65 protein-coding genes, 2 tRNA genes and 2 pseudogenes (1 of these 69 running past the window's edge) are annotated in these 54,458 nt (G+C 60.8%); 29 read left to right on the top strand and 40 right to left on the bottom strand.

Annotation, left to right across the window (positions count from 1 at the left end):
- From NH195_RS11465 to NH195_RS11355, 23 genes are all read right to left on the bottom strand, one after another.
- Positions 1-540 carry the 5' end (the start) of a phage tail length tape measure family protein gene (locus NH195_RS11465; RefSeq protein WP_066706984.1) on the bottom strand. It extends 2,463 nt beyond the left edge of the window, so only the first 540 of its 3,003 coding nucleotides appear in the window; its start codon is at positions 538-540; the stop codon falls past the left edge of the window.
- Entirely contained in the window at positions 533-802 is a 270-nt protein-coding gene (locus NH195_RS11460) for a hypothetical protein (protein WP_066706975.1), read from the bottom strand. The genes NH195_RS11465 and NH195_RS11460 overlap by 8 nt, the downstream gene beginning before the upstream one ends.
- A gap of 32 nt (positions 803-834) precedes the next feature.
- Entirely contained in the window at positions 835-1,263 is a 429-nt protein-coding gene (locus NH195_RS11455) for a hypothetical protein (RefSeq protein ID WP_066706968.1), read from the bottom strand.
- 23 nt (positions 1,264-1,286) lie between these two features.
- Positions 1,287-1,712, bottom strand: a complete 426-nt coding sequence (locus NH195_RS11450) for a phage tail protein (protein ID WP_066706966.1) — start codon at positions 1,710-1,712, stop codon at positions 1,287-1,289.
- A gap of 25 nt (positions 1,713-1,737) precedes the next feature.
- Entirely contained in the window at positions 1,738-2,181 is a 444-nt protein-coding gene (locus NH195_RS11445; RefSeq protein ID WP_066706964.1) for an HK97-gp10 family putative phage morphogenesis protein, read from the bottom strand.
- Positions 2,178-2,579 (bottom strand): tail completion protein gp17, encoded by a 402-nt coding sequence (gene gp17, locus NH195_RS11440; protein WP_066706961.1) that lies wholly within the window; start codon positions 2,577-2,579, stop codon positions 2,178-2,180. The genes NH195_RS11445 and gp17 overlap by 4 nt, the downstream gene beginning before the upstream one ends.
- Complete coding sequence (locus NH195_RS11435; RefSeq protein ID WP_066706958.1) at positions 2,576-2,905, bottom strand: phage head completion protein; 330 nt, start codon at positions 2,903-2,905, stop codon at positions 2,576-2,578. The genes gp17 and NH195_RS11435 overlap by 4 nt, the downstream gene beginning before the upstream one ends.
- Entirely contained in the window at positions 2,905-3,477 is a 573-nt protein-coding gene (locus NH195_RS11430; protein WP_066706956.1) for a head-tail connector protein, read from the bottom strand. Before NH195_RS11430 ends, NH195_RS11435 begins: the two co-directional genes overlap by 1 nt.
- Before the next feature lie 12 nt (positions 3,478-3,489).
- Positions 3,490-3,936: a hypothetical protein gene (locus NH195_RS11425; RefSeq protein ID WP_066706955.1), complete on the bottom strand. Its 447-nt coding sequence runs from the start codon at positions 3,934-3,936 to the stop codon at positions 3,490-3,492.
- Between the two features lie 60 nt (positions 3,937-3,996).
- Complete coding sequence (locus NH195_RS11420) at positions 3,997-5,310, bottom strand: phage major capsid protein (RefSeq protein ID WP_066706953.1); 1,314 nt, start codon at positions 5,308-5,310, stop codon at positions 3,997-3,999.
- Between the two features lie 95 nt (positions 5,311-5,405).
- On the bottom strand, positions 5,406-6,314 hold the full coding sequence (locus NH195_RS11415; protein WP_066706951.1) for a S49 family peptidase: 909 nt from the start codon (positions 6,312-6,314) through the stop codon (positions 5,406-5,408).
- Positions 6,311-7,603: a phage portal protein gene (locus tag NH195_RS11410; protein ID WP_066706950.1), complete on the bottom strand. Its 1,293-nt coding sequence runs from the start codon at positions 7,601-7,603 to the stop codon at positions 6,311-6,313. Before NH195_RS11410 ends, NH195_RS11415 begins: the two co-directional genes overlap by 4 nt.
- Complete coding sequence (locus NH195_RS11405) at positions 7,600-9,267, bottom strand: terminase large subunit (protein ID WP_066707016.1); 1,668 nt, start codon at positions 9,265-9,267, stop codon at positions 7,600-7,602. The genes NH195_RS11410 and NH195_RS11405 overlap by 4 nt, the downstream gene beginning before the upstream one ends.
- Entirely contained in the window at positions 9,254-9,694 is a 441-nt protein-coding gene (locus NH195_RS11400) for a P27 family phage terminase small subunit (protein WP_066706948.1), read from the bottom strand. The genes NH195_RS11405 and NH195_RS11400 overlap by 14 nt, the downstream gene beginning before the upstream one ends.
- A 123-nt stretch (positions 9,695-9,817) precedes the next feature.
- Positions 9,818-10,204 carry an HNH endonuclease signature motif containing protein gene (locus tag NH195_RS11395; RefSeq protein WP_066706946.1) on the bottom strand — a complete coding sequence of 129 codons (387 nt, stop codon included), beginning with the start codon at positions 10,202-10,204 and terminating at the stop codon, positions 9,818-9,820.
- Entirely contained in the window at positions 10,204-10,467 is a 264-nt protein-coding gene (locus tag NH195_RS11390; protein WP_066706945.1) for a spike base protein, RCAP_Rcc01079 family, read from the bottom strand. The genes NH195_RS11395 and NH195_RS11390 overlap by 1 nt, the downstream gene beginning before the upstream one ends.
- Positions 10,468-10,617: 150 nt before the next feature.
- Positions 10,618-11,304 carry a hypothetical protein gene (locus NH195_RS11385; protein WP_066706941.1) on the bottom strand — a complete coding sequence of 229 codons (687 nt, stop codon included), beginning with the start codon at positions 11,302-11,304 and terminating at the stop codon, positions 10,618-10,620.
- Complete coding sequence (locus NH195_RS11380) at positions 11,301-11,897, bottom strand: hypothetical protein (protein WP_066706938.1); 597 nt, start codon at positions 11,895-11,897, stop codon at positions 11,301-11,303. Before NH195_RS11380 ends, NH195_RS11385 begins: the two co-directional genes overlap by 4 nt.
- Positions 11,898-12,092: 195 nt before the next feature.
- On the bottom strand, positions 12,093-12,749 hold the full coding sequence (locus NH195_RS21200; protein WP_155846155.1) for a hypothetical protein: 657 nt from the start codon (positions 12,747-12,749) through the stop codon (positions 12,093-12,095).
- Positions 12,746-13,108: a hypothetical protein gene (locus NH195_RS11370; protein ID WP_066706934.1), complete on the bottom strand. Its 363-nt coding sequence runs from the start codon at positions 13,106-13,108 to the stop codon at positions 12,746-12,748. The genes NH195_RS21200 and NH195_RS11370 overlap by 4 nt, the downstream gene beginning before the upstream one ends.
- A complete protein-coding gene (locus NH195_RS11365) occupies positions 13,105-13,812 on the bottom strand; it encodes a hypothetical protein (protein ID WP_066706931.1) in 708 nt (235 codons plus the stop codon). The genes NH195_RS11370 and NH195_RS11365 overlap by 4 nt, the downstream gene beginning before the upstream one ends.
- A complete protein-coding gene (locus NH195_RS11360; RefSeq protein WP_066706928.1) occupies positions 13,809-14,090 on the bottom strand; it encodes a hypothetical protein in 282 nt (93 codons plus the stop codon). Before NH195_RS11360 ends, NH195_RS11365 begins: the two co-directional genes overlap by 4 nt.
- A complete protein-coding gene (locus NH195_RS11355; RefSeq protein ID WP_066706925.1) occupies positions 14,087-14,536 on the bottom strand; it encodes a helix-turn-helix domain-containing protein in 450 nt (149 codons plus the stop codon). The genes NH195_RS11360 and NH195_RS11355 overlap by 4 nt, the downstream gene beginning before the upstream one ends.
- Positions 14,537-14,828: 292 nt before the next feature.
- Between NH195_RS11355 and NH195_RS11350 the strand changes: the two genes are divergently transcribed.
- Positions 14,829-15,695 carry an exonuclease domain-containing protein gene (locus NH195_RS11350; protein WP_066706922.1) on the top strand — a complete coding sequence of 289 codons (867 nt, stop codon included), beginning with the start codon at positions 14,829-14,831 and terminating at the stop codon, positions 15,693-15,695.
- A gap of 2 nt (positions 15,696-15,697) precedes the next feature.
- Here the strand turns inward: NH195_RS11350 and NH195_RS11345 are convergent, their stop codons facing one another.
- The gene (locus NH195_RS11345; protein WP_066706919.1) at positions 15,698-16,171 is read right to left on the bottom strand and encodes a hypothetical protein; all 474 of its coding nucleotides are present in this window, start codon (positions 16,169-16,171) and stop codon (positions 15,698-15,700) included.
- 388 nt (positions 16,172-16,559) lie between these two features.
- On the opposite strand from NH195_RS11345, the gene NH195_RS11340 reads away from it, so the two are divergent.
- The 13 genes from NH195_RS11340 (at position 16,560) to NH195_RS11285 (ending at position 21,839) form a co-directional block, all read left to right on the top strand.
- Positions 16,560-17,216: a LexA family transcriptional regulator gene (locus tag NH195_RS11340; protein WP_066706916.1), complete on the top strand. Its 657-nt coding sequence runs from the start codon at positions 16,560-16,562 to the stop codon at positions 17,214-17,216.
- 49 nt (positions 17,217-17,265) lie between these two features.
- Positions 17,266-17,826: a type VI secretion system-associated protein TagO gene (locus tag NH195_RS11335; protein WP_162265871.1), complete on the top strand. Its 561-nt coding sequence runs from the start codon at positions 17,266-17,268 to the stop codon at positions 17,824-17,826.
- 160 nt (positions 17,827-17,986) lie between these two features.
- Positions 17,987-18,175 (top strand): hypothetical protein, encoded by a 189-nt coding sequence (locus tag NH195_RS11330; RefSeq protein WP_066706908.1) that lies wholly within the window; start codon positions 17,987-17,989, stop codon positions 18,173-18,175.
- The gene (locus tag NH195_RS21195) at positions 18,172-18,309 is read left to right on the top strand and encodes a hypothetical protein (protein ID WP_155846154.1); all 138 of its coding nucleotides are present in this window, start codon (positions 18,172-18,174) and stop codon (positions 18,307-18,309) included. Before NH195_RS11330 ends, NH195_RS21195 begins: the two co-directional genes overlap by 4 nt.
- Positions 18,306-18,599, top strand: coding sequence for a hypothetical protein (locus NH195_RS11325; RefSeq protein WP_066706906.1), 294 nt, complete (start codon positions 18,306-18,308; stop codon positions 18,597-18,599). Before NH195_RS21195 ends, NH195_RS11325 begins: the two co-directional genes overlap by 4 nt.
- On the top strand, positions 18,589-18,855 hold the full coding sequence (locus NH195_RS11320; protein ID WP_066706904.1) for a hypothetical protein: 267 nt from the start codon (positions 18,589-18,591) through the stop codon (positions 18,853-18,855). The genes NH195_RS11325 and NH195_RS11320 overlap by 11 nt, the downstream gene beginning before the upstream one ends.
- Complete coding sequence (locus tag NH195_RS11315; protein ID WP_066706902.1) at positions 18,852-19,046, top strand: hypothetical protein; 195 nt, start codon at positions 18,852-18,854, stop codon at positions 19,044-19,046. Before NH195_RS11320 ends, NH195_RS11315 begins: the two co-directional genes overlap by 4 nt.
- 91 nt (positions 19,047-19,137) lie before the next feature.
- On the top strand, positions 19,138-19,404 hold the full coding sequence (locus tag NH195_RS11310; RefSeq protein WP_066706899.1) for a hypothetical protein: 267 nt from the start codon (positions 19,138-19,140) through the stop codon (positions 19,402-19,404).
- A 13-nt stretch (positions 19,405-19,417) separates the two neighbouring features.
- A complete protein-coding gene (locus tag NH195_RS11305; protein ID WP_155846158.1) occupies positions 19,418-19,714 on the top strand; it encodes a DUF2312 domain-containing protein in 297 nt (98 codons plus the stop codon).
- Positions 19,714-19,923, top strand: a complete 210-nt coding sequence (locus NH195_RS11300; protein ID WP_066706897.1) for a hypothetical protein — start codon at positions 19,714-19,716, stop codon at positions 19,921-19,923. The genes NH195_RS11305 and NH195_RS11300 overlap by 1 nt, the downstream gene beginning before the upstream one ends.
- 139 nt (positions 19,924-20,062) lie before the next feature.
- Positions 20,063-20,569 (top strand): hypothetical protein, encoded by a 507-nt coding sequence (locus NH195_RS11295; protein WP_066706894.1) that lies wholly within the window; start codon positions 20,063-20,065, stop codon positions 20,567-20,569.
- On the top strand, positions 20,569-20,784 hold the full coding sequence (locus NH195_RS11290; RefSeq protein WP_066706891.1) for a hypothetical protein: 216 nt from the start codon (positions 20,569-20,571) through the stop codon (positions 20,782-20,784). Before NH195_RS11295 ends, NH195_RS11290 begins: the two co-directional genes overlap by 1 nt.
- Entirely contained in the window at positions 20,781-21,839 is a 1,059-nt protein-coding gene (locus tag NH195_RS11285) for a tyrosine-type recombinase/integrase (protein ID WP_066706889.1), read from the top strand. The genes NH195_RS11290 and NH195_RS11285 overlap by 4 nt, the downstream gene beginning before the upstream one ends.
- Positions 21,840-21,926: 87 nt before the next feature.
- Here the strand turns inward: NH195_RS11285 and NH195_RS11280 are convergent.
- A tRNA-Leu gene (locus NH195_RS11280) sits at positions 21,927-22,013 on the bottom strand.
- Positions 22,014-22,184: 171 nt separating this feature from the next.
- Positions 22,185-23,024: a glycosyl hydrolase gene (locus tag NH195_RS11275; RefSeq protein ID WP_066706886.1), complete on the bottom strand. Its 840-nt coding sequence runs from the start codon at positions 23,022-23,024 to the stop codon at positions 22,185-22,187.
- 220 nt (positions 23,025-23,244) lie between these two features.
- On the opposite strand from NH195_RS11275, the gene NH195_RS11270 reads away from it, so the two are divergent.
- Both NH195_RS11270 and NH195_RS11265 read left to right on the top strand, forming a co-directional pair.
- Positions 23,245-24,003, top strand: coding sequence for a sulfotransferase family 2 domain-containing protein (locus NH195_RS11270; RefSeq protein WP_066706883.1), 759 nt, complete (start codon positions 23,245-23,247; stop codon positions 24,001-24,003).
- A 6-nt stretch (positions 24,004-24,009) separates the two neighbouring features.
- Positions 24,010-24,750, top strand: a complete 741-nt coding sequence (locus NH195_RS11265; RefSeq protein ID WP_066706880.1) for a rhomboid family intramembrane serine protease — start codon at positions 24,010-24,012, stop codon at positions 24,748-24,750.
- Between the two features lie 102 nt (positions 24,751-24,852).
- Here NH195_RS11265 and NH195_RS11260 read toward each other — a convergent pair whose 3' ends face one another.
- The 3 genes from NH195_RS11260 to NH195_RS11250 all read right to left on the bottom strand — a co-directional run bounded on the left by NH195_RS11260 (position 24,853) and on the right by NH195_RS11250 (position 27,095).
- On the bottom strand, positions 24,853-25,131 hold the full coding sequence (locus tag NH195_RS11260) for a hypothetical protein (protein ID WP_066706879.1): 279 nt from the start codon (positions 25,129-25,131) through the stop codon (positions 24,853-24,855).
- Between the two features lie 151 nt (positions 25,132-25,282).
- A complete protein-coding gene (locus NH195_RS11255; protein WP_066706877.1) occupies positions 25,283-26,071 on the bottom strand; it encodes an inositol monophosphatase family protein in 789 nt (262 codons plus the stop codon).
- A gap of 118 nt (positions 26,072-26,189) precedes the next feature.
- Positions 26,190-27,095: a LysR family transcriptional regulator gene (locus tag NH195_RS11250; protein WP_066706874.1), complete on the bottom strand. Its 906-nt coding sequence runs from the start codon at positions 27,093-27,095 to the stop codon at positions 26,190-26,192.
- Positions 27,096-27,189: 94 nt separating this feature from the next.
- Here NH195_RS11250 and metF point away from each other — a divergent pair, with 94 nt between their 5' ends.
- Positions 27,190-28,023, top strand: coding sequence for a methylenetetrahydrofolate reductase [NAD(P)H] (gene metF, locus NH195_RS11245; RefSeq protein WP_066706871.1), 834 nt, complete (start codon positions 27,190-27,192; stop codon positions 28,021-28,023).
- On the opposite strand, the gene NH195_RS11240 is transcribed toward metF, so the two are convergent.
- Together NH195_RS11240 and NH195_RS11235 are read right to left on the bottom strand one after the other, a co-directional pair.
- Complete coding sequence (locus NH195_RS11240) at positions 28,020-29,081, bottom strand: DUF2235 domain-containing protein (protein WP_066706869.1); 1,062 nt, start codon at positions 29,079-29,081, stop codon at positions 28,020-28,022. The genes metF and NH195_RS11240 overlap by 4 nt on opposite strands.
- A gap of 130 nt (positions 29,082-29,211) precedes the next feature.
- A complete protein-coding gene (locus NH195_RS11235; RefSeq protein ID WP_066706866.1) occupies positions 29,212-30,354 on the bottom strand; it encodes a type III PLP-dependent enzyme in 1,143 nt (380 codons plus the stop codon).
- A 296-nt stretch (positions 30,355-30,650) separates the two neighbouring features.
- On the opposite strand from NH195_RS11235, the gene NH195_RS11230 reads away from it, so the two are divergent.
- A complete protein-coding gene (locus NH195_RS11230) occupies positions 30,651-31,082 on the top strand; it encodes an Lrp/AsnC family transcriptional regulator (protein WP_066706864.1) in 432 nt (143 codons plus the stop codon).
- A gap of 29 nt (positions 31,083-31,111) precedes the next feature.
- Here NH195_RS11230 and NH195_RS11225 read toward each other — a convergent pair whose 3' ends face one another.
- Entirely contained in the window at positions 31,112-32,260 is a 1,149-nt protein-coding gene (locus NH195_RS11225; RefSeq protein WP_066706862.1) for a serine hydrolase domain-containing protein, read from the bottom strand.
- Positions 32,261-32,465: 205 nt separating this feature from the next.
- Here NH195_RS11225 and NH195_RS11220 point away from each other — a divergent pair, with 205 nt between their 5' ends.
- On the top strand, positions 32,466-35,594 hold the full coding sequence (locus NH195_RS11220) for a valine--tRNA ligase (RefSeq protein ID WP_066706859.1): 3,129 nt from the start codon (positions 32,466-32,468) through the stop codon (positions 35,592-35,594).
- Positions 35,595-35,687: 93 nt separating this feature from the next.
- Here the strand turns inward: NH195_RS11220 and NH195_RS11215 are convergent, their stop codons facing one another.
- Positions 35,688-36,470, bottom strand: a complete 783-nt coding sequence (locus tag NH195_RS11215) for a crotonase/enoyl-CoA hydratase family protein (RefSeq protein ID WP_066706856.1) — start codon at positions 36,468-36,470, stop codon at positions 35,688-35,690.
- A gap of 100 nt (positions 36,471-36,570) precedes the next feature.
- Here NH195_RS11215 and NH195_RS11210 point away from each other — a divergent pair, with 100 nt between their 5' ends.
- On the top strand, positions 36,571-37,674 hold the full coding sequence (locus tag NH195_RS11210; protein WP_066706853.1) for a pyridoxal phosphate-dependent aminotransferase: 1,104 nt from the start codon (positions 36,571-36,573) through the stop codon (positions 37,672-37,674).
- 86 nt (positions 37,675-37,760) lie between these two features.
- Here the strand turns inward: NH195_RS11210 and NH195_RS11205 are convergent, their stop codons facing one another.
- Complete coding sequence (locus tag NH195_RS11205; protein ID WP_066706851.1) at positions 37,761-38,960, bottom strand: pyridoxal-phosphate-dependent aminotransferase family protein; 1,200 nt, start codon at positions 38,958-38,960, stop codon at positions 37,761-37,763.
- A 180-nt stretch (positions 38,961-39,140) separates the two neighbouring features.
- On the opposite strand from NH195_RS11205, the gene NH195_RS11200 reads away from it, so the two are divergent.
- Complete coding sequence (locus NH195_RS11200; RefSeq protein WP_066706849.1) at positions 39,141-39,848, top strand: phosphatase domain-containing protein; 708 nt, start codon at positions 39,141-39,143, stop codon at positions 39,846-39,848.
- Positions 39,845-41,761 carry an ABC transporter ATP-binding protein gene (locus NH195_RS11195; protein ID WP_066706847.1) on the top strand — a complete coding sequence of 639 codons (1,917 nt, stop codon included), beginning with the start codon at positions 39,845-39,847 and terminating at the stop codon, positions 41,759-41,761. The genes NH195_RS11200 and NH195_RS11195 overlap by 4 nt, the downstream gene beginning before the upstream one ends.
- Here the strand turns inward: NH195_RS11195 and NH195_RS20840 are convergent.
- Positions 41,688-42,305, bottom strand: a pseudogene (locus tag NH195_RS20840) (glycosyltransferase); the annotation flags it as partial. The gene NH195_RS11195 and the pseudogene NH195_RS20840 overlap by 74 nt on opposite strands.
- Before the next feature lie 87 nt (positions 42,306-42,392).
- Here NH195_RS20840 and ygfZ point away from each other — a divergent pair.
- Both ygfZ and NH195_RS11185 read left to right on the top strand, forming a co-directional pair.
- Positions 42,393-43,130: a CAF17-like 4Fe-4S cluster assembly/insertion protein YgfZ gene (gene ygfZ / locus NH195_RS11190; protein WP_238379749.1), complete on the top strand. Its 738-nt coding sequence runs from the start codon at positions 42,393-42,395 to the stop codon at positions 43,128-43,130.
- 124 nt (positions 43,131-43,254) lie between these two features.
- Complete coding sequence (locus tag NH195_RS11185; RefSeq protein WP_066706845.1) at positions 43,255-44,100, top strand: 3-oxoadipate:acetyl-CoA acetyltransferase; 846 nt, start codon at positions 43,255-43,257, stop codon at positions 44,098-44,100.
- A gap of 82 nt (positions 44,101-44,182) precedes the next feature.
- On the opposite strand, the gene efp is transcribed toward NH195_RS11185, so the two are convergent.
- Positions 44,183-44,746, bottom strand: a complete 564-nt coding sequence (gene efp / locus NH195_RS11180) for an elongation factor P (RefSeq protein ID WP_066706844.1) — start codon at positions 44,744-44,746, stop codon at positions 44,183-44,185.
- Positions 44,747-44,988: 242 nt separating this feature from the next.
- Between efp and NH195_RS11175 the strand changes: the two genes are divergently transcribed.
- Entirely contained in the window at positions 44,989-45,309 is a 321-nt protein-coding gene (locus tag NH195_RS11175) for a DUF6280 family protein (RefSeq protein ID WP_043868949.1), read from the top strand.
- Positions 45,310-45,483: 174 nt separating this feature from the next.
- Positions 45,484-46,935: a cobyric acid synthase gene (locus NH195_RS11170; protein WP_066706842.1), complete on the top strand. Its 1,452-nt coding sequence runs from the start codon at positions 45,484-45,486 to the stop codon at positions 46,933-46,935.
- A gap of 12 nt (positions 46,936-46,947) precedes the next feature.
- Here the strand turns inward: NH195_RS11170 and NH195_RS11165 are convergent, their stop codons facing one another.
- From NH195_RS11165 to NH195_RS11155, 3 genes are all read right to left on the bottom strand, one after another.
- Positions 46,948-48,132, bottom strand: coding sequence for a hypothetical protein (locus NH195_RS11165; RefSeq protein WP_066706839.1), 1,185 nt, complete (start codon positions 48,130-48,132; stop codon positions 46,948-46,950).
- A 156-nt stretch (positions 48,133-48,288) separates the two neighbouring features.
- Positions 48,289-49,701, bottom strand: coding sequence for a TolC family outer membrane protein (locus NH195_RS11160; protein ID WP_081423903.1), 1,413 nt, complete (start codon positions 49,699-49,701; stop codon positions 48,289-48,291).
- Between the two features lie 70 nt (positions 49,702-49,771).
- On the bottom strand, positions 49,772-50,425 hold the full coding sequence (locus NH195_RS11155) for a protein-L-isoaspartate O-methyltransferase family protein (RefSeq protein ID WP_066706830.1): 654 nt from the start codon (positions 50,423-50,425) through the stop codon (positions 49,772-49,774).
- Positions 50,426-50,754: 329 nt separating this feature from the next.
- Between NH195_RS11155 and NH195_RS11150 the strand changes: the two genes are divergently transcribed.
- Together NH195_RS11150 and NH195_RS11145 are read left to right on the top strand one after the other, a co-directional pair.
- The gene (locus NH195_RS11150) at positions 50,755-52,188 is read left to right on the top strand and encodes an ArnT family glycosyltransferase (protein ID WP_162265870.1); all 1,434 of its coding nucleotides are present in this window, start codon (positions 50,755-50,757) and stop codon (positions 52,186-52,188) included.
- 199 nt (positions 52,189-52,387) lie between these two features.
- Positions 52,388-52,461: transfer RNA gene (locus NH195_RS11145), tRNA-Cys, on the top strand.
- Positions 52,462-52,500: 39 nt separating this feature from the next.
- Here the strand turns inward: NH195_RS11145 and NH195_RS11140 are convergent.
- On the bottom strand, positions 52,501-53,448 hold the full coding sequence (locus NH195_RS11140) for a tyrosine-type recombinase/integrase (RefSeq protein ID WP_238379748.1): 948 nt from the start codon (positions 53,446-53,448) through the stop codon (positions 52,501-52,503).
- Between the two features lie 171 nt (positions 53,449-53,619).
- Between NH195_RS11140 and NH195_RS21190 the strand changes: the two are divergent.
- Positions 53,620-54,458 (top strand): annotated as a pseudogene (locus NH195_RS21190) (IS3 family transposase); the annotation flags it as partial.

Here is a 54,458-nt window from a genome sequence, read left to right as displayed (position 1 = left end):
TACACCCACACGGGTCAGGGCCGTGATACCTTTCACCGGATCGTTCAGCGCCTTGCCAAGCATCACGGTTGAAGACTGCAAATCCTGACCAAGACGCGCGGACAGATCGAGCGCAGACTGTTGCGCCCGCGCGAAGACCTCGCCCGTCACATTACCAAAAGTCAGAAGGTTTGCCGTGACCTTCTGCAAAATCTCCTCATCGCCGTAAAGAGATTCATTTTGCAATTCGGACGCCATGGCTTGCAGGCGTTCGGAGGTGTAACCCGCGACATTGCCCATCGAGAACAGGGCCGTTTCCATGGCAGCGACGGCACTTTCCTGCACCTCCGCCGCATTCATGGATTTTTTCGCGAAGGCCACAAGCGGCAGAGTTGCCCCAACTGACAGCTTGGCCCCCACAATGCTCATCCGAGAGGCAATCGCCCCCATGCGCTTCTGGATACGCTGAACCGAAGAAATGGCCTGATCAGCGCCCTTCGTGAATTCCGCGCTATTCATGCCGAGGTCAACGCGAAGCGCCCCGATCAGACCTTTAAACATGCCCTGCCCCTTGTGCTTTCTTCACGCTTTGCAGCGTCCTGAAATAGGCGTCGATTTGCGCCTCGCTTGAGAAACGCGAACGGGCGCGACCCTCGATGAAGTCACGCCCGCACGGGAGTTGTTTCGGATTGTTGACGGCGACCCCGACCAGAGAGGCAAGCGCGTGAATGTCCGCGCGCCGCATTCTGGCCTTGCGCTCTACCCCCTTCACATAGGCGGAGAGCCCCAAAGCGATCTCGGCGGGGGTCAGGCGCCAGAACAACGCCCACGGCTGCCCCGCCTCGACCCAGAGCGTCAGGAGGCGCTGACGGGCGTCTCTTGCGCTTTCTCCGCGTCTTTCGGAGCCGCCTTCGCCTTTCCCTTGGACTCGTCACCTCCCTGCCCGAAAGCCAGTGCCAGAGCCTCAGACAGGGCCAGCATGACGCTTTCATACCCGGCCTCATCGACGATTTCCCCCGCACGCTTCATGGAGACGCCCTTGCCCGCCTCATCGCCGCCCTTGAGCGCAGCCCAAAGCAGCGCGCGCATGGTGCGGATCGACAGCTTGACGGGTTTCGCGCGCCCCGCTGCATCCCGGTTCGACGCGTTTGCGAAAAAGTCGCTGACCGAGCTGAAATCACAGCTCATCTCATCTTCGTATTCGACCTGCGCATTCGTGGTGAAGGCAAGCGCCAGGGTTTCGCCGCCGACCTTGAGCCGGGCGATTTTTTTCGTGTCAGTCATGGTGTTAAGCCTCTTGTGTCAGATCACGCGGCAGGCGTGAATTCGGGCAGACCGGAGACCGCCCCCTTGATCGTGAATTCGATATCGACATCGACCTCGCTCGGCGCGGGCGGCGTGACCATCGGGAAGGACTCGAAAGCCCATTTTTTCCCGGTGGCGAACTCGATCTCATAGAATGTCGAAGCCCCCGACAGCGTGCGGGCCTGATCCGCCATTGCCTCGTCGATGTCACCTTCATCGTCATAGACCACGATTTCGAATTCACCGGGATCAGCCCAACCGGGGCGCTTGCGCACAACCCGATCCGGGGAGTCCAGCGATTTGCGCGTCTTCATGTCAATCGACAGCTCGGGGATCTTCACCCCCTTCACGCCCCGGATTTCCGTGAACGTGAGACCGTCCGGCGAACGCCGCACGACGCCCCCGAAAAATTCCTTGTCACCAGCCATTTTGGCCCCCTTTTCAGTTTAAAGATCACTTTCCCGCACGCGCAGCCTTGCGACGGGCACGCGCGACGGATTTCTCGACTTCCCCAGCCATTTCATCTTGGATCAAATCGAACATGGGTTTCGCTGTCTCATCGAATGCAGGCCGCGCATGAGGCTGCGCAGGGTGGCGCGAATTGCCGAATTCCTGTTGCTGTCCCGCCGGATCATTCGTGCCCGCATACATGAAGACATCATCGCGCCCCTCTTTGCGAACCTTTGCCGCCTGACGTTTGCTCAGGCGCGAGGACACCCCGTAAGAGCCAGACAGGTGCCGAGATCCGCGCCCCTTCGGCGCGAGCGCATTGGCGCGCTCCGCGAACTTCTGCCCTGCCCGCTTGAGAATTTTGCGAGCAATGGACTTGCGCGTGGAAAGCTTCAGCTCGCGCAAAGCCTCTTCCAGTTCACGCCCACCATGGAATTCCATTTTCATGTGACGCCCCTCCATCGAAACGAAAAATCACCGGAACAGCCTGCAAGACGGGTTCCGTCTTCGGACCGATCCGACAGGCTGCGCACCCCCTCAAGGCGGACCATCGAGACCTCGACACCAGATAACGCCCCCGCAAAGCCCGATAGCCTCGCCTCGACAGCGGCCCAGACCGCATGTGCGGAAGTGCCGCTCTCGGCCCAGACATCGACCTGCACCCGCACCCGGCGCCAACGGCGCGGGCCATCAAGGCTGTAGTCGCGCCCCCCTCCCACGAGTTGCAGGTTCACATAGGGCCGCGCGGTTTGCTCCGGTGGTTGCACACGCCAGTTGATCCGCGCCCCGACAAGCGCGCTGATCTCAGACGCAGCCAGAAGATGCGCTAAAACCGCTTCCATCATGCCGCCACCTCCCGCACCGCAATCAGGTTGAGAAACCGTCGCCGTGCCTCAGGTCGCGCAGATTGCGATACATAGCGATAGGATACCCCGTCGAGGTCGACCCGATCCGTCGCGCGCAAATCGCGCAGCGCAGCCGCATCCCCCACGACCAGTTCGACGGCCTCGACCGTGCCGGAGAGGCCCAAGGCATCGAACCTTTCCCGCGACACGCTTGCCGCCGCACACCAGCCCTTGGCGATTTCCTGAGCCTCGGTCACCGGCTCATTCATCCCATCCCGCCCAGTTTCGACCTCGCGAAAGACAGCAAATTTGCAATCAAAACGCATCACACCGCCCTCCAAATGCAGGGCCGTTTGTACCGCGCCTGTCGGATCAGCGCCCTCGCCCCGAAACTCATCTGAGCCTCTGAGAACTCCTCAACGGAAATTCCCGCCTCGAACCAGCTTTTCGCGATCAGAATCACCGCCTGTTTCAGGGCTTTTTCACGCGCACCCACATCCGCCCCGACCGTGGCCTCAACCGCTATGGCGTCTTCCCCAGAACTGAGAAATCCCGCCGGCATGACAAGTTGCGGCTCATCATGCCCAAACTCGACATGCACCGCGCCCGGATCGAGATTCCCCCAGACACCAGCGACCAAGCCTTGAATCTTTGTCAGCGCCGCGACCGGCGCGACCGGAAACCACCAGCGCGTGCACCCGGACTGGATAGGCACCTCGAAGCGCACGGAGCGCACCCCGATCGGTCGACCGCTGGCCGTCTCGACCACCTCTTGCGCCGCCATGAGATAGGCGGCGAGAGACAGATCGTCGTCTTGATCCCCGCCCGAGAAATGTGTCGCCCGCTTAAACTCGCTGACCGACACAGCCTCCGGCACTCCGCCGCCAATCACCCGCATGACATTGCCCTTTTACTTGGTTGCCCCTTGCTTCGGCGGCGTGCCGGTCGCTTTCGCCGCCTCGGTCTTCGCCTCGTCCGTCGTGACGACGGTTTCCGTGTCCGCTTTGGCATCCTGAGAGACACCGGCAGCCTCAGCCTTCAAAGCGGCCAACTGAGCCAGTGCCGTGCCGCGCCCCTGCTCCGCAACTTCTGCGGCTTTCACGGCCTTGGCCTCAGCGTTCCGGGCCGCTGCGATCTCACTTTCAGCAACGCGAAGCCGCTCCTTGAGATCCGCCACCTCATCCAGAGGCGCGCCAGCCACAGAGGCGGCACGCGCCTCGCTCACCTCCTCATTGGTGAGGCGCCGCAGAAAGCCGCCCTTTTCCAGTTCTTTGACCTTTTCTTCGGAGAACGCCGCACGATCCCCCGCGACGAAAGAACCCCGCACTTTTTTGAACTCGACAGCAACCTTTGCCATATCCCGTATCCTTTTGAATGAAAGAGGCGCGCAGATCAGATCACCGCGCGCCGATCAGGCTCAGACCAGCGTCCAGCCCTGAGCATTGAAGCCCGCAAAGGCCTCCTCATGATCCGGCGCGAAGTCGTTTGCCGTGACCGCAAGGAGCAAGGTCTTGCCCTGCTGGAACGCGGATTGCATGGTGCCATTGGTGTCGCGGTAAGCCGCTTCGCGCGATTGCGCGATCTGGATGCGGTCTTCTTCGCCGATCATCAGTTCGGCCCAGTCGCCGAAGGTGATCTCGGTTTCATCGCCCCCGACGCCAAGGTCTTTCGGGATCTGAGAGGTGGTATAGATCGGATAGCCCTTCAACATGCCCTTTTCGTCGATCTCAGGGTAATAGGGCTTGCCGTAGGCGTCTTTGAGCGATGCCAAGAAATTCTTGGCACTGGCGCGCATCACCCAGCCGGGCTTGAACATCGGAACGTCGGCGTCCTCCACCTTGTCCACCAAGGAGCGCAACGCGATGTCGATCAGAGCCACCGAGGACGCATCGACCGTGGCCAGCCAGTTCGCCCCCGGAATCCAGTGCCGCACACCTTTCGGCAAAAGCCCGGTGCCGTCATAGCGCAGACCGGCGATGTCGCGTTTGAGCGCCATGGCCGACAGCATGTCGTCGAGCACCATCATGGCGACTGCAATGTCGGACCGTTCAAGAAGACGGTTCGACACCGGCACCAGCGCCTTGAGATCTTTGAGCGTTTCAGAAACGGGCTCATAGGTCGGGTTGCTCTCGGCAGCCTCACCGATCTCATCGGCATAGGCGGCGCTGGCACGGCCCGTCTGTTTGGCGTTGCGCATTTCGCCAGCGGAAACCGGGATCGAGCGCGCACCGCATTTGTCGAGCACGGTCTTGGCGCGCAGCATCGGGATCACCTTGGACACCTGTGCGCGCGGGATCAGCACCCCGCCGGAGTTTTCATCCGCACCGATCAGCGTGGCGGCAACCGCGCCGTATCCGGTCTTTTCGAGGCGCGTCACGGCCTTGTCCTTGTCGCCACCAGAGGCCGCCAGCGCATGCACCATGAGCGCCACTTCCGCGCCCTTGTGTTCCGGGTTGATCGGCTGTGCCGGAACACCGGCCCCTGCGCCGATTTCATCGCCCGCACCGGCGGCTGCCGCTTGCGCGGCCTCGGTCGCCTCAGCCCGTGCAACCGCCTTTTGCGCCTTCGCAAACGTGACCTCGGCGGAATCGAACGTGGCCTGAGCCGTGGCAATCGCCTCCTCGTCCGGCGTGTCCGCCTCTTCGAGCGCGGCGATCTGATCCGCGCATTCTTTCATTTTGTCTGCAGCCGCTTTGCGGTCACGGCGCAGATCGTCGATGTTTTTCGGCATCGAAAGTCCCCTTTGTCAGTGAAATCACGCCGCCGGAGCGGCAACAAAAAACCCCGCCGAATGGCAGGGCAGACAGACCGCGCGTCAGGCCGTGGTCACATGTGCGACGCGGCAAGTGCTGCGCTGGCACGCGCCAGACTGGCGCGCGATCTCGATTTCGGCTTCGTAACCCCTTCGCCGATCAGCCGAGCATAGAATTCGGCACGGATCTCCATGCGATCCGCCAGACCTCGGGCCATTGCCTCCGCCGGGCCGAACACCGCGCCACCGTCGCGCGGGTCGTCGGTGACGGAGAGCCGCGCCGTCAACTCATCGCGTGACACCCCGCGTGCCGCCGCGACCGCATCGTGGAACTCCGCCTCCGTCGCATCGAGATCACGCAGGATCTCGGCGCGGCCCTCTTCGGTCGATGGGTCCGGCCATTTTGCGCGAGCATGCGTCGAGGTGAACTCAAAGAGCTGGACCCCGGACCCGCCCGGCTGCACATAGGCATAGCTCGACACGCCAACCCCGATGGACCCGACCACGGCCCCTGCCGTCATGGAAATCTCACCGGCCTGTGCGGCAAGCCAATAAGCCGCCGAGGCTGCCACAGTATCGACCAGAGCATGAACAGGCTTGGCCTGTGCAAGGCGCGTCAACGCATTCGCAGCCCCCTTGAGGCCGAGGACCATTCCGCCGCCGCTGTTCGCATCGAGGATCACGGTCTGTACGCTGTCGTCAGCGGCAAGCGTGTCGCAGGTTTCTTCAAGGCCGCGATAGGTGGTCCAGCCGAAATACTTTTCGAGGATCGCGGAATTTGCCGTCAACACGCCCCGGATCGGAACAACGGCAACTCCGCGCTCAACGCGGAAGCGCTCCGGTGCAGCCATCATTTTCGCCCCGCCACCGTCTGCCTCAAGCATGGCCTCGGGCCATACCTGAGCGAGGTGATCCAGAGACAAGGCGCGATCCAGCGCCATCATCCCGCCCCGCGCGATCACCTGTTCAACCGTCCGCGTCATGTGTCACTTTCCTTTTCGCTGTCATCCTTGCGCGTCATGTTCGACGGCGGATAGGGGCTTTGCCCTTCTGGCAGGTCCTTCATGCCTTCGATCTCGCGCGCCTCTTGCCAGAGCATGAACGGTCCCCCGACCGCCTTGGTCAGCGCCTCGAACCGCTCTTTGGTGGTGGCCGCAAGCAAGGCGTCATAGTTGTGACGCAGGAACAGACCGCGCCGCCGCTCACCTTCGCTCAAAAGCCCAAGCGTCAGGCCGTTTTCCACGAACCCGCCCCAGTGGGTCAGACAGTCCGCCTTGTAGTCGATGGCCTGTTGCTCGCCGTTCGCTTTGACCCCGTGTTCAAGCATCTGAAGCTTGGACGGCGGGACGCGATAGAGCGCGATAATTTGCTCGCGATCAAACTTGCGACTTTCCAAAAGCTGCAAGTCCGCAGCCGAAGCCCCGAGCGTTTTGAAATCATCCTCGGAGCCGACAATCAGGACACCGCTGTCGCGATCCCGCCGCATGTGATCCTTCAGGCGAGAGCGTTGCCGCTCCCAAGTCTCGTCATCCGCATCAAAGGCAGAGATTTTGGCGATCTGCTTAAAACTCTCGCCGCTGGCCTGACGCGCCGCCGCTTCCTGCCCGGCGAGCGCGATCCCGAGACTTTCGGCAGCCACCTCAATCGGAGAGCGCGATGTCCAGCCATCCTCCGCCATGTAGCGCAGATGGACCATGACACGGCCCGCAACCCGGCGGCGTATCCCGGCGCCATCCTCGAACTCATAGAACCGCGCCCGGCCATCCCGCAGCACCATCATCTGATCGGGACGAATGGACTCGATCAGCTCAAGCTCTCCACCGGCGTCGCGGGGCGCATAGGCAAAGCCGCGCCCCCGAAGACAAAAGGAATAGCTCAACCCGAACCGTGCGACCTTCGCCGGGACACCAGCCGAACTTTCCGTGTTCAAAAGGTACTCCGCCGGGTGATCCCGCAACCGACGTTCGCGGCCATCCGCCCCCCGTTCGAAGACCTGCAAAGGAAGCTTTGCCAGATCGCCCGCGATCACCGAACATGCGGCGGTGACCGTCGCGTGTTTTTGCGCCAGTTCCGGCGAGACACGCGGCAAGGTGGACACGTTGCTCCGTGAGAACCCAACAAACCCCAGCCCCTCGAAGACAGACGCCGACGCAGGATTCGACACCGAGACCGAGGCCTGCACAGGCTCACGCATGCGCGGCACAGCCGGAACCGAGCTGGCCCGCTCCACTACATGACGCGCCCGGTGTTTGGAGCGGGACAGAAAATTCATATCGAGTCAAACTCCCTCGTTTTGCGTTTGCGATGCCCGGCCTCGGCCCGACCGATTGCCATGATGGCCGCGACCGCCGCGTCGATGCGGCCAGTCGAGCGCTTCTTGTTCGGCTTGATATTCTCCGCCGCGTCTTCGTCGCGGTGAACATTGCCCACTTGCCAGGACAAAACCGGATTGCCGCCATGGCGCAGCCGGTTTTGAGCCACCAATTCCTCGACACGCTTCATCGGGTTCGACATCGAGGCAAAGCCTTGCCGGTGCTCGACCAGAGGAAACCCCTTCTTGTCGAGCCGGTCGGCTAGGTACTTCATGCCCCAAGGGTCATAGGCCACTTCCTGCACATCGAACTTGGCTTTGATCCAATCGAGACGCGCCTCGATCAGCTCTTCGTCGATGGAGCCGCCATGATGCACTTCGAGCCAGCCCTGATCGCGCCAGCCGACATATTCGCGCTTTTCCTTTTGCGCGCGGGCGACAAACCCATCCTGACCCGCAGGCAAGAAGGTGTAGCAGATCAGATAGATCAGCCCATCGACCGGCACGGCCACGACAATCGCCGTCGTGTCGATCTTGTTCGACAGGTCGACACCGACCCACGCCTCGCGTCCGAAAAGCTGCGCGTCATCGAACGCCTTGTCTGCATCGCCCTTGTTCCAAACTTCACTGGCGATCCACGTCTGTGCCCCCTCGGTCCACATATTGAGATGAAAGCGCCGAAAGTTCGGCATTTCCGCCTGAATGATCTGGGCCCGCTTGCCCGCTGCCTCCATCGCTTCCAGCGGCTTGGAAACGCCAAGGTTCGGGTTGCCCATTTTCCAATAACGCGGGTCCATCGGATCGCAGTTCTTCGGCGGCTCAGCGACATAGCCAAAAAAGCGATCATCTTCGACCTGCCCCGTCAGCACGCTTTCCGCATAGCCCCGCAGCTCACCGCACAACGACTGCCGGTCATGCCCCGCCGTGGTGATCACCCAATCAATCGGCTGAGCCCGCGCGATCATGGATTGCACAATCGTTTCTGCGAGCTCGCGATCCGTCCAGCGGTGCATTTCATCGCGCGCCACGAATGACGGGTTGATCCCGTCCGCGCTGTTCCCGTCTCGCGACAGGCATGTAATCAGCCCATCAACCTCGGGCGTTTCGATCACAGAGACACCCGGAACCATCAGCCCGCGCAATACCCGGTTGCGCTTGATGATCCGTTTGACCTCTTTGAACAGAATGCCCGCCTGATCGCGCGTTGTCGCCGCGATATAGGCTTGCGGAGCCGCTTCCCCGTCGAGAATTTGCGAGTAGAGCAAAGGCACCGACGTGTCCGTTGTCTTGCCGTTCTTCTTGCCCACTTGGTGATAGGTCGAGCGGAACCGGCGCAACCCTGTCGCCTCGTATTTCCAGCCAAACACCGAACCGTGTCGGAAAACCTGCCACGGCTCCAGCTTGAGCGGTTGTCCCGCCTTCGGCCCGACCGTGTGTTGCAACACATTGGCAAAGTTGGCGATTGCGCTCGCCGCTGCGCAATCGAAAATCAGGCCGCGCTCATGAGCGGTTTCAAGGTCGCGCAAATGCCGTTCGCATTGAAGCCGGACCAGCTCCCCTGCGATTTCTTTCCCTTCGAGAACTGAAACGGCATATTGCGTGACCGGGTGGTCAAGCGGATTCACCGCGCACCGCCCGTGCCAGCTCATCGAGCAAGCTTCCTTGCCCGCCGTCAGAGAGCCGCTGTTCGTCCACTGGCGACATACCGAACAGGGCGCCGATCTGACGCAGATTTGCGATGGCTTCTTGCCGCTGCCCCCATGCGGCGGCTTTCTTTTCCTGCTCCCCGTTTCGGGTCTGCGAGGTGTAGTTATAGCGCCCGTCGACAAGCTGGATCGTGAACCGCATGAGATCCGCAGCCGCCTCGCAATAGGCGCCGAACAGATCGTGATACTGCGGCTTGAGCCGGTCCAGCTTGACCATCTCCGGCGCGAGCCGTTTCCAGACGTCTTTACCCTCATCGGACAAGAAGGCCAGCGGTTCCGGCACAGGCTTCGACGCATCGCCCTTCATGGGGATGACATTGTTCGGCTTAGGCTTCGGCCCTTTCATTCCAATCCCCTCTCTCCTAACCCTCCTGATAAGTGGGCTTTTTTCCTCAATTACAGAACCGCAAAAAGAATTGTCCCCTCTCCGGTAAGGCGTTTCCACCCCGGATTTTCAGGATACCCCCCCTTATTCAGATCCGTGAAACACCTCGCGCGCCGTCTTGCGACTATGGCACCGCTTGCACAAACCTTGCAGATTGTCCCAATCGAGGAACTTCCCGAGATCGCCCATGTGGCGCTCGATGTGATCGACCTCCGTCGCAGGAACAACCACCCCAAGCTCCCCGCAATCCGAACACAGAGGGTGACGGGCAAGGTACGCTCTGCGCAACTGTTGCCAGCGCGGATCACTGTAAAGCTTGTGCCACTTCACCGCCTGATCGCTGCGCCTCACCCGCGCTTTGCTCTCGGCAATATTGCGCGCTTGTTTCTCCGCATGACAGGCACAGCGATTTCCGCCCGGCTCGGCAAGATCATCGCACCCAGCCACGACACAGATCAAACGCCGCGCCATCAGACTACGAAAGCATGAATGCCTGAGGCCGTGGTCCCTGTCGCCATCACCTGTTTGACACCGACCGGCAAGATCGAAAGATCGCCAACCTTAACTGTCCGCGCCCGCCCCAACGCCGACACGAAGGACAGATCGCCACCCGTCTCGATGTAAAGCGCGACCGCGACACTTTCGAACTCGACTGCATCGCTGGAGACCACCGGCACAAGATCAAAGGCCGGACCTGACGCACCAAGAAAACGCCCCGCGAATGGATTGCTCATGTACTTTCCCCCACATGCCGAACCTCTCAGCCTCAGCAAAGGCTGGACAAAGAAAAACGCCCAACCGTTTCCGGCGGGCGTTATTCTGGATGATGACGTTAGTCATACAGCCACGCGACACGGCCTGTCATCCCCTCCTTCGAAGTTTTTTTACAAGACCGCGCGCATCCGGTCCAGAGCCGCCCCAAGCGCCCCCCTGAGACCGCCAATATGACCGCCACGGTTCGACAGACCATGTGCTCGCAAAACCGCGCTCAAACTTTGCTGCCCGACACAAACCCGCTCGACCAGATCGCCCGCCAAGATGCGGCGCAGCTTTGCCCCGACACGAACCTCCAAAGCCACAACCTCGTGCCCTGCCCGATCATAAGCCGCCGCACGCCTCAGTGCCGCGATCTCACAGCCCTCGGCCAGGAACGCATCCATGAACTCTCCCGCCCCGCCGCCCCCCATGGCCTCAAGAGAACTACACTTCGTCGCCCCCTTCGCGTGACGCTCGACAAGCGCACCATATCTGCGCCCCACCTCGATCTGAGCTTCGGAGAACAGCTTGCGCTTAGCCCTCACCTCCATGAGATCGAACACATCGCACACCCGAGCAACCTTCCGCCCCTCGTGGCTCATCGCCACACGCTCCGCCTCTTTGGCCCCACCCTCCACAACCCGCGTGACCGTCGGCACTACCAGCCGGATCGGCCCACGCGCCGGAGCCTCAACCACCTCGGGACCGCAAACACTCGGAACTGCCCCCATCCGCCGAACCATGCGCAAAGCCTCGTCGGCGCAATCTGCCCGTGCGACCCGCTCTTTCTCCCCAATGAAAACCACCCGCATCATGCCGCATCCCTTCCCGCTTCGCGTCTTTCAATTCCCTCGCGGATCAGCGCTTCGGCCTCCGCGCTCATCCGCATGTAACCGTCGAGCCACCCCTGTTCGGCCCGTGTCACAACACCACGCTTGATCCGGTCTTCGATCACACGCTTTCGGTCCCGATCCTGCTGCGCCTTATCGCGCAACCGCTGAACCTCGTATTTCGAAGGAGGTGGCCCGAGCTTGCGCGCCGCAGCATAAAGCTGGAGCGCATACCCACCCGTCAGCGCAGCCTCCCCGGCCCGAGACCGCATGAGGCTCATCAGGAAATCATTGTCACGCGGCGGCGGCGGCTCCATCGACCAGGCACAGCGCAAGACGATATTGAGGTCCGGCCAGACGTTCTTTTCCCCGCCCATGCGGATCAGATACATCGCCAACCCCTTGAGACCGTCTTCGGTCATGTAGCTCAATCGGTTCGCCAGCTTCTCCATCGTGGCCTCATGGTCCGCCACACTCACCCCGCGCTTGCGCCCCATTCCGCCCTCTTCGAGAGACCCGATCAAAACCCGCTTCACACGGGCGCGACCGCTTTCCACCTTCTGCACTTCCCCGTCCATTTCAGCCCCCTTTCTCAGCAAACTTCCAACTTATCCACAGATCGCAACGGCGACCTCTCTCCGCGCCCTAAGGAAAGGTTTTTTGTTATGTTTTTTAATGTGTTGTCCTATAGGGCAATTTCAGTAATCGACCTGAAATCTACTGAAATATTTCAGAAACATTTCAGTAGATTTCAGATGTATTTCAGGACCTCATCAGGCACTTCCATTTTGCGGAAAAGGCCGGACCTGTCCGCTCCACCCGAGCACTTCATGCAACGCGGCACGGATATTGTCCGGTGTCATAAAGAGGTCGGAATGCTCGAAATACTCGACAAGCTGCATGATCGCCTGAGGGTTGGCGATGACATTTTCATAGCCTTTCATCTCTTCCAGCTTCGCTTTGAGCCGCGACTTTTTGACCGCAACACGAGCGGCCTCACGCGCACCATCGCGGCCCTTCTTGCGCTTATACATTTCCGCGACGACCCCCTGCATGAAGCCAGGGTGGCCGAGCCGGGTGATCATCTTTCCCGCCACTTCGTCCTCGACCTCGACCGGCACCCAGCCCGCCATCACATTTTCCCTGACGGACACCCACTCATCGACACTGGAAAAGCGCGCGAGCCCTGCCAGCTCCATATTACAGTCCGGCAACGTCCCTCCGGGGTCTTGGCTCATCGCCTCTGTCCAGAGGATCAGAGCCGTGCCAATATCTTCCCTTCGCCCCTTCAACAACGAAACGGACAAGAAGCGAGAACCAAGAAACCTGTGACCATAGAACGGGAACCAGTCGTGGTTCGACAAAGTTTCACCCCGCTTGAGCGGCCACACAATGTAGTCGCGACCCTCACACAATCCGATCTCTGTCACTTTTCGCCCCTCCCTCGACGATCTTCCAGCCACGCTGATTGCAGCCGCCACAAGTAGCGGCGCGCCACCTTCGTGCGCTCCCGGATCGCCTCATCTTTTGATTTGTTCCCGAGCCGGTGGACCAAAAGCGGCAATGACGCCTTGTGGCCCCAAGCCCGCGCCTCTGCCGTGTCGGCATTTCGACAGGCCGCACAGCAATAAATCTGCCACCCGCGTGACGAGACGAACCGCCGCCCGCATTCGGGCCGGAAACACACCCCCGGCTCAATCAGCGGGGCGGCTTCGAGTTGCGCAAAAGCGAACTCCTTAAACGGCTCAAAATGCGCTGCCACCGCATTTGCGGAACGGGTCTCGCTCATAGCAACACCTCTTGACGCGGGTCCGGCCCGTCTTTGTAGAGCCGCTTGCGCAGCCAGCCGCCGCCGTCTGGCGCAGGCCTGTTTTCATCCCAGATGAACCACGAATTGCGCTGCGGTGGCGCGCCGCCACCCCGAAAATCAATTTTCCAGCAACAGAGATATTCCACGCTGGGCGGGTGCTCTTCCAAAAGCGCGTCCATGCCGTTGATCCGCGCGGCGGGCCAATCTGCATTGAGCAGCAGACCGACATAGCCAAGGCCAAGATCAAAAGAATGACGCAGCCACCAACCGTGACCGTCACGTGCATTGATCAGATTGTACGGCGGATTCGTGAACGCCACGCGCGACCTGGGCACGGCGTAGTCGAGAAAGCTGCGCAGTTCCAAATCACCGCCCCAGCCTCGATCCACGACATCACTGCCCAAAACCTCGAACCCATGCGCAGAAAGCACCTTCGCGCAGTGACCGGCACCCACGGCATTTTCCCAAACCACATTGCCATGAGCGCGGATGAATTCGGCCTCTTCGCGCAAAACGGCCTCTATCGCACTTGGCGGTGTCGGGTCAAAATCCAGAGGATCGCGCCCACCATCCGCACGGCGATGTTCCCGATCGCACCCGGCAATCATCATCTGCGCCGAGTGAGCCTTCATGCTCTGACCCGAAATGGCACGGAAAAGCGGTTTGACGGAGGCTGCACTCATCCCCAAACCTCCACCTCGAACGGCAACCCCATCTCGCGCAGGGTCTCGATCTGCATCAGAACCACCGTGGGTTCGATCCCGATGAACCCGCAGACCGCATCGAAATCCTGCGATCCGATCCACGAAACTGCCTCGACCCGCTGCGCAACCGAGATCTTGCCCACCCCATGACCGAGCGCCGTATTGACCCCCTCGACCAACACCGCCAGCCACATCATCCGAAGCCGGTCCGGGTCCGTCACCTCAGGACCGATCATCTCCGCAGGAAGCGCACTCACTGGCCCACCTCCACCCGCTCACAAGCCGACAGGACCTCGCGCCCCCGCTCCGTCATCGCGACAAAAACCCCGGCACCCGATCCATGACTGCGCGTGACAAGCCCCCGACTCTGCATATCTGTCGTGCACCACATCACCGACCGGACCGACACATCGCCAAGCGCCTTGGCGATCTCACCGACCGTCAGACCGCCAACACAGCCCCCGAGGAGCGCCAGAACCCGCGCCGCAATGCTCGAATGGCGCACACCGACACGCGAGCCACCATTGGACGGCGGCACCCGCCCACGATGACCATCCGCCACCGCAGCCGACACCATACGCGCCGCGATTTCTCCCTCGTGGATCGAGGCCACGCGCACCCACGCCCGCGCCACCTCTGCGGAACGCCCCGGCCCCGTCGAAAAAGGCCGCGAGACGACGGCGGACACCACATCAAACCCCATAGGCCACCCCCTTGTGAAAAAGAGGCGCGGCGGCATACCGGCTTTCGAGAGCCGCCGCGCCCAGATGGACGGCAGGGCACACCCCCGCCCCACAGCCCATGCGGAGCGCGCACAGGCAGGCACGCTCGACGCATTCCGAAATCCGACGTGCGCCCCTTTGGGAGGAGGAAATGGAGCGCACGCCCCTGCCCGCCGCACAAGGTGAGGAAGCGACGGGCAGCCCCGCGCGCCACGCTCGACAGGGCACCCGCCCCACGCTACGCTGCGCCCGGATTTGAGAGAGGAAATTGATATGGCCCTCGACGCCACAAACATCGACTTTTTTACTTTTGACTTCGAGACCGCGAACGAACACCACAGCTCGATTTGCCAGATCGGAATTTCTATCGTCGAAGGTGGCCGCGTCAGCGCAACGCATGCAATCGACGTGAACCCCGGTTGCCGCTTTTCTTCCATGAACATCAGCGTCCACGGGATCACCCCCGAACGTGTGGTCGACTGCCCCTCCTTCATTGAGGCAATCAGCCCATTTGAGGAGCTGTTTCGTTCGACCATCGCCATCAGCCACAGCGCATTCGACAAAAAGGCAATCAACGACGCCTATGCACTTCTGAACGCCCAAAGCCCACTCGACCTCTGGCTCGACAGCATGACCATTGTGCGCCGCACCTGGCCCGAGCACTTCGCGAAACGCGGCTATGGTCTCTCCAACCTCAGCAAGCACTTCGGTATTCCATTCAACCATCACGACGCTGGTGAAGATGCGCGCATCACAGCCGAAGTCCTGCTCCGCGCCTTTGCGCACTCGGGCAGGTCGCCCCGCGATTGGCTCGACTACAAACCGCCCCACAAGAATTACAACATCACCGCTTCGGGCAATGAAGCGGGCGCGTTGTTCGGGCAAGTCGGCGTGTTCACCGGAGCCCTGACAATTTCCCGAAGCGATGCCGCTGCGCTCGCCGCAAAAGTCGGAATTGAGGTCGCCTCTGGTGTCACAAAGAAAACCACGCTCCTGATCGTCGGAGATCAGGACCTTGCAGTCCTGGCTGGACATGAAAAAAGCTCGAAACACCGCAAAGCAGAAGATCTGATTGCCAAAGGGCAAGCCATTCGAATTCTGGGAGAAAGCGAGTTCTTGAGTTTGGTAGCGGACGCCTAACATCATCCTCGCCTCTCCAAACTGTCCACCAGCCCGGCGCGCAGCCGGGCGGTGGCCTTCGACAGGCGGGACAGGCTTTCGATCATCTTGCGCAGCTCGTCGTCGGTGTAGCCCGTCGGGTCCGGCGAAGCGGGCGAATGCGCAGCCGCATAGTCCCGCAAAACCTCGGAAAACTCGGCTGTCAGATCGTGGATCGCCACCCCGTCAAGCCCGGTCAGATCGACCGGCTGAAAGAACCCGCCCGCCAAGGTCGAAAAATGCTGAGCCAGCGGCAAAGCCGCCGCCCGATGCATGCGCCCGAGGCGGTCGAGGTAATTCACCCCCAAGCCTCCGGGCCGTGCCTCGTCTACCGACGTGCCATAGGACAGCGTGGACACCGAAACGCCCAAATCGACGGACGCGTTTTCTAACCCGCCGACCGATGAAAATGCCGCCCGCACCGCGCTTTGAATGGACCCTGCCCGTACGCCGCGCATGTCAAAAACACCCCGTCGAGTTCACATGACAAACGCCCGCGCATGTCGGAACATGGGGGCAGTCGGAAACAGACGTGAGGACCAAATTATGAAGAAAACCGCAGATCATGCGGCCCTCCGATCAGAGGCGGAAGCCATGTATTCCCGCAACTTTGCGGCGATCCGCACAGTGCAACTGCCACCGTCCTTCAGCCTTTGATACAAACGACTATTGCCGACCGCACGGCTTGTGACGGTTGCTGGAGCAACATTCATGCTCTCCGCAAACTTTTCGATTTCACAAATGAGGTCATCTTTAGCCATGCGCGATATAGGGACTATTATCCCCAATCAGTCAAGGGACTTTTGTCTCCTTATGAAGGGATCATGCGGGGATTATTATTCCCCTATGGAAAATACGTTCAGTTCGGCATTGGCTAATGCCCTTGAAAAAACAGGGACATCGCTTCGCAAAATTGCGGAGCAATCTGGCGTGTCCTATGAACAGCTCAAGAAAATCAAACAGGGCGCCAACAAATCGACCAATGTCGATGATGCCATGAAAGTTATTGAGGCTTTCGGAGTCTCTGCCGAAGAATTTATGAGCGGCAATATTGGGCGTTCATACTCTGTTGCCGTCGCAGGACGTGTCGGAGCCGGAGCCACAGTGCAGCTTGAAGACCCTTATCCCAAAGGCGACGGCCTCTACCACATAGCCTGTCCGCCGCAGATCGGGCCGCATGGCATTGTCGCCGTCGAGGTCGAGGGCAATTCCATGGAACCCGCTTACGAAGCCGGTGACATCCTGTTCTACAGCCGCGATGTAATCGGCGTTCCCTCTGAGGCCATCGGCAAACGCTGCGTTGTTGAAGACGCCGACGGAATGGTCTGGATCAAGCTGCTTCGCCGCCGCGACGGACAGCCCGAGGGCCTGTTCGACCTGATCTCATTTCACGCCGACACCCCACCCATGTATGACGTCGCCGTGAAATGGGCCGCACCAGTCAAAATGCATTTGAGTGCAGCACTAGCACACCGCACGACACCAAAACAAACAGAGAATTGAAATGATTAGGAATATTTCCACAGCAATTGCGTTATCACTCGCACTCCCCATGGCCGCGACCGCACAAGAAGAGTGCAAATCCATCACCAACGATGATGAACGCCTTGCCTGCTACGACCTTGCCTTTGGCGCCAAAAAAATTGAAACACCTGAGCCTTCCGACACTGGAAAATGGCACGTCAGCGTAGACACATCAGCACTCACAGACGAAACCAATGTATACCTCAGTCTGGAAAGCGACGATGAAATTCGCGGTCAATTCGGCTCCGCAGGACCGGCAACACTTATCCTGCGCTGCAAGGAAAACACCACATCCGCATTCTTCCGCCTCAACAATTTATTCTTGGCAAGCATTCAGGGCTACGGAAAAATTGAATACCGCTTAGACACTGAAAAAATGTCCCAGATCTCTGCAAAAGAAAGTACAGACAACAAAGCACTTGGACTCTGGTCCGGCGCTCAAGCCATCCCATTTGCCAAGAAACTTATCGGGCATGAAACTCTTATCATTCGGGCAACTCCGTACAATGAAAGCCCAATTACTGCGACCTTCGACATCCGGGGAGTTGACCAGGCAATTCTCAAACTGCGCGAAACCTGCCGCTGGTAAGCGCCCACCGACAACATCAGGAGACAGACCCCGCCCCCCGCGGGGTTTTCTTTTGATGATTCGAACACTCAAAATCCAAATGGGGACTATAGTACCTATTTTGTATTGACAGGGACAATTGTCCCCTTCATGTTGCCTCCCATCAACAGGAGGCACACAGATGCAATCTTCCCACCTTGCAACCACACCTGACGGGGCGCGACATGTCGCTCTGAACGGCCACCTCTTCACCGCTACCGTGCGCACGCTGGCATGGCGCACCCTCATGCGCAGCAAAGGCCAGACCATGAACTCGGGCCGCATGTTGGTCCAATCCATGGCCGTGATCGACGGAGGGCGTTCGGCATGAGCACCGCAATCGTCGCCCTCGGCTTTGTCGCCGCCCTCGGTCTGGCTTTGGCCTCCGCCTTCCTCGACGAGAGCAGAGGCAAGCCTCCGACCCTCCGTCAGGCCAAGCCCTTCACCAAACGGGGCCGCAAATGATCGGGATCGTTCACACCCTTGCCGCCATACGCCTCGACCACCGGCATCGCGCGATCCGGCGCATCAGCGAGGAACGCGGCCCCGAGGTCGGAAAATACATTCTGAACCGGATTTGCGCCCGGACGTGGGGCGACAGCCCGCACCTCTGGCGCGAACGCACCCGGCACCGTCGGACCCACGCCGCCAAGATGCGCCGCAAGTCCGAGGTCGATCCTCTCGCCGAGCTTTGGCTTGGCACCCATCCGAACGATTTTCACCGCCCCAACCACGGAGGCCACCTTGCTCTCTGACATCGAAAACCGCCGTGCGCGCTTTTATGATCGCGTGATCCTCCTCGACCCGAAAGATATGCGGGACGCCGTGGTGAATGAGGTGATCGAAAGCGGCGGCAGCTATACCGTGCCGCAGGGCGAAAGCTGGCCTGCCTCGCATCTGGCCGAAATCTCTCTGCACGGGGTCTCGTCCTTCGGTGCAACCGAGGACGAGGCAATCAGCAACTGGATCAGGCAAGCGCGCCGGGTGATCCGCGCCGAGGTGGAGGCATGAGCCTCATTGTCCTCATTCTCGCGTGGGCAATGGCACTCTGTCTCGGTGCCGTTGCGATCCTGATCGCAATCTTGGCGGGTCGTATTTCCGCCAACGATGAAGCGCCTCAGAAGAATGTGAGCGTAGGGGTCACCTTCTGCACTGCGCTGACGATCATGTGCGCCGCCCTCACCATCATGGCACTCACATGATCTGCGCCATCGCCTCCCTCACCATCGGCATTGTGCTCGGTGTCTTCGCACATTGGGCCTACCTCGAAATCCTATACCGGATGGAATGAGCATGACCAAACAGCCCTTCGACACCCTGCCCCTGTCGCAACAGGCGGGGATCATCTGCAACGACCCGCGCTTTCAGAAATTCGCAGCCACGCGCAGCGGCCTTCCTGATCGTCACTTCACCGCTGAGGCGGCCGCCGAATACCTGCGCGAGGTCTGCCAGATCGCCAGCCGTCGCGACCTTGCCGCCAACACCATCGCCCAAATCCGCTTTCAGGCCCTACGCACCGAGTTCGACGCATGGACCGGAAAAATCGCAACCCAGAGGTAAGAAAATGCTCGACATGACAGAAAATCAGACCCCGATGAAAGAGACCGATGCCGACCGCGAGGTACGCGACAAAACCTATCGCGTGACAGCCGAAGAGCTGCGCAATTTCATAGAGCGTTTCGAACGGCTTGAGCTTGAGAAAAAGGACATCGCCGATCAGCAGAAAGAGGTGATGGCCGAGGCCAAGGGGCGCGGTTACGACACCAAGGCGATGCGCAAACTGATCGCGCTGCGTAAGAAGACCGCCGACGAGATCGCCGAGGAAGAGGCGATCCTTGAAATGTACAAAGAAGCGCTGGGGATGATCTAATGGAGATCGGCACGCATTCACTTTCCGTCCTTGAGCGCGCCCGGGAAAAAGCGGCGCGGATCGCATTGGTAGATCCGCGGGCCCTTCCTGTTTTCGAACGCCTTGAAAAAGAGGTCGTGGCCATGAGTGCCAAGCTGGCCGCCAAAACTGAGACGGATCCCGTTATGAGAGCCAGGGCATTGCTCATGGCCGAAAGGGTTTGTGCGTAAGTTACAGCCCCCTGCGCAAGCTTTTGGAAGCCAAGGACTGCATGGTCCGTGCCGCTCTTGGATAAATTGACCTGACCCACCGGTGCGGGCCGACACAGCGCGGCCCCATCCCGTGCGCCAGAAAAAAAGAGAAATCCGCATGACACGAAAAGCAAACAAGGATTGTCCCGTCTGCAACGGCTGCGGCGTCGAGGACCCGGCGGGCTTCGCCATGATCCCGTGCCCCCGCTGCTTTCCGCATGAATGGGCCGCATCTGAAATCACCCGTCTTCGCGCCGAGCACACTAAGGCAGTGGCTAGAGATTTGCAGCTACGGGCCATATCCGAAGAACGCGCGCGTATTGACTTTGACGAGATTACCCGCTTGCGCGGCACCATTGCAGACCTGCGCCAATCAATTGAGATCATTTCGCGCGAGAACGACAGAGCCGTCGGAGACGCGGACAAATGGCGGGAGCGCGCCGAAGCCGCTGAGACCCACAAAACGGAGCTTCTGGAACTCCTTTCAAATATGAAAAACGACAGTCTAGATGCAATCATGGAAGTGATCGGAGCGCCGAAGGAATATAATTCCAGTAAGTTAGCGATGCGCGATTGGTTCGTGACGCGGATCGACCGAGCGCTATCCGCGAAAGGCGGTGAATAATGGGACGCCAGACAACACAGATTGCGGTCACTGAAAAAACCGCAGCCGCCATGCTCGATATGAAGCCCATTGAGTTTCGCGGCCTCGTTCAGCGCGGCGCATTGCCGCGCCCCACAACAATCGCTGGAACCATTGAGCGGTGGCGTGTGGCCGACCTCGAAGCCATCGTGAACGGCACCGCCGCTCGTCCCAAAGATCAAGATTTCGAGCTATGAGAAAACCGGCCAAACCGCGCATAGCCAAGCCGCACCTTTCATGGAAATGGAACAAGAGCAAAGGCACCTGGGAACCCTACCATCGGGTGACTTGGTCGCAGGATGGAAAGCGCAAAGAGCGTCATATCTTGTTGCGATGGGGTGGAGATGCGGAAGAACTCGACCGCCAATATTGGGCGTGCGAGGCGGGTCGCCATGAGCGCCAAGCGGCTCCCTTAAAATACACTTGGAAGGCACTCATCATCGCGTGGAGAAAAGACCCTCGCGTTCAAAACAAGCTCTCAGCCGGTACCAAGACTTTCTATCGCCCGACCATGGACAACATCATGGAGAAAAATGGCAACAAGGATGTGCGCAACACCACGAGATCTGCCATTCGCGCAGCTCATGACAAGCTGGCAGCAACGCCACGTGAGGCAGACAAGTACATCCAGACCATACGAATGCTATGGAATTACGGGAAGAACAAACAGGACTGGCCAATCGGCGACAATCCCGCTTCGAAAATCGACCTGTACGGGAAGCAGAGAGAGCTTGAGGCATGGCCAGAATGGATGATCAAAAAACTGCCCGGCGCTCCTGAAAGCGTCCGTATTGCAGCCGAACTGATACTCGGCACGGGACAGCGACCGGGGGCCGCGATCACTATGAAATGGGAGCAATTTGAAGGCGAATGGATGCACGTCACAGATGAAAAGGCAGACGAGCTTTTTCCTGTCTATTGCCCAGAAGAATTGCGCTCCTTCCTCGCCGCTCAGCCGAAGCGCGGTCAATACGTGCTCGCCAAAAATCTGACCGAACCCCTAACCTATAACGCTGTTGCGTCTTCATTCCAGAAGTGGCGCAAGACCTTGGGCGACGACGCCAAAAAGTTCAGCCTTCACGGTTTGCGAAAACTGGCAATCGTTCGCCTCGCAGAGGCCGGATGCTCTGACGCAGAGATACAGGCAGTGACCAACCAGAGCGCCGAAATGGTCGTGTTTTACCGGAAGAAAGCGAACCGCAAAGCTCTGTCCAAACGCGCCATGACTCGGAACAGAACAAAAATAGAATAAAATGAGATGTGGGAGTTAGGTGTGGGAGCGAATGCTATTCAAGGCAATTTACATTACAAAGAAATTCTCACAACACATTGAAACTATTGGTACCCGCGACCGGACTCGAACCGGTACGGCCTATACGGCCTAAGGATTTTAAGTCCTCTGTGTCTACCATTCCACCACGCGGGCCTGCCTTATCCGGGCAAGAGATCGGTCCGATTGCCCCGGATCAAGCCATGCCCGCCTCCTAACATCTTGCCCCCGGCTTGCCCAGAGGGCGCAGGGAGAAACATGTCGCGGCGGAGCGTTACAGGATGCGTAAGCGGAGGCAAGCCGATTTGCGGGCGGGGAGCGGCGACGTCACTCTTCGGCGGAGGCCACACGCCGCGCACCGATACGGCTCAGAGCACGGTCGAAAGCGACGCCGACCGGAGTCGGTTGCAACGTGTTGGACACCAGATTGATCTGCGGCGCGCCTCCGGCATAGGGATAGGGATTGGCGGCAAACCAGGCGTGGCGTTCGACGAAGGGCAACCGCTCCATCATCAGGATGGCAGCCTCGGCGAAAGCGGCATTTTGCGCGTAATTGGCGCTTCGGACATTGAACCAGTCGATATAGGCGAATTCCGTGACCCAGATCGGGCGGCCATATTCGGCATGCACCGCGCGCAGCCAGTTTTCAAACGCCTTCACATCGCCATTGGTGGAATAGTAGTGCACCGCCATGAAATCGACGCGCAGGCCACGGGCCTCCGCCTGCGCCATGAAGCGGCCCTGCCATGAGGTTTTGCCGAGCGTCTGGCCTTGGGTCACCGCCGGGCTGCCGAGGCGCAACCCGCGGGCTTCGAGTTTCGGCCAGAGGGCGACGGCCTGTTCGACGGACAGATTGCTGCCTGCGCTCTTGCGGGAATCCGGTTCGTTGAAGGCCAGAAGCGTGCGCACCGGCAGGTCGGAGACGATTTTCTTGTTCACATCCCCTGCGTCGCGGATCATCGGCACGAATTCGACGGAGCGGCGGCGCGTGTCTTTCGACCACATCTGGGTCGGGCGCCAAGTGTAATACCAATCGAGCGCAGGCGCGTCCTCGATCCAGCGCAACATCGTCTGGTTGGAATTTTCCCACGCGCCGATCCCGGCCTTGTCCGCGAACAGCGCCGTGGGCATGAACATGAGAGCCGCTAAGAGAAGTCGTTTGAGCATCGCTGCCTCGTCGGGTTTTTGCGAGGCTATAAAGGCAAGAGGTCATGAATGCGGCCAGATTGTGGCAAAGCCCGAACAATTGGCGTGTTTCTGCCGGTGCGAAGGAAAGGCGCGCGGAAACACGCCGCAGCGCAGCGACGCAGCGGATGTCAGCGCGCCTCTTGACCCGGCCATGTGTTCGCCGCACAAGAAAACCGATCCTTTCGCAGAAAGAGCGCTCATGTCAGACAACGGCCTGACCGGACGAAACGCCCCGGTTGCAGCGATGGCGAAACGCAATCTGCGCAACCGTCTGGTGCGCCTCCGGTACGCCTCGCCCGACAGCTATCCGGTCACGGCGCTCTTGCCGGAGCGTGCGCGTCAGGCCGCGATGTCCCGTGTCTGCTATGCACCGGCGCAGAAGCTGTTTTACGCCCGCCTGCCGAAATGCGCCAATTCGACCATCGTGCGCACGATGGCCAACGCCTCTCGGCCAGGGCTGGAAGATGTGCGGATCAATCGGCTCAAAGCCCTGTTCAACACGCTGCCCTGGCCGCGTGAATTCGAGGCCGCGGCAAAGATTACCGTGCTGCGCGACCCCGTTGAACGCGCGGTTTCCGCATGGCGCGACAAGGGGCATAGCGCCGCCTTCATCCGTCAGCATCGCTATGCCGGCGATGAAGAAACGATCCCCACACTGGAACAATTCCTGATCGCGCTGCGGGACAATGACTATTACCGGAATGGCCATTACCTGCCGCAGCTCGACATGATCCCCGGTCCGATCGAGCGCTATGATGTCGGGACGGTGGAGCGGCTTGAGCCCTTTCTGGAACGGGTTTGCATGACCTATTTCGGGCAGTTTTCGGGGCTCCAGAATGTGCTGCACCATGCGACGGATTCCCGCAAGAAGAAGCTTGAGATCAGTGTGCGGGAGCGCGCTTTGATCGAGGCGCTTTATGCGCGGGACATCGCGTTTTACCAGAGCCTGCGAGGCTGAGGTCTGATGTTTCCGATCCGCGACCATAACCCCTCGCGCCGTCCCGCCCTTGTCACCTATGCGCTGATCGCGGTGAACCTGGCGGTGTTTCTGGCGATGCTGCCGAGCTATGGCGACGAGCGTGCGCTTTTGTCGATCTATTCGGACTGGGCGCTTCTGCCCGCACGGATCAGCCAGGGCTCCGGCTACGATACGTTTCTCACTTCCATGTTCATGCATGGGGGCGTCATGCATATCGCGGGCAACATGTTGTTCCTGTGGATTTTCGGCGACAATCTCGAAGACGAGATGGGGCATATGCGCTATCTCGTCTTCTATCTCCTGTGCGGGTTTGCGGCCGGGATGGCGCAATATCTGGCCGATCCCGGATCGCGCGTGCCGATGGTGGGCGCCTCGGGCGCGATTGCGGGGGTGATGGGGGGCTATCTGTTGCTGTTCCCCAAGGCGCGGGTCGATGTGCTGTTCATCTTCATCATCTTTTTCAAGGTCTTCCCCCTGCCCGCCTGGGTCATGCTGGGGCTTTGGTTCGCGCTTCAGGTTGTGGCGGAGCTGAGTTCGACGGCGGGCGCCGGCGGGGTGGCGCATCTAGCGCATGTCGGCGGCTTTGTCGCGGGGGTGGTGCTGGCCCTACCACTTTGGCTTCGACTTGGCGGACCGATCTATTGGCAGCGCACCCACGGACGGCCGGTGCATGCTGCGGCGCGCTATGCCCGAAGCTCCGTACCGATTGTCCGGCGCCGGCGCTGATCACCACGGACAGCAAAAGCCACACGATCCTGCCCGCACCGTCCCGCATACGGCGGACGCGGCCGTCAGGCTGGGGCTCACGGCTTTGAACGAATGGCGTTATTAGAAGCTGGCCGAAGAGCTTTGCTCCGCGGTGTTGTCTTCTGCAGCGTTTTCTGCTGAAGAGTTGTCTTCCGAGGCGTCGGTATAATTCACGACGTCCATGCTTTCGACTTCGGAATTCAACCGCATCGAGAAGGTGAAGGCCCCCTGCCAGATGATCGACAGCACCATGATGCTCATCCCGACGATGGCCGAGACAAGCACGACCCAGTCGACCGTCACAGCCCCCTCGTCATCTGCACGGAAGAGCGCGCAAAAATGTTTGAATCTGTCAATCACGTCTATCCCTCCGATGATCCCGATCAGCTTTCCATGAGAAAGCGACGAAATCAGGGCAGGAACCGCGCATTTGCGAGGAAAACTCACGCTTCCGTGAGCCGCGCCCTGCGGTGCGGCCCAGTCGGAGCAAGCGTCATGCGGAAAACTGCGTTCAGGCTGCGCGGATGATGGCCGCGAACCGCTCGAACAGCGCTTCGTTGCCGCAGATCACTTCACCGCTGTCGACCGGGTTGTCCTCGGGGTGCAGCCCTTCGACGAACCCCCCCGCTTCCTTCACGAGAAGCACACCGGCGGCCATGTCCCATGCGTTCAGACGGCGTTCCCAGAAGCCGTCGTAGCGACCGGCGGCCACATAGGCGAGATCGAGCGCGGCGGAGCCCCAGCGGCGCACACCGGCAGTGGCGGGCAGAAGCCGCGCCAGATCGCGCAGGGTTTCCGGCAGATCGCCGCGCCCGCCGAAGGGCAAACCGGTGGCGAAGATCGATTCGATCATCTTGCTGCGGCCCGACACCCGAATGCGGGTGTCGTTCATCCAGGCGCCCGCGCCTTTTTCGGCCCAGAACAGCTCGCCCTTGGCCGGATCGAAGACGACGCCGGAGACGATCTCGCCCTTGTGCTCAAGCGCGATGGAGATCGCCCAATGCGGCAGGCCGTGCAGGAAATTGGTGGTGCCGTCGAGCGGATCGACGATCCAGCGCCGCGTCGGGTCGGTGCCCTCGACGGGTTTGCTTTCCTCGCCGGTCCAGCCGTAATTCGGGCGTGCCTCCATCAGGGTCTCGCGGATGATCTCTTCGGCGCGAATGTCGGCCTTGGACACAAAGTCGCCCGCCCCCTTGGAGGAGACCTGAAGGTTCTCGACCTCACGGAAATCCTTGACCAGCGAACGACCTGCCGCACGGGCGGCCTTGATCATGACATTGAGATTGGCGCTGCCTTGCATGGGTCCGGGCTCCGAAAGGTGTTGAGATGTTCAAACCGGGCGTATACGCCGCCTGACCCGCCCTGCCAAGGGTTTCAGGGCAAAGAAATGCACGGAAAATCGTCGGTTCCGCCGGGTTTCACCCGCGCTGGAGCTTCACGGCTTCGGTTTTCGCGATGCGCAGCACATGGGCCATGTAGGGTTTGCTCACATCGTCCTCGCGCACGGCGGCGTACATCCGGCGGGTAATCCCCGATGCGGTCAGGGGCCGGATGGCGTAATCTGGGTGGCTGCGGATGTCGCGCATGACCCAGTCCGGGAGCACCGAAAGACCCCGCCCCGCGGCGACCAGCATGAGGATCACATCGGTCAGTTCGACCTGACGCTGTTGCGCAGGTTCGATCCCGGCGGGGGTCAGCAAGGTCTTGAACACGTCGAGGCGGGCGCGGTCCATCGGATAAGTGATGAGGGTCTGATCGGCGAAATCCCCGGCTTCGAGAAAGGGCTTCTCGGCCAAAGGCGATTTCGCGGAGAGAACGCACATCGGCGCATAATCGAAAAGCGGCACGAAGGTGATGCCCGGAATGTCTTCGGGGTCCGAGGAAATGACGAAATCCACCTCCTCGCGTTCGAGTGCGGGGAGCGCCCCAAAGGCGAGACGCTGGCGGATGTCGACGTCGATCTCCGGCCAGGCCTTGCGGAACTGATTGAGCACGGGAAAGAGCCAGTCGAAACAGGCATGGCATTCCATCGCGATGTGCAGACGGCCCGAAGTGCCCTCTTCGATGCCACGGAATTCGTCCTCGAGCGCCTGCACCTTGGGCAACACGTCTTCGGCCAGCGCCAGCAGCTTCATGCCTGCGGGCGAGAGTTTCAGCGGTTTCGAGCGGCGCACGAACAGCTCCACCCCGGCCTGATCCTCAAGCCCCTTGACCTGGTGGGAGAGCGCGGATTGGGTGATGTTGAGCCGGTCGGCGGCGCGCGCCAGCCCCCCTTCTTCATGGATGGCCTTGATCGTGCGCAAGTGGCGGAATTCGAGGTGCATCTTGAATGGCGCTCATGTTGATCTTGAGAATTATGAATTTGTCTCACATGGCCTGTCGTGACACAAGAGCCGTCAGTTCAATGAGGACCAGACGATGACCAAAGCGCCCAAAATTTCTTTCGAATTCTTCCCTCCGAAGGATATCGAAGCCTGTTTCTCTCTGTTCGAGACGCTTCAGGTGCTGGGCGATATGGCGCCGGAATTCGTCTCCGTGACCTATGGCGCGGGCGGCACGACGCGTGAGCTAACCCATGACGCCGTGGCTTTGCTCACCCGCAAATACGGCTGGAACGTCGCGGCGCACCTCACCTGTGTGAATGCGACGCGGGAGGAAACGCTCGCGATTGCAAAAAGTTATAAAAGCGTCGGTGTGAACGAGATCGTGGCGCTGCGGGGCGATCCGCCGAAAGGTCAGGGCAAATTCACCCCGGCGGAAGGCGGCTTTGCGACCTCCGTCGAGCTGATCGCCGCGCTGAAGGCCACCGGCGATTTCAAGATCCGTGTCGGCGCCTATCCCGACCCGCACCCGGATGCGGCGGATGAAACCTCCGACATCACCTGGCTCAAGCAGAAATTCGAAGCGGGTGCCGATTCGGCGATCACACAGTTCTTCTTCGAGCCGGAGGATTTCTTCCGCTTCCGCGACCGCTGCGCCCGCGCGGGGATCACGGGCGAGATCATTCCCGGCATCCTGCCGATCACAAGCTGGAAGGGCATTCAGAGATTCGCCGCGAGCTGTGGCACGCCGATCCCGATCAGTTATGAGGCCGCGTTCGAGCATTCGCAGGATCACCACAAGCTGTCTGTCGATCTTTGCACGAAACTCTGTGAAAAACTGATCGCGGAAGGCGTCGAGGATCTGCATTTCTACACGCTGAACCGCCCGACACTGACGAAGGCGGTCTGCGCGAATCTGGGCGTGGCCTAACGCTTTAGCGCCGGATGCCGGACCTCCGAGGCGTCCGCCCCTACCACGCGCGCCTCGCGCAGGACGAAGAACTTGCCCCAGCCGCGGTTCATGCCCACCGAGGGTCCGTGCGGGTCGGCGAGATAGCGCCCGCGCCAGTCTTGCGGCAGGGTGAGCCCCGCCGCTTCCGCCTTGTCGAGCATCCACACCAGCGTGGCGTTCGACAGCCGACGCTCCGGGTTGCTGCCGGACAATTGCCCGCCGACATCGCCATGGGTGCCCGGAAACCACATCTGTTGCAGAACCTGGCGTGTGCCCGCGAAGATCGGGGCGTCCGGGTTGGTTTCGAACATCACAGGCTCATAGGCCGCGCGCGATTCGTCATGGGCCAGCACATGATAGGCGCGCTTGACGCAGGTGGCGGGCATCTGGTCGTGGAATTCGTGAAATACGGTGGAATAGCGCCACAGGAGCGGGAAATGGATGCCCAGCGCCGCGACCGTGTCCCAGACGCCTAAGAATTCGATTTCGACCCGCGGATGGCAATGGCCTGCGGAAAACGCATGCGAGGAGGCGGCGTGCGGGGCCATCTGGTAATGGCGATACGCGGTGCGGATGTTGCGTTCGGTCGCCTCTTCGGGCCGCAGGAGGCCGATCATGTCGATGAAGCCCGACAGCGAGCGCACCGCATAGGCGCCACGGGAATAGCCGAACAGGAAGATGCGGTCGCCGGGGCGATAGCGTGAGGCCAAGGCGCCATAAACCCGCTGAATCTGCCGGTCGATGCCGCGGCCTTCGATCACGTCCATCGTGTCGCGCCAGCCACGCCACTGGATGCCGGCCTCGTAGCGCACCAGCATGTTCGCGCCCAGACCGGTCTTCTGCGCAGCCTCTGTACAGAGCTTGTAGGTCAGGCCCGCGTTGGTCTCGTCGCCGGGCGCCAGCGAGGACAGCGTGCCGTCCATGATGATCACATGGGTGAGCGGACCACGGGAATGGTGACCGCCGGAGGTGCGCACCCGCTGGCGGAACTTGAAGAGATGCGAAACGCGCCCAAAGAAGCCTTTTTTCTGATCCATGTGAAAGAGTTAGCATGGGAAAATGAAAAATCCCCTCCCTTTTGCGAGGGAGGGGACGTTGCGTCACAGGTTTGATCACACGGAGCCGGGACATTCGGCCCGGATGATCGCCGCCGGACGATAGAAACGATCAGATGTGGCGCTGCACCGTTTCCACGGTGATCTGGCCAAAGCCGTTGAATTTGGTCGCGGTGGCGACCGAATAGGCGCCGAGACCGTAGAAGATCACATGGTCTTCCTCTTCCATCGTCGCCGGGAAGCCCAGTTCGGACGGGAGTTTGTCGAGGCTGTCGCAGGTCGGGCCGAAGACGGTGCGGAACACCTTTTCGCCTTCGCGTTTAACACCTTGCGGGCCGAACACGCCGATGCGGTCGATGACACCGACGAGGTGCAGCTCGGAGAGACCGCCATAGACACCGTCGTTCAGGAACACATGGGCATCGTCGCGGATCGCCTTGACGCGGGTCACGAGCGAGTAGCTTTCGGCCACAAGACCACGGCCCGGCTCGCAAACGAGCGCCGGCATGTCGTCGCCAAAGGCTTCGCGCGCCACACGACCGATGAGGTCGAAGGTCGGCTCAAGCTGCGGCACCACCTCGTTCAGGCGATGGGACGGGAAGCCGCCACCCACGTTGAGGCGCGCGATTTTGACGTCGGCCATCTGAGCGATCTCGGCGGCAGCACGGATGTATTTGTCCCATGCGTGCGGATCGGTGCATTGCGTGCCCGGGTGGAAGGTCAGCGACGGGGTGAACCCGAGCTGGGAGGCGAGCAGCAGAAGCTCGGCAGCCAGTTCGACAGTCGCGCCGAATTTCGCACCGAAGTTGTAGGCTGCGCCCTCGACCGGCAGTTTGAAGCGCACGGAAATCTCGACACCATCCGCAGGCACCAGTTCGCCCAGCTTCACCAGCTCGGAGTGGCTGTCGACGGAGTAGGATTTCACGCCCATTTTCACGGCATGCAGGATCTCGGTGCGCGACCGCACCGGGTTGTTGTAATGCATGGCCGCGCCGGGGGCGATACGGGCAATGGTGTCCATCTCCACAGGGGAGGCCACGTCGAACCCTTTGACGCCGGCGGCCACGAGGTTGGCGAGCACTTCTTCATCCGGGTTGGATTTCACCGCATAGGTGACAAGCCCGGGAAACCCTTTGATAAAACGACGCGCGGTCGCTTGCAGAATGGCGGGGGAGAAGAACAGCACGGGATGCTCGGGAGCATGCGTGCGCAGGTATTCGCTGGGCGTTGCCCAGATGGTTTTAGAGAGCCCCATTGGTCATGTCCTTTACCAACAGAGCGCAGCCACATCTTGCCCGGGAAAAGTCCGGTTGGGATAGCGCTTACGCGGTTAATCCTAACCAGGCCAGGTGCGGGACCGCCTCGTTTTCGTCCGGGCGACCGTCCTTCGATCCTGTCTTTCAGTGATCGCTATATGCGTGTTGATTTGGTCGATAGAAATAGTAAAATCGTGCGAAACGCCGGTCAATTTAACGAAACTGCCGGTCAAATTTATAATGCTTTATCAGCCGGTCCAAAACGCTGGGCCGCGCGGGATTTTGGAGCGGAAAAATGGACGAACTTGATCAAAAGATCCTGACGGCGCTGGCAGCCGATTCATCGACTTCGGTGTCGCGTCTGGCGCGGCGTTTCAAGGTGGCACGTTCGACCGTGCAGGCGCGGCTGGAGCGGTTGGAAACCACCGGGATCATCGCCGGTTACACAATCAAGCTGGGCGACGTGGCGCTGGCGCGGCGGATCAAGGCAACGGTGCTGATCCAGGTCGAGCCGCGCAGTTCGGCCTCGGTGGTGACCAAACTCAAGGCACTGCCGGAGGTGGAAATGGTCGCGACCTCGACGGGGCGGGTCGATCTGATCGCGCAGATCGCCTGTGACACGACCGAAGAGATCGACCAGACACTGGAGCAGATCAACGGCATCACCGGGGTTCAGGACATCGAAAGCCTGATCCACCTGTCGATCAAGTTCGACAGGGCGATTTAAGACCGCGATTTAAGGCCGCGATCTGCCCTCTATTCCGCCGGATGCCGACGATCGTGCGGCTCCGCCCGCAGCGCGGCCAGTTGCGTCTGGCGGATGTCGCCGGCCATCTCCTCGACCCCACGCACGGCAAAGACGATGCCGCGCACGGGATCGGACAGTTGGTTGACCGTTCCCGCAACATAGACGCCGAGATCGGGCGCGTAGAAACAGGTGCTTCCACCGAAACCGAAATGCCCGATGAGACGCGGCGGCTTGTGCAGGACACGTTGCGGCAGGAAGGTCATGCGATAAGGCAGATGCAGCCACCACGGTGCCTGCACCTTCATGATGCCGGTGCCGAATTCGGCGGGAAAGAACATCGGGCGCCAGGTGTAGAGCCGTGGCAGAACCCGTTTGTCGAAGAGGTAGCCCTCGAAAAACCCGCGCGCGAAGATCAGCGACTCGCGCGAGGTGGTGACGAGGCCGCTGTCGGCCTGAAACGAGGTCATGGTGCGCGGCACATGGACCTGCATGCGGCGCGACAGGGGCGGCATCGGATGACGGTCGGCGGGGTCGCAATAGATATAGGTCGAGCTCAGCCCCAGACGTTCGGCGACGCGGGTCTGGACGACCTGGGCGAAACTTTTGCCCTCGATCTGTTCGATGACGCGGCCCAGAAGGTGGTAGTTCGTATCGGTGTAGATCGCACGTTTCGAGGCCCCGGGGGCCGCGACCGCACCGTGCGAGCGGGTGCGCTGGATCACCTCTTCGAAGTTCCAGGCGCCGTCGATGCCCTCGGCAATTTCGTGGCGCAACCGGCGGGCGTGCATGCGGTAAAGGAAATAATCGCCGAAACCCGAGGTGTGCGACATCAGATGACGGATCGTCACCTCGCCGGTGCGGTCGACCCCGTCCTTGACATGCAGCTCGGAACAATGGGCGCAATTGCCGAGATAATGCACGAAAGGCATGTCGAAGTCGATTTTCTCCTCCTCCAGCAATTGCAGGAGGATCGCGGTGACGAAGAGCTTGGTGACACCGGTGGCGAAATAGGGTGTCCGGCTGTCGAGATTGCCCGCGCCGACATGCACCTCCCGCCCGGTGTCCCGGTCGAACATCGAGAGCGTCACACCGCGATGCATTCCGCTTCGGATCATCCGGTCGGCCAGTCTTTGCAATCGCGCGGAGGCGGCGCCCATCCCGTGTTCTCCTTTCGGGTCCGGAAGATGTGATGCCACAGCAAGGCTTAACACCACGTCAATTTGGCCCGCTCCGGGCAGTTTTTCTCTCGGAAACGTGGGGAGTTTCTCCCTTTCCCTCTCACCTCCTGCGGGGTAAAAGCGCGGGACCCTTGAGCGCGGGGCCTTTCCCCGTGCCCGGACCGGAACGAAGCGAGAGACCACGATGGCCATGGAAAAGACGTTCGACGCGCAGGATTCAGAAGCGCGCATCTATGCGGAATGGGAAAAGGCGGGGGCTTTCAAAGCCGGCGCCCACAAGAAACGCGACGAGACCTTCACCATCATGATCCCGCCGCCGAACGTGACTGGCGCGCTGCACGTCGGCCATGCGTTCAACAATACGATTCAGGATATTCTGATCCGCTGGCACCGGATGCGCGGGTTCGACACGCTCTGGCAGCCGGGTCAGGACCATGCGGGCATCGCGACCCAGCTCATGGTCGAAAAGGAACTGGCGAAGACCCAGCAACCCTCGCGTGCCGAACTGGGCCGCGAAGCCTTCCTTGAGAAAGTTTGGGAATGGAAGGGCAAATACGGCTCGACCATCATCAACCAGTTGAAACGTCTGGGCTCGTCCTGCGACTGGTCGCGCAACGCCTTTACCATGTCCGGTGCACCGGGTGCGCCCGCTGGCGAGGAAGGCAATTTCCATGACGCGGTGATCAAAGTCTTCGTCGATATGTATGAGAAAGGTCTCATCTATCGCGGCAAGCGCCTTGTGAACTGGGACCCGCATTTCGAGACGGCGATTTCCGATCTGGAAGTCGAGAATATCGAAGTGGCGGGCCATATGTGGCACTTCAAATACCCGCTCGCGGGCGGCGAGACCTATACCTATGTCGAGAAGGACGAGGACGGCAACGTCACCTTCTCCGAGGAGCGCGACTATATCTCGATTGCGACGACCCGGCCCGAGACCATGCTGGGCGATGGCGCGGTGGCTGTACATCCGGATGACGAACGCTACGCGCCGATCGTCGGCAAGCTCTGCGAAATTCCGGTCGGCCCGAAAGAGCACCGCCGCCTGATCCCGATCATCACCGACGAATACCCGGATATGACCTTCGGTTCGGGGGCTGTGAAAATCACCGGTGCGCATGATTTCAACGACTATCAGGTCGCGAAACGCGGCGGCTTGCCGATGTATCGCCTGATGGACACCAAAGGCGCGATGCGCGCGGATGGCTTGTCTTATGAAGACAGTGCGATCCTTGCCGCCGAGATTTTGGCGGGCAAACCGTTCACCGAAACCGAAGTCGACACGATCAACCTCGTGCCCGAGCACCTGCGGGGCCTCGACCGGTTCGACGCGCGCAAAGCGGTGATTTCGGAGATCAACGACGAAGGTCTGGCGGTGATGACCACCGTCACCAAGAAGGTCAAAGACGAAGACGGCACCGAGACCGAGGTGACCGAGACGGTTCCCTATGTCGAAGACAAGCCAATCATGCAGCCCTTTGGCGACCGTTCCAAGGTCGTCATCGAGCCGATGCTGACCGATCAGTGGTACGTGGACGCGGAGAAAATCGTTGGCAAGGCGCTTGATGCGGTGCGTACCGGCAAGACGAAAATCATGCCGGAAAGCGGCGAGAAGACCTATTTCCACTGGCTGGAGAATATCGAGCCGTGGTGTATCTCTCGCCAGCTTTGGTGGGGCCACCAGATCCCGGTCTGGTACGGGCTGGACCTCTCCGCGCCGGATTTCACCGATGACGAGGGCGATGGCGCCCTGGACGAGGTGGAACTGATCCGGCTTCTGACCGAGGGCGGCATGCTGCATCGCGGGACGGTGCATCACTGCGCCGCCGATTTCGAGGGTGTCCATGGCAAGTTCTTCGCCGATATGGACAATCTGCCGACGCCGCTCAATCACTGCCGCGTGGTCGAGGTCGCGACACGTCAGGAGGCCAATGAGGTCTTCGCAAACGCGCTCGCACAGTACAACGTCACACAGGACCCGACCAAGCTGGTCTACCCGGTGTGGCGCGACGCGGATGTGCTCGACACCTGGTTCTCCTCCGGGCTTTGGCCGATCGGCACACTCGGCTGGCCGAACTGGGATGAGAGCACGTCGAAATATTTCCCGACCGATGCCCTTGTGACCGGTTTCGACATCCTGTTCTTCTGGGTCGCCCGGATGATGATGATGCAGCTCGCGGTGGTGGACGAAGTGCCGTTCCACACCGTCTACCTGCACCAGCTCGTCCGCGACGAGAAGGGCAAGAAAATGTCGAAAACCACGGGCAATGTCATCGACCCGCTGGAGATCATCGACGAATACGGCGCCGATGCGCTGCGCTTCACCAACGCGTCGATGGCGTCGATTGGCGGGGTTCTGAAACTTTCCGTCGACCGGATCAAAGGCTACCGCAACTTTGGCACCAAAATCTGGAACGCCGCGCGCTTTGCCGAGATGAACGGCGTGTTCGAAGGCTATACGCCGGGCGTCACGCCGACGCCGACCGCGACGGTGAACAAATGGATCATCGGCGAAACGGTGAAGGTGCTGGCCGAGGTCGACAAGGCCTTTGAGGAATACCGCTTCAACGACGCGGCCAACGCGCTTTACGCTTTTGTCTGGGGCAAGTTCTGCGACTGGTATGTCGAATTCTCGAAACCGCTGTTCTACGACGGGGACGAGGCGACCTTGGCCGAGACGCGCCAAACCATGGGCTGGGTTCTGGATCAGGCGCTGGCCATGATGCACCCGATCATGCCGTTCATCACCGAAGAACTTTGGGGCACGGTCAATGGCGCGCGTCCGCTGCTGGCGCTGTCGGACTGGCCGGAGCTTTCGGACGATCTGATCGACGCGGATGCGGGCGCGGAAATGAACTGGGTCATTGATCTGGTGGAACAAATCCGCTCCTCGCGGGCCGAAGTGCATGTGCCGGCGGGGCTGAAAATCCCGATGGTGCAGGTCGAGTTGGACGAGGCCGGCAAAACCGCCTTCGCCAACAACGAAGCGCTGATCCTCAAACTTGCGCGGCTCGACAGCGTATCCGAAGGCGCGATGCCGAAAGGCGCGATCACCATTTCGGTCGCGGGCGGCGTCTTTGCCCTGCCGCTCGAAGGGGTGATCGACATCGCCGAAGAAAAAGCCCGGCTCGAAAAATCCCTCGGCAAGCTTGCCAAGGAACTCGGGGGCCTGCGCGGTCGGTTGAACAACCCGAATTTCGTGGCCTCCGCGCCGGAAGAGGTTGTGACCGAGGCGCAGGAAAATCTCGCCGCGCGCGAAGAGGAAGAAGCCAAGCTCAAATCCGCTCTGGCGCGTCTCTCCGAAATTGGCTGAGAGATTGGCTGAACCGGTTCAAAAGATTTAAAAAAGGCCCGCCACATCGGCGGGCCTTTTGTTTTGAGTATTGAGAGCAGCAAAGGAGACGGATCAGTCGTAGACCGGCGGGCGTTTTTGCATCTGGGCCATCACGGTTTCGATTTGATGCGGCGTACCGATCAGCGCGCGTTGTTCGCGGCTTTCCTCCATCAGAATATGCGCCCGGTCATGCGAGCTTTCCGCTGTACCGATCAGCCGCTTGACGGCCCGCATGGCGGTGGGACTTTTGCCCGCAATCGTGGTGGCGATCTCCAGCGCGCGGGTCATGGCATCCTCGGCGATCTCTGTGACGAGGCCAAACTCTGCGGCGCGCGCGGCGGGCACGATCTCGTTCGTATAGGTCAACAGCCGCAGCACATCGGAGCGCAGCACCCGCGGGAAGAGCACCATGCCGCCCATATCCGGCACGAGGCCCCATTTCATCTCCATGATCGACAGTTGCGCCTCGGGGGACGCGATGCGGATGTCGGCGGCGATGGCAAGCTGCATCCCGGCGCCAAAACAGGGGCCATGGATCGCGGCAATCACCGGGATCGGCAGGTCATGAAGCGCGAGCGAAAAGGCCTGAAACGCGTTGGCGTCGCCATGGGTACGCTCCATCACGAGCGCGTCGAGATCCTCGGTCATGAAGCGTTGGAAATTCGAGGTGTCGAGCCCGGCGCAGAACGCCTTGCCTGCGCCTGCGAGCAGCACGACACGGGCGTCCGAGGCGGCGATCTCCGCCACACGGGCCAGAAGATCGGCGATCAGACCTTCGGTCACCGCGTTCATCTTGTCGGGGCGGTTCAGGGTCAGGTGGGCGATGTGGTTTTCGATGGTTAGCGTGACGGTCATGGCAGGTCCTCCTCAGACGAAACTAGCAGCGCGAAAATGCATGGTCAGGTCTGACGTTACGGCGCTTGCGCAGGCGTGTTCTTTGAGGCAGGAGAAGCGCATGACAGACACGCGCCTCACCTCCCTCGCCCAAAGCCTGCCCTCCACCGTGCCTTTCGTGGCGCCCGAACGCATGGAAGAGTTGCGCGGCGCGCCGTTCGAGGCCCGGCTTGGGGCCAATGAGCTGTCCTTTGGGCCTTCTCCCAAAGCGCGTGCTGCGATGGCAGAGAGTGTGAGTGGCGTGTGGAAATACGGCGAGCCGGAGAACCGCGATTTGCGGATTGCGATTGCCGCGCATCTTGGCATCGCACCCGAGGAGGTGACGGTTGGCGAGGGCATCGACGGGCTCTTGGGCAATCTGGTGCGGCTTTATGTCGGGCCGGGCGATGCAGTGGTGACCTCCGCGGGGTCCTATCCGACATTCAACTACCATGTGGCGGGGTTCGGCGGCGTGCTTCATACCATTCCCTATAAAGGCGAACATGAAGACCCGGAGGCCCTGATTGCCAAGGCCAAAGGTGTCGGGGCGAAACTGGTGTACTTGTCCAATCCGAACAATCCCATGGCTTCGGTGCACTCCGCCGAAACCGTGCAGGCGATGATTGAGGCGGTGCCCGAGGGATGCCTGATGATCCTCGACGAGGCCTATACGGAATTTGCCCCGGAGGGTACGCGTCCGGCGCTCGACACGTCCGACAAGCGTGTGATCCGGTTCCGCACCTTTTCAAAGGCTTATGGCATGGCAGGTGCGCGGATCGGCTATGGGATCGCGCATCGCGACATCGCCACCGCCTTTGACAAGATCCGCAACCATTTCGGCGTCAATCGCGTGGCGCAAGTGGGGGCTTTGGCGGCACTGACGGATCAGGACTACCTTATGCAAACAGTCGCACGGGTTGCCAAAGGGCGTGCAGAACTTGCACGGATCGCACAATTGAACGGTTTGACGCCCCTGCCCTCCGCGACCAATTTCGTCACCATGGACTGCGGTCGCGATGGGGACTATGCCCGCGCTTTGGTGAAGGCGCTCGCCGCGCGCGGCGTCTTCGTGCGGATGCCGGGCGTTGCGCCGCTGGATCGCTGTATCCGGGTCTCTGTCGGCTTGCCCGAAGAAATCGCGGTGTTTGCCGAACGGCTGCCTCTGGCGCTGGCCGATCTGGGCTGAAAGTTTTAAGCTGGCGCGCCTCAATCAAAGACCAAAGGAAAAGGCGCCCAAGGGCGCCTTTGTCGTTTTGGCTGTCGAGCGCAAGATCAGACCCGCTCGGCCAGAACCATTGCCGCGGCGCGCGAGGCCCCCGTGCCATGCGGAATTTGCAGGGCTGTGAACGCGGTTTCCATCGCGCCGATGATGCCCAGCACCATATGCGCGTTGATATGGCCCATGTGACCGATGCGGAAATAGCCCGCGGCCTCTTCCGACCCGATCTCACCGAAGCCCAGCGAAATCCCCAGAGTGATGCCGAGATGTTCAGTCATCCATTCCCGGAGACGCGTACCGTCCGGCCCGCCGAGGCTGAGCGTGGTCACGGCATGCGAGCGATATTCCGGCTCCGCGATGTTGAAGCGCAGGTTGCCGCCCTGCCCCCAGGTGTCGACCGCCGCCCAATAGGCGCGCGCCAGCGTCGCGTGACGCTCCCAGACATTTTCCAACCCCTCATCGAGGATCATATCGACCGCCTGACGCAGACCGTAGAGGTGATGGGTCGGCGGCGTGCCGTCGAAATATTCGTAGAGATGCACCGGCTTGGCACGGGTTTCCCAGTCCCAGTAAGGCGTGCGCAGATCGTTGCCCTGCCCGGCCACGCGGGCCTTCTCGGAAAACCAGACAAAGCCCATGCCCGGAGGGGTCATCAGACCTTTTTGCGAGGCGGCGATCATCACGTCGACGCCCCAATTGTCCATTTCGAAGCGGTCGCAGCCCAGAGAGGCGATGCAATCGACCGCGAAAACGGCCGGGTGACCGGCGGCGTCGATCGCTTTGCGCATGGCGGCGACATCGTTGCGCACGGAGGTGGCCGTATCGACATGAACGGTCATCACCGCCTTGATCTTGTGGTATTTATCGGCGCGCAGAGCCTCTTCGAGACGGGCCGGATCGACGGGCGCGTGCTTGCCGAATTCGATGGTCTCGACATTGGCGCCGAGGCGACGGGCGACATCGGCCCAGCCATGGCCGAAATTGCCGGTGAGACAGACGAGCACCTTGTCGCCACGGGAGATCATATTGGTGAGCGAGGCTTCCCAGAGACCGTGGCCGTTGGTGATATACATCGCCACATGTTCCTTGGTGCCCGCGATGGTCTTGAGATCGGGGACGAGGCCATGGGTCAGCTCGACCAGCTCACCGGTGTAGATGTTCGGCGCCGGACGGTGCATCGCCTGCAACACCGGATCGGGGATCACGGAGGGACCGGGGATGGCGAGATAGTGGCGACCGTTGGCAAGTGACATGGAAAACCTCGAAGCAAAAGAGGTCCAAGCGGTAACGCCCCCACGGGCGCAGGTCAATGCTGCGCCGCGTCACATCGGGTGCGCGGCTTTGCAAAACGGCGCGGCTCCGCGCATGGCTCCGAGCCGCGCAGAGCCCGTCGCTTGCCCCATTGGTGAAAGAAAGCTAAAGAGGCGCGATCCATGATGAAACGGTCCCGTATGTTCAAGACGCTGAAAAAAGGGTTCAAGAAACTCGAACGGGCCGAGGTCGGCGCCTTTGGCAATGACATCTCGACGCCGCGCACAAGGCGGCTGGCGATGTGGCATTTCCATCTGTTCGACCATGCCTTCCTGCGCGGGATCTGGACCAATCTCCATGAATTCGCACCGGGTGCCTGGCGGTCGAACCAGCCGTCGCCGAAACGCATCGCGCGCTATGCGAAAATGGGGATCAAGACGATTCTGTCGCTTCGGGGCGACAAGGATGTGTCTTATACGCTTCTGGAACGCCAAGCCTGCGAGGAACATGGCATTCGCCTTGTCATCACCAAGAAAGCGGGCGCGCGCACGGCGCTCAGGGGCGCGGATTATGTCGAACAGATCGACATTCTGGCCTCGCTCGAAAAACCCTTTCTGATCCATTGCAAATCCGGCGCAGACCGGGCGGGGATGGCGGCGGCGCTCTATCTTCTGCATTGCGAAGGCGCCTCGATCAAGGACGCGAAAAAGATGCTGTCGCCGCGGTTCATGCATCTGAAGAGCACCAAGACCGGGGTTCTCGATTACATCCTCGGGATGTATGAAAAGGACGTCGAAGCCCATGGCCCGATGCCGATCCGCGAGTGGTTCCTGACGCGTTACGACCGCGAAGCCGCCCGAGAATTCAAAACCTTCCGGTCCTTCCCATGAAACCCATTCCACAGCACCATATCCCCGAGATTCCGTCGCTGAAGCTGATTTCCTGGCTGTGGCGGGGCTATCTCAAGCCCTATCTCGGCTATGTCTTCATCGCGATCCTGCTGATGTCGACTGAAGGCGCGATGCTGGGTGCGCTGTCCTATCTGATCAAGCCAATGTTCGACAAGGTTCTGGTCGCCGGACAATCGAGCGCGGTGCTCTGGGTGGCGCTGGCGGTGTTCGGCGTGTTCAGCCTGCGCGCCGTGGCGTCTTTCGGGCAGCGCGTGATCATGTCACGCGTCGGGCAAAAGGTGGCAGCGGCGCTTCAGGGCGATCTCGTGGCGCATATGCTGACGCTCGACGGCAAGTTCTTTCAGGACAATTCGCCCGGCACGCTGATCGAACGCACGCGGGGCGATTCCTCGGCGGCGGCGACCGTCTGGGGCACGATCCTGGCCGTGGTCGCCCGCGACATCATCTCGCTCGTGTCGCTGCTTGCCGTGGCGATCACAGTAGACTGGCGCTGGACCCTCATTGCGGTGGCGGGCACGCCGCTTCTGGCGGTGCCGGTGACTATGTTGCAAAAGCTGGTGCGGCGCACCACGCGGATCGCCCGGGTCGCCTCAGCACGGGTGTCGACCCGGCTCGACGAGATTTTCCACGGCGCCACGACGATCAAGCTCTCGGGCACGGAAAAGCGCGAAGCCGGTCGGTTCCACGACGAAATTTCCCAGATGGTCCGCGCCCAGATCAAATCCGAGGCCGGTCAGGCGGGCATTCCCGCGCTGATGGACCTCGTGGCGGGGCTCGGGTTCTTTGGCGTGCTGCTTTACGGCGGTCATCAGATCATCGAAGGCACCAAGACCGTCGGCGAATTCATGTCGTTCTTCACCGCCATGGCTTTGGTGTTCGAACCGCTCCGTCGGCTGGGCAACGTCTCCGGCGTTTGGCAGGCGGCGCGCGCGTCCCTTGAGCGCATCTATGCCATTTTCGAGGAGCGCCCGGAGATCACCTCTCCGGCTCAGCCCACCGCCCTGCCGGTACCACCGTCGCGTGCCGATATCCGGTTCGAGAATGTCGGCTTCGCCTATGCCGACAGCCCGGTGCTGCGCGGCACCACCTTCACGGCGGAGGCGGGCAAGACCACGGCGCTCGTGGGCGCCTCGGGCGCGGGCAAATCCACGGTGTTCCACCTGATGACGCGGCTTGCCGATCCGGTGACCGGCAAGATCACCATCGGCGGCGTGCCCACGACCGCGCTCGATCTGAAGACCCTGCGCGGGCTGTATTCGGTGGTCTCGCAGGACGCGCTTCTGTTCGACGAGAGCCTGCGCGACAACGTGCTGATGGGGGCCGAAGCCGATGAGGCCAAACTCAAGGCCGCGCTGACCACCGCCCATGTCGCCGATTTCGCCGCCCAACTCGACCACGGGCTCGACACGCCGGTGGGGCCGCGTGGCTCCGGGCTTTCGGGCGGGCAGCGGCAGCGTGTGGCCATCGCCCGCGCCGTGTTGCGCGACCGTCCGGTTCTGCTCTTGGACGAGGCGACCTCGGCGCTCGATGCACAATCGGAGAAGATCGTTCAGGAAGCGCTTGAGAAGCTTTCGGAAGGGCGCACCACCCTGGTGATCGCGCACCGGCTTTCGACCATCAAGAATGCCGACAAGATCGTGGTGATGGACAAGGGCCGCGTGGTGGACGAAGGCACGCATGAGGAATTGCTGGCGCGCGGCGGCTTGTATGCCGATCTTTACCGGCTGCAATATTCCGACGGGCGCACGGTCATCGACGGTAGCCCCGTGAAAGCGTCGCGGGGTCGGCCCCGAGGCGAAAACGGAGAAGACGGAAAAGGTTCCGGGCTCCTTGGCGCCACCAGCCGGATGTTCGGTAACGTGATGGGTCTGTTCGGACGCGCAAAGGACTAAGCACGATCTTGCCCTTGAGGCGGCGGGCGAGATCGACGTCCTCCATCAGGGGCATATCGGCATAGCCGCCGGTTTCGTCGTACAGCTCACGCGAGATCAGCAAAGCCTGATCGCCATAGGGCAGATCGAAGCGTTTGGTACGCAGATTGGCCCAGCCCGCCGTCATCTTCGGCCAAAAGCCTTTGGCGTCACGAAAGGACAGCGAAAACACCAGCGCCTTGTCGTAGGATGTCGCAAGATGCTGCACCACCGCCTCGGCCCAGCCTTCGGGCATCCATGTGTCGGCATGCAGCACCAAAAGCCAGTCGCCCTCGGCCCGCTCCGCTCCGCGTTTGAGCTGCCTGCCCCGCCCGGCCTCGCCGATCACCAGTTCGGCCCCGACGAAATCGGCCATCTTCTCCACCCCGTCCGTCGATCCGCCATCCGTCAGGATCAATTCGCGCACCAACCCGGCGTCCAGCCCCTCCATCAGGGACAGCATCGTCTCGCGCAAACCGGGGGTGGCATTCAGGGTCGGGATGATGACGGAAATCGGCGCGCGCATAGGGGGTCCGGCAAGGTTGCAGCTTTTCGTTTGGTTTCCCCTTCCTATATGAAGAGGCACAAGGCGAGAAAGTGCAGGGGCGACACAGTGGCGACGGAAAACGACAGGAAAGTCATTGAAATCACCGGCGAAGACCGGCTGCATTTCCTTCAGGGGCTGATCACCAACGATGTGAAGCGTCTTGAGGACGGCGCGGTTTACGCGGCCCTTCTGACGCCGCAGGGCAAATTCATCGTCGATTTCTTTTTGGTGCCCGGAGGCGAGGCGATCCTGATGGACGTGCCCGCCTCCCAAGCCGAGATGCTTATGAAGCGGCTCACAATGTACAAACTCCGCGCCAAGGTGGCGCTTGCGCTGACGGATCGCCCGGTGTCGCGGGGTCCCGGCCCTGCCCCCGAAGGCGCGTTTCAGGACCCGCGCGCCCCTGAGATGGGCTGGCGCGCCTATGACGGGCGGCCTTCGGTCGAGGCCGATTGGGACGCGATCCGTGTGGCGCTCTGCATCCCCGAATTCGGCGCGGAACTGACGCCCGATACGTTCATCCTTGAGGCCGGGTTCGAGCGGCTGCACGGCGTCGATTTCAAGAAGGGCTGTTATGTCGGTCAGGAAGTCACCGCGCGGATGAAGCACAAGACCGAGCTGCGCAAGGGGCTCACGACCGTCGACATTGAAGGCCACGCGCCTGTCGGCACAGAGATCGTCACCGAGGACGGCAAGACCGCCGGCACGCTTTTCACCCAGTCGGGCGGGCGCGCCATCGCCTATCTGCGGTTCGACCGCGCCAAGGGCGTGCTCAGGGCCGGTGATGCCACGCTCACCGTTTAACTGAATCGAAAACTCTTTTCTGTTCAATCCGCTCAGGCGGCGGCATGATACCCTCATCCGCCGTTTGGGAGGCGATTTGCAGGCCACCGTTTCGGGGCCGTCATATGGAAAGGAAGAGGCGATCATGAGCGATGTCGCGGGCAAACCCTGTATCATTTGTGTGGCGATCACCGGCTCGCTGCCCACGAAGGCGGACAACCCCGCCGTGCCGATCACCATCACGGAACAAATCGAGAGCACGCACGCGGCCTATGAGGCCGGGGCCAGCATTGCGCATTGCCATGTCCGTGACGACGCGGGCAAACCGACCTCCGATCCGGAGCGGTTTGCGCGGTTGATGGAGGGCATTCAGCTCCACTGCCCCGGCATGATCGTGCAACTCTCCACCGGCGGCCGCTCCGGTGCCGGTCAGGCGCGTGGTGGCATGCTGCACCTGCGCCCGCCGATGGCGTCGCTCTCGGTCGGCTCGAACAACTTCCCGACCCGGGTCTATGAGAACCCGCCGGATCTCGTCGACTGGCTCGCCTCCGAGATGAAAACCTATGGCGTGAAGCCGGAGATCGAGGCTTTCGATCTGTCGCATATCTACAAGGCGCATGAGATGATGGAACGCGCCCAGATCGGGGCGCGGCCCTATGTGCAATTCGTCATGGGCGTGAAAAACGCCATGCCTGCCGAGAAACGCGTGTTCGATTTCTATGTCGAGACGGTGAAATACCTGTTTGGCGACGATATTCCGTGGTGCGCCGCCGGGATCGGTCGGCATCAGCGCGACCTCAACGACTGGGCGGCGGCGGCAGGCGGGCATCTGCGCACCGGGCTGGAGGACAACATCCGCCTCGACAAAACCACGCTCGCGCCGTCGAACGCCGCTCTGGTGGAACTGGCCGTGAATGCCGCGCAACGCTATGGCCGCCCGATTGCGACGCCGTCGCAGGCGCGCAAGATCCTCGGGCTGCGCGCGGGCTGAAATCGCGTCATCTCTGAATGAACAAAGCCGCTCTCAAGAGAGCGGCTTTGATTTTCAACTGTATTGAAGACACTTCGGAGCGTTATGCACGCTCCGAGTATTCCATCGTCTCGGTGTTCACCACGATGTCCTCGTCGGTGCCGACAAACGGCGGAACCATGACGCGCACGCCATTGTCGAGGATCGCCGGTTTGAAGGAGTTCGCGGCGGTCTGGCCTTTGACGACCGGCTCGGTGTCGACGATCTTGCAAATGACTTTTTGCGGCAGGGTCGCGTTCAGCGCCTCGGCCTCGTGGAATTCCACGACGATGGTCATGCCGTCCTGAAGGAACGGGCGACGTTCGCCGAGGATGTCGGCCGGGATCGTGACCTGTTCGTAGGTCTCGGTGTCCATGATGTGCAGGAGACCGTCGCTCTCGTAGAGGAACTGCATGTCCTTCTGTTCGAGACGCACGCGCTCGACCTTGTCCGCGGAGCGGAAACGTTCGTTGAGTTTGCGACCATCGCGCAGGTTCTTCAGCTCGACCTGAGCGAAGGCACCGCCCTTGCCGGGCTTGACGTGATCGACTTTCACAGCGGCCCAGAGGCCCCCGTCATGCTCCAGCACGTTGCCGGGGCGGATTTCGTTACCGTTGATTTTGGGCATTTGACTATACGCGATTGGTTGAAGATGGATCAGCGCACCCTATATCTGGCGAGTCGCTGGCTGACAAGCATGCTGACACGTGGCGCGATAGGAGGCGGAGATTTCGGAACAGGTGACGGACCAGCACTCACCATGCCGTGAACGCATAGGAGATATGCAAATCAGGCGTACCCGAATCGACACAAACCTGTCATAAGGCGCTGCACGCCAGAAAGACAAGAGCAATAAAACAAGGAAAAACCATGGCTGAGTTCGTGGATGGCACCGCATTCAATTACGAGCAAGGACAACGCGCCCGCAAGCTGTTTGCTGCGGTTGTGCTGGCTGCGCTCGATGATGCGATTGCCGATGACAAGAAATATGGCAACGGCCCGGAACAGATCGCCCGCTGGGCGCGGTCTCGCGATGGCCGTGAGGTTCTGTCCTGTGCCGGTATCGACCCGTGTGAGCGCGTCGTTTCCGGTCTGATGGAATTCGTCTCCAAAGGCATCCGTACCTCCGTCGCGCTGTCGCGCGAGGAAAGCGAACGCCGTCACGCCCAGGAGGCTGCGGAAGCCGCATAAGCGCCGCCGTTTCTGCCATTTTGAAGAAGACGCGCCATGCTGCTCGCTGGCGCGTCTTTTCTTTTGCCGATTTGTTTTGCTGCCGCGGCATGAGTATTTGTGCCATCAGAAAACCCCTTCCCTCTTCAAGGCCGCTTCACTACTCAGGACGCGCGGCAGAAAAGAGAGGACGGCATGGCCAAGGCGATCATGATCCAGGGGGCGGGCTCGAATGTCGGGAAATCCATGCTTGTGGCGGGGATTGCGCGCGCCTTCACCCGACGGGGTCTCAAGGTCGCACCGTTCAAACCGCAGAACATGTCGAACAATGCCGCGGTGACCGCAGACGGCGGCGAGATCGGGCGGGCGCAGGCGCTTCAGGCGCGGGCCTGTGGGCTGCGGCCACATACGGACATGAACCCCGTGCTTCTGAAACCCGAAAGCGATCAGGGGGCGCAGGTGATTGTGCAGGGGCAACGCGTCGGCACGCTCAGGGCCCGCGATTACGGCAAGGAAAAGCCCAATCTGATGCCGAAGGTGCTCGAAAGTTTTCACCGGCTGGCCTCCGGTGTCGATCTCATGGTGATCGAGGGCGCGGGCAGCCCGGCGGAGATCAACCTGCGCCGGGGCGACATTGCCAATATGGGCTTTGCCGAGGCGGCGGGCGTGCCGGTCGTCCTGGTCGGCGACATCGACCGGGGTGGCGTGATCGCGCAACTGGTCGGCACGCAAGCGGTGTTGCCGCCGGAGGACCGCGACCGGATCAAAGCGTTTGCCGTCAACAAATTCCGCGGCGATGTGAGCCTGTTTGCCGAAGGGTCGAAAGAGATTGCCCGGCGCACCGGCTGGGTCGATCTCGGCACGGTGCCGTGGTTTCAGGACGCCCATCGCCTGCCTGCCGAGGATGTGATGGACATCGCCTCACGCGGCGACGGGCGGGTGAAAATCGCCGTGCCGAAACTTTCGCGGATTGCCAACTTCGACGATCTCGACCCGCTGGCCGCCGAGCCGGATGTGACGGTGGAGATTGTCGAGCCGGGGCGCGCGCTGCCGGGCGATGCCGATCTCGTGCTGATCCCGGGGACGAAATCGACCATCGGCGACCTGAAATTTTTCCGCGATCAGGGCTGGGACATCGACCTCGCGGCGCATCTGCGGCGTGGAGGCCATGTTTTGGGGATTTGCGGTGGCTATCAGATACTTGGGCAGTGGATCGACGATCCCGACGGCATCGAGGGGCACCCCGGTCGGCACGCGGCGCTTGGGCTTCTGGAGGTCGGCACCCGGATGCAGGGCGACAAGCGGCTGGCGGAGGTGACGGCGACCGATCTGGCGTCCGGCACCGAGGTCAGGGCCTATGAGATCCACATCGGGCGCACGGACGGGGCGGATATGGAACGCGCCTGGCTCACCCTCGAAGGCCGACCCGAGGGGGCGCAAAGCCCGGACGGGCGGGTGCGCGGCTGTTACCTGCACGGGCTGTTCAGATCGGATTCTTTTCGTGCCGCGTATCTCGAACGGTTCGGCCTCTCGGGCGGCATGACGGATTTCGACACCGGGGTTGAAGAGACGCTCGACCTTCTGGCAGATCATCTCGAGGCCCATCTGGACCTGGATGCGCTTTATGCTCTGGCGAAAGAGCCGTGAGGGCTGGGGAACTTACTCGAACTCGCGCAGGGTGAGTGCGCGCTGCACCTCGCGGCGCACGAGACGGCGGACGTTGGAGGTGATACGCTGGCCCAGCTCGCCCTGAAGCTCTTCGCGAATGACCTGCGCCACGAGATCGCGCAGCGCTTCCTCATCCATGATGTCCTCATCGGCATAGCCCGCGAGCGCCAACTCTTCCTCGAGGCTCGGATCGGGATCATGCGCCACTTCCGGCGTGGCCCCGAGGTCTTCGACCTCCGGGGTTTCAATCTCAGGAGCTTCGCGCGCCTCCCCGATCTGCGGCGCAGGGGTTTCCTCGATCACCTCGGCATCGGCGATGGCATCGCGATCCGTTTCGGACACCGGGTTCGTCTCTTCGCTCTGGCTCATCGCAGCGTCATCCTTGTCCCCCACCCGCTCGTTCGCCGGCATGTCCCGGGTCTGGTCATTCGCGCTCGGTTGCCCGGACACCGGAGCATCGCTGACAAAGTCGCGGGCCGGCGCCTCCGTGAAGGGCGGCGCCTCACGGGCACGGAAATGCAGCACCCTAGCACCGGGTTCGGTGAAACCACGCGGCATTTCGCGTGGCATTTCCGCCTCGAGATCCTCCGAGCCGTCGGGTTCCCAGTCGAAGCCCTGCGCGCCCACGGCGGCCTCGAGCTCGGCAATGCGTTGTTCGAGCGTCAGACGCGCGACATGACGGGCGGCTTCCGCATCGGGGGTATCGTCCAGCGCCTCCGCCCAGTCGCTCTGCGCCGCATTGTCGTCGACTTTCCCGGCTTGCAGGGCCTGTGCCTGCACCTCTTCGGCGATCAGGGTTTCGAGCGTCGGGGTATCGGCCTCCGGCGCCACCGCTGCCTCAATCTCCGGCACATGCACGGCAAGATCGGGCGAGAGGATCAACGGCTCGGCAGCCATTTCCACCGTCACAGGTGTTTCAAGCACCAGAGGCTCCTGAGCCACCGCGTCTGGCGCAGAGGTCTGGCGCACGCGAAAATCGGGGGTCAAGACCAGCGCCTCTGCGACGGGGTCGGCCTGCGGCTCAGCAGGGGGGGCGTCCTGTGCTTCCAAGGGCGAGACGCGAGAGGGTATTGGCGCGGACACCGGCGCGGGCCGATGACCATGGGTCTCCGCCACCAGCCGACGGATCGAGGCCAACACCTCATCCGCTTCGGTATTTGTCATCGCATCGGACATGCCGACTCCTGCCCCGTCCTACATACCCTCAATGGTAGCCAGCTTCGCGCGGACACACAATAGATCGTTAAAACGCCGCGCGTTTCCATCGCTCCACCGCAAACATGCAAAAACCCCGCGCGATCTCCGCACGGGGTTCAAATGCAGGTCTCGGGCTTACTGGCCTTGCTGTTTCATCAGCCCTTGCAGCACGCGGTCGAGCTTTTCACCCTGCGGGCTGACATAGCTGGTCGGCGCGTTTTTCACCGCGTTGTAATAGGCCGCCGGATCGTAGACCGGCACGTTCAGCTTGAGCTGATCGACGGTCAGCATGCCCAGCGACTGCAGCACGGAATAGGCCTGGGTTTCACGGGCGATCCGGGCCTGGATGGCGGAGACCTGTGCGTCCAGAAGATCCTGTTCCGCGCTCAGCACATCCAGCGTGGTGGACGCGCCGAGATCGGCCTCTTCCTTCACACCGTTATAGGCGACACGCTGGGCTTTCACATAGGCGTTGGACGCTTCTTCCGCAGCCGCATAGACCGAGAGCATCGCCCAGTTGGTACGCACACCCTGTTCGATTTCGCGGGAGGTCTGCAACAGCTCGGCACGGACCGCATCACGATCGGCGATGGCACCACGCACACCGGAGGCGATTGCGCCCCCCTGATAGATCACGCCGGAGATGCCCACGCCCACGGACGTCGTATCCTTGTCGGAATTCGTGTCGCTGTAGCTTTGCGTCACCGAACCGGAGACGGTCGGCAACATGTTACGCTCTGCGATGGTCACGGCAAGATCCTGCGCCGCCACCTGATGTTGCAGCCCGATGATGCCAGGGTGGCGCTGTTTCGCGGTCGTCACGGCCGCATCGAGGGATGCAACCGGCAGTTTGATGTTCGGCGGTGTCGACAGGGACTGCGGGTAATGCCCGACGGCCACTTTATAAGCCTCACGCGCGGCGGAAAGTTCACCTTGTGCCGATGCCAGATCGGCCCGGACGGAGGCAAGCTGCGCTTCGTATTGCGCCACTTCGGTGCGGGTGATCTCACCCACGTCAAACCGGTCCTGAGCGGCCTTGAGGTTCTGCTGGTTCAGGCGCACAGCGCTTTGCCGAAGGTTGACGAGAGCCTGAGCCTCGCGCACGCCCATGTAAGCGTCGACCGCATTCGCCAGAACGGTCTGCTCGACATTGACCAACGCCGCGCGGGTCGCAAGCACCACTTCCTTCTGCACATCCATCGACAGCTTGTTACGCCCGAACGTATAGATGTCCATCGAGGCCACGAAAGACAGCGTATCGCTCAAGCCGCTCCAGGCGTCGGCCTGGGTGGTTTGCGTCGCAGCATAGGACTTCTGCTTGCTCAACTGATAGGAATAGGACAGCATCGGACGCAGAGCGGAGAGCGCCGAAGCCACACCTTCGTCGGCGGCCCGCAAAGTGGCACGGTTCTGTTCCAGGAGGCCCGAGTTCTTATAGGCCGAGGCCAGCGCATCTCCGAGCGTTTCCGCCCAGGACGCCGCCGGCGATGTCATCATGCCCAACGCCGCAACACCGGCGAAAAGCGTCTTCTTCAAATGTCTGCTCATGCTCATTGGCTTTATGCCCCTTTGTTATCTTCGAACGCCGGGGCCATCCCGGCCTATCGCACGTTCTGCATCAGAGCGCGAATTCCGCGCGTTTTTCAAATCCCGGAAGGATCGGTGCCGTGGCGTTGAACACCATGCGCCATGTGATTTCGCCGTCTATTTTGTACCCAATACGCACAATGCCAAGGGCTCCGTCGAGAAAAATAGCACAGATGCGGCCATTTTCCTTCACCTGCGACAGAATGGCCTCAGGCATTTCCTCAACCCCGCCTTGCAGGATCACAGCATCGTAGGGCCCATGCTGGGCCGCGCCCCCGGCGATCGGGCCGGTTTCGAGGATCACGTTGTCGGAACCGTTCTCGGACAGGGCCGCCGCGGCCTCCTTGGCCAGATCCGCATCTTCCTCGACCGCGACCACGGCCTGTGCCATGCGCGCGATCACTGCGGAGGAATAGCCGAGCCCGCAGCCCAGATCGAGCACCAGCTCGTCGTTTTGAATGTTCAGCACATCGAGCATCTTCGCAAGAACCCGAGGATCGAGCACCACGCGGCCCTGCCCGAGACCGACATGCTCGCCCACATAGGCCGCCTCGCGTTTGCCGGCGGGGACGAAATTCTCACGCGGCACGGTGAGCATCGCCTCGATGATGGGGAATTTGGTCACATCGGAGGGGCGAACCTGGGTGTCGACCATCGTGGTACGGAGCTGGGTGAAGTTTGCCATGGGCTGAACTCTTTCGTTCAAGGACGTGTCCGCGCCGTTTTGCCACAAGCCTGCGGTCGGGGCAACATCCCAATGCATTCGCGAAATCGCGTGAATGGCGGTTGCACAGTGTCTGACCTCAATCCTGCCCGAAACACGCCTCCCTGAAACCCCGACGACGCTCCGGAGCGGCTCTGCTCTCACGGTTTCCGACATATAATTCATACGTCATGACAGGTTCTCAACGCAAAACACCTGTACATGCACGAGCCTCGCCCTTAGCTTCGCCCTGCATTACCCCGCCTGTTATTTTACCAAAAGCAATTGGCCCAACTGCGCCAAAGATGTTCATGACAAAATCTTTCTGCAAAAACTTTAACGCCATAATCCTCCTCTATTTCGCGGCGCACACCGTGATACGAAGCTGTGTCGGAGGAAATCTCGAACGTGATGAGGCAGAAATGATCATCATGGCCCAAGGGTTTCACCTTGGGTATGGCCCACAACTTCCGCTCTACAACTGGCTCCAAGCGATCAGCTTCTGCCTTTTCGGGACGAACACATTCGCTCTCACCATTGTCAAGAACCTGCTCCTGGCCACGTTCTACATTGCATTGTTCGACGCCCTGAAACGCCTCCTCCCCGATCGCCTTGCCCTGTTCGGGACACTTGGTGCGTTTCTGTTGCCTAACATGTTCTGGGAAAGTCAACGCGCCGGCACACACAGCATCGCGCTGTTCGCCACCATGGCAATCTGCCTCAACATTTTATCAAGGCTCATCGTCCGACCAAAAAAAGGCCACTGGGCCGCGCTCGGCCTCGCAATCGCGGCCGGCGGTCTCAGCAAATACAACTTTTGGCTATTTGCCGGCACACTCGGCCTGGGTGCGCTTTCCATAAGACATCTGCGCAGCGCCATTTTCCGCCCACAAATGGTCTTGTCCATCGCAATCGCAAGCCTGCTTCTCGCCGCGCCGTATTTCTGGTCCGTCACCCATCCAAACCTGTCACTTGCCTCCAGTCACAAGCTCCACTCTCCAGAGGCAGGCCCCTTCGCAGGACTTCTCGCGTTTTCAGAGCAGAGCTTTCTGGCGCTCATTTTCCCCGTGATCGTTCTGGGCATGGCACGGGTCATCACCCGCGTGCCCGCTCACTCCACACAGAATTCACCCTTCCCCGCCGGACAAATCGTCCAATGGCTCTTGCTCACCGGGCTCATCGGCATGGCGGTGAGCGGCAGTCTGGCTTCGGCCCTCAACACCCAATCGTTTCAGGCCCGCTGGCTCCTCCCATCCTACATCCCAATCAGCATCGCCATGTTCATATGGGCACTGGGAAAATCCGGGGAACGCGCGGAAGCGTTCATTCTTCTGGTGACTGTTGCGGTTGCCTCCCTGACACTCACCGCCATGGCCGCCAACAGGTTGAGCGGCACAACCGGCAACGCATTGGACATGGAGCGCCTCGCGAAGGCCATCGAAGACAGCGCACCAAAGACCCAAGCCATCACCATGTTCGGGAAAACCTATTTTTACACGGGAAACCTGGCCCTGATCCGCCCCGACTGGGATGCACCCAGTCCCGGAACAGCACCACTCAAGGCTCCGCACAATTTCGTCCTGATGGAGACCCAAAATGACGAAGACGCAAGAACTCTGCTGACTTCCATGGGGTTCCCCACCCCGATCGACCTGACGGGCATCCGGTACTATACTGCAAGCATCCCATATCGCTCCTCCGCAAAACCACCACGTCTGGTGCCCTTCGCACTGCTGGAAAGATAAGCGGCATATGAAAGGATCGAAGCCAGCCCAGACGACCACAGGGAAACGCCCGGGCCTCCTCTGACTGAGCCAGCCGATCGCCGCTCAGATCTGCGTTTCTATTGAGTTCTGACACCACGGAACAAAATATGCGGAGCACAAGGAGAAGCGCCTCTTGCACAGCCCGACGCCATGGTATAGACACCGCCTCACCCATTTCGGCGAGTTGGCGGAGTGGTGACGCAGCGGATTGCAAATCCGTGTACACCGGTTCGATTCCGGTACTCGCCTCCATTTATTTTCAAACACTTAACGTCCTCCGCATTTTGCCCGCTAGTGGGCGTTTACATTTGCGTTTACAGTTTTGCCCTCGCGACGCCGCTTCTCCCGGCCCAGAAGCTCCAAAACCTCGGCGCTTTCTGATGGTGAAACAGCGGCATAGTGCTCGATTACGGACGCCGCATAACGCAGCGACCACCCCATATGATTGGCAATCTGATTGAGTGCCAAGCCGGCACGGAGAAGCCGCGTGGCGGCCGTTCCACGTGTATCTTGTAAACGAAGCGATGGATCACTCAGTTGTTGCTTGATGCGCTCACGATAGCGAGCAATTGCACGACTGGCTGAAACGGCCTTCAAAGGACTGCCTCGATCGTTCACGAGTAGCACAAACTGGTTAGAAGGCGTCGCGTCAATCAGCTTACGCAGCTCAGGCGTAACCGGGATGTGCGCGATCCGGCCACGCTTTTGTGTCCGCACCCTGAACCGCTCCAAGCCATCAAACTGCTCCAGATTGCCGCGCGTGAGACGAACTAGGCCAGCTGGTCGCAGGCCGGTTTCGCAAGCAAGCGTCAAAACCCGCCCCACCCACTCTGGAGCAACTGCCAAGAAAGTATAGCGGTCGGCGTCGGTCCAAACAATTTCGGCTCGATCAACACTGTAGATACGGTGCAATCGGTCACAGTAGTGGGCTGAGATCTTCCCTTCACCCCGCGCCCAATTCAAAATTCGCACGGCGACAGTGCCCGCATAGTCATGCTGCTTCGGCGAATTTTTCCACTGAGCACGCCACTCGTTCAGCTCTCCCCGCGATCTTGGATCTTCCCATAGTTTGGCGGGGTCTTCTTCAAACTCATTAGCAAAACGCAAGGCCCATTTTCGGTAATCTTGTTTCGTGCGCTCCCCCTTGGGCATAGCAGTGCTGCCCAAGAAGTCATCAACCATGTGCGATGTCATGTACTCGGAAGGCTGGTGCTTTTTCATTACCTCAGCATAGGCCAACGAAAATCCCGGATCGCGAGGTTCCCGTTCCCTTGACACCCAAAACTTCGGACCGCCCCGCCAAGCGTAGAAATGGTATAGGACGCCTTCCTTCGTGACCCGGCGCACTGGACGTGTCACGGTTTGATGCCGCTCCTTTGATAGCCTTTACTGGAACAAAGGAGACTGACTATGGGACTGAAACGGACGGACGAATTTCGCCAAGATGCAGTGCGTATTGCGCTGACCAGCGGGTTGACGCGCAAGCAGGTGGCTGATGATCTGGGCGTTGGCATGTCGACGCTGAACAAATGGATCACAGCACACCGAGACACGAAGGTGGTTTCACAAGAGGATTTAGACCTCGCCAAAGAGAATGAGCGGCTTCGACGAGAGATCCGGCTTCTCAAGGAGGAGAGGGAAATCCTAAAAAAGGCCACCCAGTTCTTCGCGGGCCTAAAGCAATGAGATTTAGGTTTGTCGAGGAACACAGGAACCATTTTCCAGCCAACCGTTTATGCAGTGTCGTTGGCGTCAGCACACGTGGCTTGCGGGCCTTCCGTAGTCGCCCTGCCAGTCGCAGACAACGATCTGATATGGTCACGCTTGCACACATCAAAGAACAGTCCCGCCTGAGCCTTGGTAGCTACGGCAGGCCGCGAATGACCGAAGAGTTGAAGGAGATCGGTCTGGACGTCGGTCATCGCCGTGTGGGCCGCTTGATGCGCGAGAACGGCATCCGGGTCGAAAGATCGAAGAAATACAAGGTCACGACGGACAGCAACCATGCGTTCAACATCGGGCCAAACCTGCTGAACCGGGACTTCCACGCCGATCAACCGAACCAGAAGTGGGCGGGCGACATCAGCTATGTCTGGACGCGAGAAGGATGGCTCTACCTGGCTGTTATTCTTGACCTGCATTCTCGGCGGGTGATCGGCTGGGCAGTCAGCAATCGCATGAAACGCGACTTAGCGATCCGAGCATTGAACATGGCCATAGCTTTCCGGGCGCCGCCCAAAGGCTGCATT

The sequence above is a fragment of the Celeribacter ethanolicus genome, from assembly GCF_001550095.1.
In the GTDB taxonomy this organism is placed as follows: Bacteria; Pseudomonadota; Alphaproteobacteria; order Rhodobacterales; family Rhodobacteraceae; genus Celeribacter; species Celeribacter ethanolicus.
This window is presented reverse-complemented; position numbering and strand designations above follow the sequence as displayed.

Bases quoted from the DNA above. Each gene is read 5' to 3' on its own strand.
- NH195_RS11355 (WP_066706925.1), bottom strand. From the start codon at position 14,536: ATGGGGTTTGATGTGGTGTCCGCCGTCGTCTCGCGGCCTTTTTCGACG.
- NH195_RS11170 (WP_066706842.1), top strand. From the start codon at position 45,484: ATGGCCAAGGCGATCATGATCCAGGGGGCGGGCTCGAATGTCGGGAAA.
- NH195_RS11410 (WP_066706950.1), bottom strand. From the start codon at position 7,603: ATGAATTTTCTGTCCCGCTCCAAACACCGGGCGCGTCATGTAGTGGAG.
- NH195_RS11275 (WP_066706886.1), bottom strand. From the start codon at position 23,024: ATGCTCAAACGACTTCTCTTAGCGGCTCTCATGTTCATGCCCACGGCG.
- NH195_RS11155 (WP_066706830.1), bottom strand. From the start codon at position 50,425: ATGGCAAACTTCACCCAGCTCCGTACCACGATGGTCGACACCCAGGTT.
- NH195_RS11240 (WP_066706869.1), bottom strand. From the start codon at position 29,081: ATGGATCAGAAAAAAGGCTTCTTTGGGCGCGTTTCGCATCTCTTCAAG.
- NH195_RS11395 (WP_066706946.1), bottom strand. From the start codon at position 10,204: ATGGCGCGGCGTTTGATCTGTGTCGTGGCTGGGTGCGATGATCTTGCC.
- NH195_RS11300 (WP_066706897.1), top strand. From the start codon at position 19,714: ATGGAGATCGGCACGCATTCACTTTCCGTCCTTGAGCGCGCCCGGGAA.
- NH195_RS11445 (WP_066706964.1), bottom strand. From the start codon at position 2,181: ATGAAAATGGAATTCCATGGTGGGCGTGAACTGGAAGAGGCTTTGCGC.
- NH195_RS11295 (WP_066706894.1), top strand. From the start codon at position 20,063: ATGACACGAAAAGCAAACAAGGATTGTCCCGTCTGCAACGGCTGCGGC.
- NH195_RS11150 (WP_162265870.1), top strand. From the start codon at position 50,755: ATGACAAAATCTTTCTGCAAAAACTTTAACGCCATAATCCTCCTCTAT.
- efp (WP_066706844.1), bottom strand. From the start codon at position 44,746: ATGCCCAAAATCAACGGTAACGAAATCCGCCCCGGCAACGTGCTGGAG.
- NH195_RS11200 (WP_066706849.1), top strand. From the start codon at position 39,141: ATGATGAAACGGTCCCGTATGTTCAAGACGCTGAAAAAAGGGTTCAAG.
- NH195_RS11325 (WP_066706906.1), top strand. From the start codon at position 18,306: ATGATCGGGATCGTTCACACCCTTGCCGCCATACGCCTCGACCACCGG.
- NH195_RS11175 (WP_043868949.1), top strand. From the start codon at position 44,989: ATGGCTGAGTTCGTGGATGGCACCGCATTCAATTACGAGCAAGGACAA.
- NH195_RS11160 (WP_081423903.1), bottom strand. From the start codon at position 49,701: ATGAGCAGACATTTGAAGAAGACGCTTTTCGCCGGTGTTGCGGCGTTG.
- NH195_RS11450 (WP_066706966.1), bottom strand. From the start codon at position 1,712: ATGGCTGGTGACAAGGAATTTTTCGGGGGCGTCGTGCGGCGTTCGCCG.
- NH195_RS11380 (WP_066706938.1), bottom strand. From the start codon at position 11,897: ATGGACGGGGAAGTGCAGAAGGTGGAAAGCGGTCGCGCCCGTGTGAAG.
- NH195_RS11430 (WP_066706956.1), bottom strand. From the start codon at position 3,477: ATGCGGGTGATTGGCGGCGGAGTGCCGGAGGCTGTGTCGGTCAGCGAG.
- NH195_RS11210 (WP_066706853.1), top strand. From the start codon at position 36,571: ATGACAGACACGCGCCTCACCTCCCTCGCCCAAAGCCTGCCCTCCACC.
- NH195_RS11255 (WP_066706877.1), bottom strand. From the start codon at position 26,071: ATGCAAGGCAGCGCCAATCTCAATGTCATGATCAAGGCCGCCCGTGCG.
- NH195_RS11365 (WP_066706931.1), bottom strand. From the start codon at position 13,812: ATGAGTGCAGCCTCCGTCAAACCGCTTTTCCGTGCCATTTCGGGTCAG.
- NH195_RS11165 (WP_066706839.1), bottom strand. From the start codon at position 48,132: ATGTCCGATGCGATGACAAATACCGAAGCGGATGAGGTGTTGGCCTCG.
- NH195_RS11455 (WP_066706968.1), bottom strand. From the start codon at position 1,263: ATGACTGACACGAAAAAAATCGCCCGGCTCAAGGTCGGCGGCGAAACC.
- NH195_RS11265 (WP_066706880.1), top strand. From the start codon at position 24,010: ATGTTTCCGATCCGCGACCATAACCCCTCGCGCCGTCCCGCCCTTGTC.
- NH195_RS11415 (WP_066706951.1), bottom strand. From the start codon at position 6,314: ATGACGCGGACGGTTGAACAGGTGATCGCGCGGGGCGGGATGATGGCG.
- NH195_RS11235 (WP_066706866.1), bottom strand. From the start codon at position 30,354: ATGGGGCTCTCTAAAACCATCTGGGCAACGCCCAGCGAATACCTGCGC.
- NH195_RS11350 (WP_066706922.1), top strand. From the start codon at position 14,829: ATGGCCCTCGACGCCACAAACATCGACTTTTTTACTTTTGACTTCGAG.
- NH195_RS11340 (WP_066706916.1), top strand. From the start codon at position 16,560: ATGGAAAATACGTTCAGTTCGGCATTGGCTAATGCCCTTGAAAAAACA.
- NH195_RS21195 (WP_155846154.1), top strand. From the start codon at position 18,172: ATGAGCACCGCAATCGTCGCCCTCGGCTTTGTCGCCGCCCTCGGTCTG.
- NH195_RS11345 (WP_066706919.1), bottom strand. From the start codon at position 16,171: ATGCGCGGCGTACGGGCAGGGTCCATTCAAAGCGCGGTGCGGGCGGCA.
- NH195_RS11330 (WP_066706908.1), top strand. From the start codon at position 17,987: ATGCAATCTTCCCACCTTGCAACCACACCTGACGGGGCGCGACATGTC.
- NH195_RS11230 (WP_066706864.1), top strand. From the start codon at position 30,651: ATGGACGAACTTGATCAAAAGATCCTGACGGCGCTGGCAGCCGATTCA.
- NH195_RS11420 (WP_066706953.1), bottom strand. From the start codon at position 5,310: ATGCCGAAAAACATCGACGATCTGCGCCGTGACCGCAAAGCGGCTGCA.
- NH195_RS11185 (WP_066706845.1), top strand. From the start codon at position 43,255: ATGAGCGATGTCGCGGGCAAACCCTGTATCATTTGTGTGGCGATCACC.
- NH195_RS11435 (WP_066706958.1), bottom strand. From the start codon at position 2,905: ATGCGTTTTGATTGCAAATTTGCTGTCTTTCGCGAGGTCGAAACTGGG.
- NH195_RS11335 (WP_162265871.1), top strand. From the start codon at position 17,266: ATGGCCGCGACCGCACAAGAAGAGTGCAAATCCATCACCAACGATGAT.
- NH195_RS11305 (WP_155846158.1), top strand. From the start codon at position 19,418: ATGACAGAAAATCAGACCCCGATGAAAGAGACCGATGCCGACCGCGAG.
- NH195_RS11270 (WP_066706883.1), top strand. From the start codon at position 23,245: ATGTCAGACAACGGCCTGACCGGACGAAACGCCCCGGTTGCAGCGATG.
- NH195_RS11290 (WP_066706891.1), top strand. From the start codon at position 20,569: ATGGGACGCCAGACAACACAGATTGCGGTCACTGAAAAAACCGCAGCC.
- NH195_RS11220 (WP_066706859.1), top strand. From the start codon at position 32,466: ATGGCCATGGAAAAGACGTTCGACGCGCAGGATTCAGAAGCGCGCATC.
- NH195_RS11195 (WP_066706847.1), top strand. From the start codon at position 39,845: ATGAAACCCATTCCACAGCACCATATCCCCGAGATTCCGTCGCTGAAG.
- metF (WP_066706871.1), top strand. From the start codon at position 27,190: ATGACCAAAGCGCCCAAAATTTCTTTCGAATTCTTCCCTCCGAAGGAT.
- NH195_RS11425 (WP_066706955.1), bottom strand. From the start codon at position 3,936: ATGGCAAAGGTTGCTGTCGAGTTCAAAAAAGTGCGGGGTTCTTTCGTC.
- NH195_RS11285 (WP_066706889.1), top strand. From the start codon at position 20,781: ATGAGAAAACCGGCCAAACCGCGCATAGCCAAGCCGCACCTTTCATGG.
- NH195_RS11390 (WP_066706945.1), bottom strand. From the start codon at position 10,467: ATGAGCAATCCATTCGCGGGGCGTTTTCTTGGTGCGTCAGGTCCGGCC.
- NH195_RS11400 (WP_066706948.1), bottom strand. From the start codon at position 9,694: ATGAAAGGGCCGAAGCCTAAGCCGAACAATGTCATCCCCATGAAGGGC.
- NH195_RS11225 (WP_066706862.1), bottom strand. From the start codon at position 32,260: ATGGGCGCCGCCTCCGCGCGATTGCAAAGACTGGCCGACCGGATGATC.
- NH195_RS11215 (WP_066706856.1), bottom strand. From the start codon at position 36,470: ATGACCGTCACGCTAACCATCGAAAACCACATCGCCCACCTGACCCTG.
- gp17 (WP_066706961.1), bottom strand. From the start codon at position 2,579: ATGATGGAAGCGGTTTTAGCGCATCTTCTGGCTGCGTCTGAGATCAGC.
- NH195_RS11205 (WP_066706851.1), bottom strand. From the start codon at position 38,960: ATGTCACTTGCCAACGGTCGCCACTATCTCGCCATCCCCGGTCCCTCC.
- NH195_RS11250 (WP_066706874.1), bottom strand. From the start codon at position 27,095: ATGCACCTCGAATTCCGCCACTTGCGCACGATCAAGGCCATCCATGAA.
- NH195_RS11310 (WP_066706899.1), top strand. From the start codon at position 19,138: ATGACCAAACAGCCCTTCGACACCCTGCCCCTGTCGCAACAGGCGGGG.
- NH195_RS11370 (WP_066706934.1), bottom strand. From the start codon at position 13,108: ATGAGCGAGACCCGTTCCGCAAATGCGGTGGCAGCGCATTTTGAGCCG.
- NH195_RS11385 (WP_066706941.1), bottom strand. From the start codon at position 11,304: ATGATGCGGGTGGTTTTCATTGGGGAGAAAGAGCGGGTCGCACGGGCA.
- NH195_RS11315 (WP_066706902.1), top strand. From the start codon at position 18,852: ATGAGCCTCATTGTCCTCATTCTCGCGTGGGCAATGGCACTCTGTCTC.